The following is a 57,336-nucleotide window of genomic DNA, read 5'->3' as shown; positions in this document are numbered from 1 at the left end:
CTTTTCAACACTTAATAATGCCTTTTCAGCGGCTTCTTTTTCAAAAATGTATGCGGTAAATAGCGGAGCTGTTAAATTTTCAGTTGCAATTTCTAAAGTAAATGTTAATGAAGATTTAAAAATTGTTTCAACCATTAGTACAGGTGGAACTTCAGGTTTATTCTTAGATGGTTTAAAATCAGGCGAGCTTAGAATCGAAAACATCGGCACCCAGCAAACCGCAGGTGTAACAACTTTAAAAGGTGCTATGGCTGTGATGGATATCGTAGAAACTGCGACAATAAATTTAGATCAAATTCGTGCAGACATTGGTTCAGTACAAAATCAACTTCAAGTTACCATCAACAACATTACAGTAACTCAAGTTAATGTTAAATCAGCTGAATCAACCATCAGAGATGTGGATTTTGCAGCAGAAAGTGCAAATTTCTCTAAATACAATATCTTGGCACAAAGCGGATCTTATGCAATGAGTCAAGCAAACGCTGTACAACAAAATGTTTTAAAACTCTTACAATAGATTCTCTTTATAAAATGATTCTAAAATGGCGACAAATGCCATTTTAGAAATTTTTTAAATCTTTTTTAACCTTTTTAAACTATACTAACAAATAAAGCCTTTGAAAGTTATTTATGAAATTTTTAGTTTTTTTACTACCTGTTTTACTATGTGCTTCTAATCTAAAAGATTTTATAGAACTTAGCACACAAAACGAACAATATCTAATTGAAGAATTAAAAAGCCTACAAGCTAGTAAAGAAGAAGAAAAAATTACTAAATCTTATTATCCAAATTTGAGTTTAAATTCAGGCTATATCAGCAATCACAAAGATAGACTTATCATTGATCCCAAAGAAAGCCTCTTTGCACAATTTAGTTTAAATTTTTTGCTTTTAGATGGCGGTGAAAGAAGTGCTAATATCAAAACATTCGAACACAAAAGCAAACTTGCGAAATTAAGAGGAGAACAGAGTAAAAATTATCTTGCATTAAGTGCTAGTGCGTTGTTTTTTAATTATCAAAGTTTAGAAAAAATCATACAAGCTAAAAAACAACAAAGTCTTTATCTTGAAAATACTTTAAGTAGACTAGAGAAATTTCACGAGGCGGGACTAAGCGCAAAAGATGAATTAGAAAGTATTAGAGCTAAATATCATTTAAGTTTATTGGAACTAAGTCAAAACGAATTAAAACTTTTGCAAATTCAAAAAGAAATCAAGCAACTTTTAAAAAAAGATCTTATCCCACAAGGTTTTGCAAATATCAAAGAACCACAAAATATTAAAAGCCAAAATTTAGAACTTGCCATGGCAAAAGAGCAAATTAGTATCTCGCAAGAACAAGTTAATGCCGCAAAATCTTTATATTTTCCTAAAATTTCTTTGCAAAATAATTTTATGCTTTATCAAAACAATTATGAACCCAAAATTCCTAGGCCTTATAAAGATATGGCACAAATGCTAATAGAAGAAAGTGGGCAAAGTAATCAAATCATGCTTGTTCTAGAATGGAAACTTTTTGACTTTGGCGCAAGAAAGCAAAATTTAGAAAGTAAGAGATTAGAAGTACAAATGCAAAATTTAAATTTAAATTATTTAGAAAGAAAAAATACTTTAGAGCTTGATTATTTAAATCAAAATTTAAAAGTTTTAAAACAACAAATTTGGGCACTAAATTCAGCCTTAAATGCCGCACAAATTGCATTTGAAAGTATAGATCAAAAATACAGTAGCGGACTTTGCACCTATATAGAATACCTTGGGGCTTTGCAAACCTTATTTAAAGCGCAAAGTGATTTAGAATTTGCAAAAAATGAATTTGAAATTGCTAAGGCGAATTATTATTTTACCGCTGGTATTGATATTAAAACAAAGGTAGAAGAATGAAAAAAATTATTTTATTTTTAATGAGTGTTTTTTCTTTGCATGCAGAAGAAATTTATGCAAGTTTTGATGTAATAGCTCTAAATTCTAGCAAACTGGCTATCGAAAGCATAGGTATCATTAAAGAAATTAAAGTCGATGTTGCGCAAAAAGTCAAAAAAAGCGAAATTCTACTCACTTTAGACAATACAAGTGAAAAAATAGCCTTACAAAACGCCAAAAACGATCACGAGCTTGCCTTAGTAGCCTTTAATAATGCCAAAAGTCGCTTGGAAAAATTTAAAAAAGTACAAAGTGTGATTGACAAGCAAAGCTATGAAGATATTTTGGCTGAATATGAAAAACAAAGTCTTTTGCTTCAAAAGACTAAAATCAACATTAAATATTACGAAAATTTATTGGATAAAAAAATACTTAAAGCTCCATATGATGGCATTATTAGTGCAAAATTTAAGGATATTGGAGATGGAGTTGGCGGAGTAAGTCAGCCTTTATTAGAAATCTTTTCCTATCCTGAAGTAAAACTTTTAATTAGTTTTGATGAGCAATACAAAGATAAGGTAAAAATTGGGCAAAATTATATTTATAAAATAGACAAAGAAACTAAAGAATATCAAGGAAAAATCAGCCTAATTTATCCTAGCATTGACACAAAAACAAGAAAAATTTACGCCGAAGTTAGGGCTAGAAATTTAACTCCTGGACTCTTTGGCGAAGGTAGAATTCAAATTAAAGAAAAATAATGTATAAATTTGCCATAAACCGTCCCATTACTGTATTGATGCTCTTTTTGGCTCTTGTGATTTTTGGACTTATTTCAGCTTTTAGTATGAGTGTGAATTTATTCCCCAATGTTAGCATTCCTTTGATTAAAATCACGGTTGAAACCAATGGGGATTTAAACTACATAGAATCAAAAATCACCAAAGAAATAGAAAATGCTCTAAGTGAAATTGATAGCATTAAAACAATCAATTCAGCAAGTTATGATAATTTTAGCATCACTATGGTTGAATTTGAGCTTGATAAAGATTTAGAAATCGCAGCCAATGATGTTAGAGATAAACTTGGGACTCTAAACTTAAACGCCAATGCAAAAGTAGAAAAAGTCGCTTCAGATGCTGGAGCGGCTATTAGTCTTTTTATACATTCAAAAAGCAATGATAGTGTGAAACTTATGCAAAATGTTGATGAAAAAATCAAACCCTTTTTGCAAAGAATTTCTGGCGTAGGCAAAATCGAAGATACTGCTTTTTTAAAGCCACAAATTCGCATTGTTTTAGATCCAAATTTACTGGAAAAATATCATCTTAACGCTTTTGAAGTGGCACAAATGATTAAAAATCAAAATTTCAAACAAGCCTTAGGAGAACTTGAAAATTCCAAAGATACTTTTTTAATCAAAGGCTATTTTGAAGCAAATTCAATCAAAGAATTAGAAGAATTAAGACTAATGAGTGGCGTTTTTCTAAAAGATGTTGCCAAAATCATTCCCCTTTATGAAGACAAAAAACAAAGCGCGATTTACAAAGACAAAGAAGGTGTGGTGCTAGAACTAGGTAAAATCACAAATTATAATACTTTACAACTCATCACTAATGTTAAAAACGCACTGGTAAATTTAGAGCAAATTATCGATGAAGATTTAGAGATTAATATCATTTATGATAAAAGTTTAAATATCCACAAACACTTATTTCAAGTTATTATCGATATGTGTATAGGTATAGCTTTAACTGTAATGATAGTATTTTTGTTTTTGCGAAATTTAAGCGCGACTTTGATCGCTTGTATCGCCATACCAACTTCTATCATTTCAACCTTTTTTATCATTGATCTTTTGGGCTATGATTTAAACCGCCTTACCTTTATCGCCTTAACTCTAAGCATAGGAATATTTATCGATGATGCTATCGTTGTCATTGAAAATATCGCTAAAAAAATCAAAACCTACCCACCGCTTGAAGCTGCGTTTTTAGGCATTAGCGAAATAGGTTTTAGTGTTTTGAGTATTAGTGTTGTTTTGCTTTGCGTTTTCATACCTATTTCTTATATGAATTCCATTCCTGGTTTGTTTTTTAACACTCTAGGCATTAGTGTAGCTTCTGGCATAGCCATTAGTTTTTTTGTGTCAATCTTACTTATACCAAGTTTAAGTGCAAGATTTTTTAACCCCAAAGAGAGTAAATTTTATCAAAAGAGTGAGAAAATTTTCGAAAAAATAGAACAAAGTTATGAAAAACTACTCTTTGTAATTTTAAAAAATAAAATCAAATTTATACTTAGTAGTTTTGCTTTTATAGCCTTTTGTTTTTTTCTGGCTACTAAAATCGGACTTGATTTTTTACCTATGGAAGATGATAGCGAATTTCAAATACACCTTGAAAGCAAAGAAGATATTTCCTTAGAAGCCATGCAAGAAAAATCTTTAGAAATTCTTTCTTGGATCAAAGCAGATGAAAAGGTTGATTACGCATATTTGCTTGTAGCTTATGATGATGCAAAGGATTCTACAAAGGCAAAAATTTATGTAAAATTAAAAGCATTGGAAAAAAGAAAACAAAGGCAAAGTGAAATTGTAGCAGCTTATAGAGAGAATCTACAAAATTCGGACTTAAAAATCAAAGTTCTTGAAATTCCAAAAATAGAAGGTGCAGGCATAGAATATCCAGTGCAATTTTTAATCTTAGGAGAAGATCTAAACGATATCAAACAAGCAGCCCAAAAAACAAAAGAACTCTTAAAAAGCAATGAAAATATTGTTGATATTGATGATAATCTAGGGGCACAAAAAAATGAAATTGGCATTTATCTTAATAAAGAAAAAGCTAAAAAACTCGATGTAAATCCACAATATCTTGCTATGGTTTTGGCACACTCTTTTGCTGGATTAAATGTAGGAAGTATGGATAATGGCAATACAAAAAATGATATTGTTATCAGTTTTGATAAAAATTACAAGCAAAATTTAGACTCGCTTAAAAGGATAAAAATCAAAAACAATCAAGGTCAAATTTTAGATCTTATCAGCGTTGTAGATATTATCTATAAGCAAAATATCAAGTCAATCAATCGTTATAACAAAAACCGTAGCGTAAAAATTAGTGCTGGAGTTAATGGCATTTCTTTAAGCGAGGTGCAAAATTTGCTTATTTCGCACTCTAAAGAACTTTTAAGCGTGGGTAAGAATTTAAACTATGCTTTTTCAGGTTTTATCAACCTTTTAGATGAAACGGTGCAAGGCTTTGTTTTTTCTATTATTTTAGGAGTTATTTTAATTTATCTGGTCTTAGCTGCACTTTATGAAAGCTTGATTTTACCTCTAGTCATTATGATTACTATGCCTTTAGCATTTGCTGGGACTTGCGTGGGACTTTTTTTAAGCGGAAATAATTTTTCTTTATTTGTTTTAGTTGCCATTATTTTACTTTTTGGTATGGTGGGTAAAAATGCGATTTTGCTTGTAGATTTAGCCAATAAAAAATGCCTTGAAGGAAATGACGGGGATGCAGCTTTGATTTATGCAGGAAAATCAAGACTTAGAGCAATTTTGATGACAACTTTTGCAATGATTTTTGCTATGCTACCTTTGGCTTTCTCAAAGGGCGCAGGATATGAAGCCAATTCACCTATGGCTATTGCGGTAATTTCAGGACTTATTAGCTCGACTATACTTACTTTGCTTGTTGTGCCTGCTTTATTTAAAGCTTGCTTTAGGCTTGATAGTAAATTAAGAAAATTTTATCAAAGAAAGAAATTAGACTGATTTTCCTTTGATTTTTAACCAAAGGAAAATTAAAATTTTTAAGCGTGCTTTTTGGCAAATTCTTTCATAAATTCACATAAAGTTTTTACTTGATCTAAAGTAATGGCATTATAAATACTTGCACGAATTCCACCTAAAAGCCTATGTCCTTTTAAGCCTATCATACCCGCTTCCTCGGCTTCTTTAACAAAAATTGGCTCAAGATCAGAACTTTTACTTATATTAAAACTCACATTCATCAAAGAACGGCTATCTGACTTAGCATGACCCTTATAAAAACCTTCACTACTATCAATAGTATCATATAAAAGCTTGGCTTTTTGAGTATTTTTTTCATTGATCTTATCAAGTCCACCTTGATTTAAAAGCCACGCCATTTCAAGATTAAACATATAAATTGCAAAAGTTGGCGGGGTATTAAATAAAGACTGATTTTCCGCATGAACGCTGAATTTTAACATACTAGGGATATTTTTACTTTGACTTCTTTCTAGCATATCTTTGCGGATAAATACACAACTAAGACCAGAAATTCCAGCATTTTTTTGCACTCCACCATAAAAAATCGCAATATTAGAAAAATCTACTTTTCTTGAGAAAAAATCACTTGAAGCATCGACAATTAATGGAGTTTTTGTTTTTGGATACTCTTTATACTGAGTGCCATAAATTGTATTATTTGAACAAATATAAGCATAATCAGCATTATCACTAAATTTCACTTCAGGAATATAACTGAAATTTTTATCCTCACTACTTGCAACCACTTTAACATTAATGTCTAAAATCTCAGCTTCTTTAATAGCTTTTTTGGTCCAAATTCCTGTATTGGCATATTCACAAACTCCGCCTAAATTTAAATTCATAGGAATCATAGCAAATTGCAAACTTGCCCCACCTTGTAAAAACAAAACCTCATAATCATCACCCAAGCCATAAAGTTCTTTTGCTTTTTGCATAGCGCCAAAATGCACTTCTTCAAAAATTTTAGTCCTATGACTAATCTCCATAATAGAATAACCCTTACCCTCATAATCCACAAGCTCATTTTGTGCCTTTTGCAAAATTTCCAAAGGTAAAGTTGAAGGCCCTGCACTAAAATTGATTTTTCTCATAATCTCTCCTTAAATAATAGTTGCATCTTTTTGACAATCTTGCGAATAAAGCGTTATAGTATCGCCGCTTTTTAATTGATTTAAATGAATTTTTTTACCATTTCTTTCAATGCTGACTAAATCCTTACTTTTTTTAAAAAAGCTTTCATGCTGCATAAAAGCTTGATGAAAATTATTTAAATTCAACTCACAATATTGAATTTTATTTTTTAAAGCTAGATCAAGTTGAATTTTTAATAACTCAAGCTGCTTGATTTTATGTGTGATAATTTTACTCAAAGAATGGCTTTGAAAAAGCTTAAATAAAGAATTTAAATTTTGCTCTAATTGCATTATTTTACCCAAAAACACATTTTTAAATCTTTCTTCTAAAATATCCAAACCTTGCTCTAAGTCTTGTTTTGCCGGAAGTAAAATATCAATGGCTGCACTTGGAGTTGGCGCTCTAAAATCGGATACAAAATCACTAATGACATAATCAATCTCATGACCGATAGCTGAAATGACAGGGGTTTTAACCTTGAAAATTTCCCTTGCTAAGTTTTCATCATTAAAACAAAAAAGATCCTCTCTACTTCCACCGCCTCTTGCTAAAATAAGCACATCAAGCTTCATACTATCAGCTTTATTTAAAGCTTCTATTAAAGAATTTGGTGCTGCTAGTCCTTGCGTAAGGGCGTTAAAGATATAAATTTTAGCCAAAAAATACTCTTTGTGTTTGATAAGTTTTAACATATCTTGTAAAGCTGCTGAAGTTTGCGAAGTGATAATACCAATTTTCAAAGGAAATTTAGGCAAAGATTTTTTATGAATTGGATTAAATAAACCCTCTTTTTCAAGCTTATCTTTTAAGGCCAAAAATTTAGCCTCTAAATCTCCAAAACCTGCTTTTTGCATACTCTTAGCGATGAATTGATAACGCCCACTCTGGGTATACAAACTCAAATTTCCACTAAGCTCTAAAAAATCTCCCACACTTGGCTTAAAATCTACTTTTAAATTATTCCCCATAAACATCGCACAAGCTATACTTGATCTCTCATCTTTAAGCTCAAAATACCAATGTCCTGAACCGTGTATGGTGATTTTTGAAATTTCACCCTTTAAAATAATATCTTCAAAATGGGTTTCTAAAAGGGTTTTCGCCTTTAAATTAAGCTCGCTAACTGTCATTGTTTTTGCGCTACAAATAAAGAACTCACACCGAAGCTAAAGCTTTGAAAATATTGCATTTTAAAACCCGATTTTTCTAATTCTGCTATGAATTCTTCCTTACTTAAAAAACCCTCTATAGAATTTGGCAGATATTCATAAGCGCTTTTATTTTTACTCACAAGAGCGCCTAAAAAGGGCAGAATTTTACTCAAATAAAAATCCCTAAAAAATGCTACAAAACCTCCTTTATCGCGTTTAGTAAATTCCAAAACCACCAAATTTCCACCCTTTTTTAAAACCCTAGCAAATTCATTCAAAGCCTCTTGTCTTTGCACAACATTTCTAATGCCATAACTAATGCTAATAATATCAGCACTATCGCTTTCTAAAGGCAAACTTTGCGCTCCTGATTGTATAAACTCTACGCCTTGAAATTTTTTCTTTGCAACTTCGAGCATACCACGACTTGGGTCAATGCCTTTAATGGATAAAATTTTTTTGGTCATTTTTTTTGCTTGCATCTGCCAAATGCCTATCATATCGCCTGTTCCACAGGCTACATCTACGATATCAAGCTCATTTTTAGGATGAGTTTTAAGCACATAAGCACAAGCTTTTTTACGCCAGCTCACATCCACGCCAAAACTTAAAATTCTATTGGCTTTATCATAAGTTGGCGCTATTTCATCAAACATTTCTATGATTTTTTCTTGTTTTTGCATTTTTGACCTTAGTTGAGTTTTCGCACTTCTTGTAATAAAGAAATAATTTTATCTTTTTTACTTGAAATTTTTCTAAGTATTACCTCTTCTTCTTGAATGAAAAAATATTTATTGATTTTTTTTATCAATTTTGTATCAAAAAAAGGGTTTAAAATTTCAAATAAAATACAAATTCTATAATAAATTTCAAACAATTTTTTATGTTTAAAATCATCCATAAAAGTTAAAAATTTATCAATACTTTCTTTAAGATAACAAAAAAGCTTTTTTTGATAATTCAAAACACTTTTTGCTTGAAATAAAAAAGCATGATGAATGAAAAATTCAAGATTAACTAAAAAAAGATAAAAATCTTGCGAATTTAAAAAACTGAGTAATTTTTGAGAGAAAAAATGAGATTTATAAAGATCTTGATTTTGAAAAATCATTCTTTGACATTGTAAAAATTTATGCTTTAATTCTGTAAAAAATTCTTGAATTTTTTCATCAAAAATATCGAAAAAACAATAAAAAAATTCATAAATTCTATAAAAAGAATAATAAAATTCCAAAGCGTATTTGCCTTTTAACTGCTTAATGAATTTATCTTTTGAAAAAACAATGCTACGCAAGTAAAATGAGGATAAATTTTGAAAATATTCAAAAAAATCATCATAAAAATAAGAAGCATTGTAAATAAAATGTTGAAATTTATAAGCCTTGTAAAAATAAGGCATTTTTATAAAAGCTTGTTTTTCATTAAAAGAAATTTGAGCACGCCCTAAAAGCATTATTTTTTACATTTAGAACAAGTTTTAACATAAGCACAAACGCTTAAATGCTCGATCAAATTTGAAAGCTTGCGTTCTAAATGCTCTTGATACTCGTTTAATTTCGCATCTTCAAAATGTAAATCTTCGATATTACCGCAATTTGAACAAACAACATGAATGTGTTTTTCTTCGTAAATATCATAACAAGTTTTTCTGTTTCCTGCATTGATTTCAACCACCAAGCCATTTTCTTGCAAGGTATTTAAATTTTTATAAACAGTCGCTAAAGAAATGGTAGGATAATCTTTTTTAATATCAGCATATAATTCATCAATGCTTGGATGCTCATGACGCTTTAGAATATTTAAAATACAAAGTCTTTGTGGCGTTGCTTTTAAATCATATTTTTTTAAAATTTGAAGAAATTCCATAATATTCACCTTATTCTTAAATAACTCGCTATAATATAAAAAAAAAGATTAAAAAAAGTTTATATTAAATAATATTTTTTATTAAATAATAAAAGATTATAGATATTTATAAAATAAATTTTTAAAATATTTATTAAATATTTATAATAATCAATACAAATTATTATTTAAAAATAGGTTTTAACCTTATTAAGCAAACTTTGAACATCAAGTTCTAAAGACTTTTCTACTTCACTAGTTTTACCATGCTCTATAAATTTATCTTCGTATTCAAAAGAAACAATTTTTATATTTAAATCATTAGTTTGTACAAAATTTTGCAATAAACTCCCCACGCCACCAATTTTTGCATTTTCGCTAAATACAAACCAAATTTGAGAAATTTTAGCTAGCACTTTTAAAAGTGTCTCATCTAAAGGCTTAGCAAAAATTAAATCAATCAAGTTAGCATTTTTTCCATCATTTTGCAATTTTTCTAAAACCTGCCATGCCTTGCCCACGCCTTGTCCATAGCCTAAAAATGCAACTTTACTTCCATTTTTTACAAGCCACTGTGCTTTGGCAAATTCTATCTTACAAGGATGAAATTCATCATCTAAAATAAAACTTCCCCTAGGATAACGAAAAGCGATAGGACCTTCATGAAAATATGCATACTCCATAATCTCTTGCATCATAGCTTCATCTCTTGGAGCAAGTAAAGTCAAATTTGGCAAAGGAGCTAAAAAACTCACATCAAAAACCCCTTGATGCGTCTCCCCATCTTCACCTACTATCCCTGCTCTATCCATAGCAAAAACAACATTTAAATTCATGATAGCACAATCATGTACAACTTGATCATAAGCGCGCTGTAAAAAAGTACTATAAATAGCAATAAAAGGTTTAAAGCCCTCTTTTGCCATAGCAGCCATAGAAGTAACCGCGTGTTGTTCTGCAATAGCTACATCCCAAAAACGATTAGGATAAGTTTCAATAAGCTTTTCAAGTCCTGTTCCACTAGGCATTGCAGCAGTTACGCCAACTATATTTTCATATTTTTGTGCTAAATCGAACAAAGTATTGGAAAAAATCTCTGTAGCCGATTTTTTAACATCACTCTTTTTAAGACTTTCTCCACTATCCACATCAAATGCCCCTACTCCATGCCACTTAGCATGCTTTCCTTCAGCCAAAGCATAACCTTTGCCTTTGATGGTTTGTGCGTGGATAACACAAGGTTTTTGCATAGCTTTAGCTTGTTTTAAAGCAGAAATCACTTCACTTAAATTATGCCCATCAATAGGACCAATATATTCAAGACCAAGCTCTTCAAAAAAAAGTCCTGGAGTAATAAGCTTAAAACTTTCTTCAAAGCGTTTTGCCATATAAGTCGCACCTTCTGGCAATACATCCAACATCTTTACCACACGCTTTTTAAATCTTTGGTAAAACTGCGTTGCCATCGCTTGAGAAAGGTATTTTGAAATCGCTCCAATAGGTTTTGAAATACTCATTTCATTATCATTTAAAATGATCACACAAGGAAATTTAGAATCGCCTAATTCATTTAAAGCCTCATAAGCCATTCCCGCACTTAAAGCCCCATCGCCTATTAAAGCTATAGGAATACGATCTTCATTTTTTAAAGCTATAGCTTTACAAGCCCCAACTGCTAAAGAAATCGAAGTGCTAGAATGCCCTGCTACAAAATAATCTCCCTCATTTGGCTTGGTATAGCCGCTGAGTCCATTAAATTGCCTCAAAGTGTGAAAAATATCTTCTTTACCGCTTAAAAGCTTATGCGGATAAGATTGATGAGATACATCAAATATAAAAGGATCTTTCTTTGCATCAAAAACATAATGCATTCCTATGCTAAGCTCTACAACGCCCAAATTTGAGCTTAAATGTCCGCCATTTTTGCTAACAACATCAATGATCCTTTCTCTTAAATTTAGCGCTAAATGCTCCAAGTCTTCAACGCTCATAGCCTTAAGATCAAGATCTTTAAAAGAAAAACTCATTGCGAAACCATTTGTTTGATTTTAGCCAAACGATTATTTAAATTTGATTCTATATTTCCCACATCACTCAAAACAATGACACTACCTTTACTGATCGCATCATCTAAAGTGATCTTAATCTGAGAATTTTGTTCAAATTGTGCTTTTAAAAATTCATAATCACTTGAATTAACTTTTAACTCAATCGCACTGGCACCCTTAAGCTCAGTGATTAAATCCTTAGCTAATGCAAAGGCAATTTTGCTTGAATTTTCTTCAAGTTCTTTAAGTATCACTTCTTTAGCGATATCTAGCGCAGCATCGGCTAATTCTTGTTCATTTTTTTGCACAAAAGCATCTAAATTTACACAAGCCTCATTAAGCTTTGCAACACTTTTTAGATACTTATCTTTTAATTCACTTAGCTCTTTTTCGTATTCTGCCTTGGCTTGTTCGTAGCCTTCTTTTGTGAATTTTTCTTTGGCATTTTCAAGTTCAGCATTTAAACGATTGCTAAATTCACTTTCTTGACTTTCAATTTGCATTTGAAGCTTTATAATATTTTCTGACATTTCATCTGTTTTTTTAAGCAAATCCTCTACAAAACTTGGTGCAAAAGCACTTTCTTCTTTTGCTGTGACATTTTGTTGCTGTGCTTCTTGCTCATTTTGTTCTTGTTGTAATATAGGTTGTTGCTGAGTGTTTTCTTCAATCTTTTGTTTTTCTTGCTGCTTTTCTTGCTCGCTTACAAATTCTGACATTACTTTAAAGCGATAACCTTCAATAACATGTTTATTTGAGTTATTTTGTGAAATCACATTCGTATGCTTAATCATTTAATACCCTATTCTATCATCTCATCGGCTTCGCCAGTTTGCACCAAGCCTTGCTCTGCAAGCTTTTGCACCACTTCAACCACTTTTCTTTGTGCCTCTTCAACATCTTTAACACGCACCGCACCCAAAAAGCCCATTTCTTCAAGGAAAGCTTCGCTCGCACGGCTAGACATATTGGACAAGAATTTTTGCTTCAATTCCTCACTTGCGCCTTTTAAGCCTATCATCAAATCACGCTTATCTGCAACTTTTAAAATTTCTCTAATTGCCGCGGTGTTAAGTTTAGAAATATCATCAAAAGTAAACATAAGTTCTTTAATAGTTTCAGCCAAGCGCTCATCGCTTTGTTCTATGTAAGAAATAGTTGATTTAGATGCTTTTTGTCCTAAGCGATTAAGCACTTCAGCCACCGCTCTTGGGCCTCCCACTTCAACCTTATAAGAAGTAAGGCTTTCAAGCTTACTTTCAAGCACAGCAGAAACCCTTTTAATCACAGAAGGAGAAATATCGCCAAGATTTGCCATTCTTATCACAACCTCAGCTCTTAACTCATCACTAAAATACTCCAAAGTTTCAGCTGCATGAATAGAATCCATATGCGCTAAAATCAAAGCTATGGTTTGCGGGTGTTCTTTTGTGATAAAGTCTGCAAGCTGCTGAGGCTTGATTTGTGCCAAGTATGCAAAATTTTGATTATTTTCCATACTTTTGGTAAGTTTTTCTAAAATTTTATTTGCAATTTCAGGACCAAAAGTGCGGTAAAGTATTTCTTTGGCATATTCCAAACCACCACTTTTAATGTATTGATTAGACTGAAGCAGAGTATAAAATTCCTCTAAAACCGCAGTGGCTATTGCACGATCAACATTTTTAGCCATAGCAATATAGCGAGAAATTTCAGTAATTACATCAATTTCCATATGCGAAAATACCGAAGTTGTAGCATCTTCACCAAGTTGTATGAGAAATATCGCTACCTTTTCAGGCATCGATAAATCATCATAAATCATTTTTTGTTCTTCACTAAGCTTGATCATCAAATATCCTTATGTTCGCTACTAAATTCTGCATCATTTTCAATCAAACCTTGAAGCAAACTTGCAATTTCTTGGCTTTTATCGCCAACCATAGTTTTAAGTTTTTCAAGTAAAACTTCGTATTGCAATTCATCTTCATTAATACTTTCACCAAGACCAAGCTGTTCTTCAACCTTTTTCCTTGCGGCATTAAATTTCTCCAAAGCATCTTCAGCATCATCAAGCACTACACTATCACCTTGCATAACTTCTTCTTGCAAATTAACATCTTGCAGCATTTTTTGTGTAAATGGAGCAATAACTTTTTTGTAAAAAATAAAAAGCAAAATCGCAGCAATAATATATCTTACAGGAGGGATAATAGGCTCGATAAATCTTGCATAAAAAGTCTTAACCTTACTTTCCACTTTGACTGTAGTTTTTTGGAATTCTAAGTTACTTACTGTAACTTCATCCCCTCTTGCAGCATTATAATTGATAGCACTTTGAACTAAATTCTTGATATTTTGCATTTCATTATCACTAAGCGGGGCATATTCAAGTTTTGTATCGCCATTTTCATCGGTAATTTCTTTATATTTTCCATCAATCACAACAGCAGCTGAAGTTCTCACTATAGTAGCAAATTCTTTTTTTGTGCTAGTGATGGTTTTTGAAAGCTCGTTATTGGTTGTTACTTGATTTTTTTTATAAATTTCAAGCTTATTATTGGGATCTAGCCCTTCCACAGGTCCTATATTAGAAACCGCACCTGGAACACCTTGAATTTGAGGATCTTGTCTGCCTTGTTTTTCTTCATTTAAGGTTTGTTCGCTACGAATGATTGGATTTGGATCATAAATTTCGCTTTGTGATTCTTTTTTAGAAAAATCAAAATCAATATTTACATTAGCCACAACTTTATCAACACCGCCAGCAAAAGGAGCAAGGGTATTAACGATTTTTTGCTCCAATTCTTGCTCGTGATCTCTTTTGTATTTAATTTGCGCTGCAATGATATCAATATCATAAGCTTCTTGCTCATCTAGAGGCACACCATTTTGATCGGTGATTTTTACATTTTGAGTTGTCATTTTTGGAATGGCTGCTGCAATGATATTTTTTATCCCATCAATTTGTTTTCTAGTGAGCTTTAAGCCTTCTTTAATATTCAACACTACAGAAGCAGTAGGCGGGGTTTGTCTTTGAGTAAATACACTCTCCTTAGGAAAAGCTATGTTTACCGTTGCTTGTCTTATAGGCTCTAAAGTTTCAATAGTCCTTGAAAGTTCGCCTTGTATTGCCCTTTGATATTTAATTCTTTGTTCTTCATCTGTAGCCCCAAATTGCTGCTGATCAAAGCCTTCAAAGCCCATACGACTGTCTTTTAGCAAGCCCTCTGAAGCCACCATCATTCTTTGTCTATAAACTTGATCTTTTGGTACTAAAATTGTAGTTTCATCTTTAAGCTGATAAGGCACTCCGTTTTTTTCAAGCTGTGCAACAATTAAAGCTGAAGAACTAGGATTGACATTTTCCACTAAAACCGCATAATTATTTGTCCCGCTAGAACTTCCACGATAAAGAGTTAAAAATACTAAAAAACCGACAACAAGCACGATAGCTGCTGCAATAACAATGCGTTGCTTGCGAGTTAAATTTTGATAAAGTTGCCCAATTTGATGCAACATATTTTTAAAATCCATTAATCCTCATCCCTATAGTTTGCTCAATTTTAACATAATTTTTAATAATTTTTACATAAAAATTATGTAACTTTGTATAACTTTGATACATTTGAAATTTATCTTAAGCTTATATTGTCTTTGTTCGTTTTCAAAACCAAATACAAAAATGATTTAAAATACTAAAAATTTAATTTTTCGAATTTAAATTCAACAGACTTAAGCTCGGTAGTATTTTCATCACCAAACCACTCCAAAAGTTCTATTTTTATCAAAGTTTTAATTTGATTTTTTTGATTTTCATTTAAAACATAAGGGCTATAAATTTTAATACAATATTGCCCTTTCATAAAAAGCCAATATCTCGCAAGCATAGGTGATATATCGCAAATAGTATTAGGCGGACAAAAATAATCATCAATGATTTTAACACTGCTATATGCGTTTGTAAAATTATTTTGTCCTAAAAGTTCATCAAAGCGTTTTTGAAAAAAAGGTGCTTTGACTTATTTCAAAAAGATTATAGATTAAAAGCTCATCGTTTTTTTGAAAATTCATTGTTATTTTAGCTATTTTTCTATTTCTTTTAAATCCAAATCCGTAAGCTCTCTAGGCGTTTTTTTAAGATATATACTCCCAACTGCTAAACGCACGATTTTTTATGGTTGAGTAAAAGTTCTGTCTTGACCACAACATCAGCAAAATCTAAAGCCTTTTCAAGTTTTGCTTTAAGTTCTTTTTCTTCTATGTCTTTAGCAAAAGAACTTAAGCTTAAAAATACGATAAAACAAGCTAAAAATCTTTTTAAAAACATTAAATTTTATTTTAAACCATGCTGTAGATTCCACCAAACTCCACAAAAAATCTTTCATTTTGATAAGGTGTCCCAATAGTAATTCTAATCGCATTTAAACCATAGCTTTTTAAATTTCTTACAATAATACCTTTTTTAAGCAATTCTTCACACAAAGCACTGCTATTTTTCTCATCAAAAAAATAAGTGATGAAATTGGTATAACTTTCAATAAATTTAATATTATATTTTTTAGCAAAATCCTTAAAAAGCTCCATTTGATAAAAATTATTTTCTAAGGTTTTTTTACTAAATTCATCATCATCTAACGCTGCAACTGCTGCTTTTAGAGCTAAATTACTCACATTAAAAGGTGCACGAAGTTTGTAAAATGCACTAATAATTTCTTTGCTTGCTATACCATAACCAATGCGTAACCCACCAAGCCCATAAAGCTTAGAAAAAGTCCCCAAATAAAGCACATTTTCATAACTCTTTATCAAGTCTTTTGGCTCTAAGCGCTTTTTGCTATCTTTAAAAGATGCAAATTCATTATAAGCTGCGTCAATTATAATTAAACAATCCTTATCAACACCCCTTATAAATTCAAGCACTAAATCCTTATCTAAACACTCGCCCAAAGGATTATTTGGCAGACATAAAAAAATAATTTTAATTTCATCTCTATGACTTTCATAGAGTGCTTTAAACTCGTCTAAATCATGTGTTATACTTTGCGTTTTATAGCATTTTGAACCGCATTGTTTAGCATAAATTTCATACATCGCAAAAGTCACTCCGGCTTGCAAAAAAGCATTTTTAGAATTTAGCTTAGAATGGATTGCAAATTCTATAACTTGATCGCTACCCGCACCAATGATGATATTTTCATTTAAAACGCTGTATTTTTGTGCTAATTTGCTTTTAAGTTCTACCATACTATCATCAGGATAAAGATTAGCTTTAAAAGCATTTTCTTCTAAGGCTTTAATAGCCTTTGGTGGAGCACCAAAAGGATTTTCATTACTGGCTAATTTGATAATTTCTTTTACGCCATATTCCTTAGCAACCACTTCTATATCTTTGCCTGGTTCATAAGTGCTTAAATTATCTAAAAATTCATTAAATTTCATTTTTTTCTCCAGATAGATACGATCCCAACCAAACAATTTCATCAGCTTGCTTCAAAGCCCTTTGGACATTTTCATCATCAATGTGTCCTTCAAAATCTATATAAAAGCTATGTAAAAATTCCTTAGCTTTAACAGGACGCGATTCAAGCTTAGTAAGATTGATATTTTCTCTTTTAAATTCATACAATAAATCACTAAGCCCTCCTGGTTTATGTGCCGTATGTGCCAGAATGGAAGTTTTACAATTATCCATTTTAGGGTTTTTAATATCACTTAAAATCAAAAATCTCGTGCGATTTGCTAAATTATCTTCTATAGTATCAAATAAAATTGGCACATTATAAAGCTTGGCTGCTATTTTGGAACAAATCGCTGCTGAATATCTATCTTGCGAAGCTAAATAAGCAGCATTAGCTGTAGATTTTGAAGGTACAAATTCGACTAAATTTAAACCATGGCTTTCTAAAAATTTACGGCATTGATTGTAACCTTGTGGATGAGAATAAATCCTTTGTATATCTTTTAAATTTTCATTTAAACTCACAAAAGAATGATGAATATCCATATAAATTTCGCCAAAAATTTTAAGTTCTTGATATTTTCCTAAACAATCAAGCGTAACGCCTACTGCACCTTCAGTGTTATTTTCTATAGGCACAACACCGTATTTTGCCTCTTTATGTATTAATTCTTTAAACACATCTTCAATGGTTGCTAAAGGGATATAACGACTCATAGCCCCAAAACGACTTCTTGCAGCTTGATGAGTATAAGTTCCTTCAGGTCCAAAATACGCCACACTTTGAGGCATTTCTAAATTTCTTGATACAGCAAAAATTTCTTGATAAATAGCTTCAATAGCGTTTTGATCCAAAAGTCCAAAATTAGTATTCTTTAAACGATTGATAATCGCTCTTTCTCTTTCTGGACGATAAATGGTTCCACCCGAATTTTGCTTAATTTCTCCTATGGTTTTAACATAATTCATTCTCTCATTTAACAAAACTAAAATTTGGTCATCCACTGCATCAATTTTTGCTCTAAATTCCTCTAAATTTGGCATTTTAGCTCCTTTGTAATTTCTAAAACACTAGGATAAATCCCATCAAGCAAACTTGTATCAAGTCCTTTGGTATCGCTAATTTTACCACTTAAAACAAGCAAAGTTTTCATTTTAAGTTCTTTAGCTTTTAACAAATCTCCCTTAAAATCATCGCTAATGATTTTAATATCTTTAAATTCGGCTCCCTCATTTTGCATTTTTAAAAGCTTTAAAGCCTCATTATAAAAAGCAAAACTTGGCTTCCCTATAACTTCATAATCAAATTTTATAGCATTTTTAAGCATAGCCATAATACTTCCAACGCCTGGATAAAGCCTATTGTCCTTTTTATAAATGCTAGTTTCATGCATAGCAATCATTTTCAGCCCATCTTTTGCAAACTCTATCATGCTGGCAAAATCTTTAAATTTAAAATTATCGTAACTCGCTACAAGCACGGCTTGTGGGTTTTTAAAATCAAGTTCAAAACCGAGTTTTTCTACGCTTTGTAAAAACTCACCTGCTCCAAAAGCAGCAATTTTACAAGGTTTTAAATAATCTTGCAGAACACAAAAAGGATCAATATAAGCATTTTCTTTAATAGCTAAGCCTTTTTGTCTTAAATTTTCTAAAAAATTAAGTTTTTTTGTATTGTTTGTAATGATAACATAAGGCAAATTTCGCTCATTTAAAAAATCAATTAAATCTTTCGCTCCACAAATCAAAGATTTATCAGCATCAGAAATCAAAGTCCCTTGCACATCTAAAAAAAACATTTCAAGCCTTTAAAAATTTAACTTCCAAAGCAATTTGATCTTCAAAACTCTCTCTTTGACGAATAAGTCTAATCTCGCTATCTTCAACTGCAAGTTCGCATGCACGATTTCTTGTATTATAATTACTACTCATACTAAAACCATAAGCGCCTGCGTTTTTAATAATCATTATATCTCCATTTTGACTTTGAGGCAAAAGACGATCTTTAGCAAAAAAGTCACCACTTTCGCAAATTCCCCCTACAACATCGCACAAACTTTTTTCACCTTCGCTAAAAGGCAACAAAATTTCATGATAAGCCTCATATAAACTCGGACGAATTAAATCATTCATCGCAGCATCTACAACAATAAATCTTTTATGATTGTTATTTTTCTCATACAAAATGCTACAAACTAATTCTCCATTTTTTGCAACCAAAAAACGACCTGGCTCCATTCCAATAGTAAGATCAAGCCCGCTTAAATTTTCTAAAATTCCTTGTGCATAAGCGTATAAATCAGGTTCTTTTTCTCCTTCATAACCAACGCCTAAACCTCCGCCTATATCAAAAAATTTAAGCTCAATTTTTAGAGCTTTTAATTCTCTTACTAGCTTTGCAACAATGCCCGCAGCTTCATGAATAGGAGAAATATCTAAAAGCTGCGATCCAATATGAAAATGCACGCCAACCGGCTCCAAAAAAGAAGAATTTTTGGCATATAAATACATTTTTCTAGCAGTTTCAATTTCTACGCCAAATTTGTTTTCATTAAGTCCTGTGGAAATGTAAGGATGAGTTTTTGCATCGACATTTGGATTAACGCGGATACTGATTCTTGCTTTTAAATTAAGCTCTCTAGCTACACTTTCTAAAAGCATCATTTCAGCTTCACTTTCAAGATTGATATACAAAATATCATATTCTAAAGCAAGTTTTAACTCTTCTTTAGTCTTGCCTACTCCACTAAAAATGATTTTATAATTTTTAGCTCCAGCCCTTAAAGCGCGTTTTACTTCCCCGATACTGACGCAGTCAAAGCCGCTATCAAGTCTTGCTAACATTTGTAAAAGACTTAAATTTGAATTGGCTTTTACAGCATAAAAAATTTGTGATTTTCTTGCCTTAAATGCCTCTTTTAACGAAAGAAATTTTTGCTTAATAGCATCAAAATCATATATATAAAAAGGCGTTTGAAAATCTTTTCTTAATCTTTCGTAATCCATATTTAGTTTTCCTTTATCATCTGTGTTTAAAAAATAAAAACAAAGCCGCCAAAGACAAGCATAAAACTGGGAAAATAATACCCAATTCTGGTATCAAAACACCATTTTCACTAAGTCTTAAAAATAAAAATAAAACTCCCCATACTACAAGCGTAACAATTAGAAACACAAAACCAATAAAAGCTAAATTAAAAAATCGCCCTATTGCTGGAAAAAAATAATACATTATTAGCATCAAAAAAGGAGCAAAAAAAGGAGCAAAAATAAGGATATAAAGTTCAGTTTTTAAAGCATTGGTATTAATACCTTGTTGAGAAAAAATTCTAATTCCTTCAATAGCATCAATAATCGAATTTGAATTCACGCTAGCAGCTCCTTCGATAATTCTTGGTTTAAAACCATATAAAGCTTGCGTTTTATCATATTCCGCCAATTTCAACCCTTCTTTGCTTAGGTTAAAATCTTGCGGCAAATAAATCTCTTTAACATTATCAAAAACCCAATGGTCTCTATCAAAAAAAGCACTTGAAATTTCAGAAACTTGAGTGAGTTTTAAATCTTTAATATCAAAAATTTTCATCTCCATCACTTTGTTTTGCAAGGGATCAAGCTTTGAAATATAAATAAATTGTTCATTGTATTTTAAAAAAATATTATCACTTTGATTTGCTAAAACTGCGTTATTTAAAATATTTCCCTTATAATTTTCAGCATACGCAAAAGGCGTGGAATTTAAACCCACATAAACAAGACAAAAAAACAAAGCCCATAAAAAAGGATATAAAATCACATGATTTTTGCTCAAACCCAAAGCATAAAGACTAACTAATTCATTGCTGCGTATCATGGAAATTAAAGACATGATTAAAGCAAAAACCAAAGACACGGGCAAAATATAGCTCATCGCAGAAAAAGATAAAAAAATAACATATAAGATATCCAGATTAGCAGAATCTGGCAAATTTTTAAAATTCAAAAGTAAATCTACGCCAACAAAAAATAAAACCAAAGAAAAAAATATAATAAAAAAACTCTTAAGATAAATAGCTGAGATAAAACGAAAAAATACACTCATACTCAACTCTTTAGGCTATATTTTGATGATACAGCAGTTAAATCACCGCTGCTAATAAGCTCAAGTAAGGCTTTTTTGGACTGCTCTAAAACCTTGCTTAAAATTACTTCTTCATCAGTTTTAAATCTACCTAAAACATGAGAAATTACATTTTCTCCTTTTCCTACCCCTATGCGCACTCTTTCATAATCGCTTCCACATAAACTATCAATGCTTTTAAGTCCATTATGTCCACCACTTGAACCGCCTTTCTTAAAACGCAAAGCCCCTAAGTTAATATCAATATCATCATGTATAACTATAATTCTTTCACATTTATAAAAATCATTTACGGCTTTGACACTAAGTCCTGAATTATTCATATAAGTACTAGGTTTAAGAAGAAGCAAGGAAGAACCTATTTTAAAAAGTTCTCCTTTAAATTTAGAATTACTAAGATTTGTAAAATTGCTCTCTTTTAAAAGCAAATCAATTAACATAAAGCCCACATTATGGCGAGTATCTTCATACTCTTTGCCTATATTGCCAAGCCCTACGACTAAAATCATCTAGCTTTTTCTACGCCAACAACTGCAACTCTATCCGCATCTACCATAGTAACACCCGCAGGAACTACTATATCTCTAACAAGCAAAGCATCGCCTACATCAAGCTTACTTACATCAAGCTCAAAAAAGTCTGGTAAATTTTCAGCCGCACATTTTACTTTTAGTCTTCTTTTTGATTGGATTAAAACACCTTTATTTTTAAGACCTATTGCTGTTCCTGTGATTTTTACTGGAACCATGTATTTAGAAATCACGCCTTTTTGTGCAACTTTTAAATCCACATGCTTAAGTTCTGCAGTTACAGGATCTTTTTGATAATCTACAACTACAACGCTTAAAGTTTGTGAACCTACTTTTACATCAAAAATTAAGCTTGTTTTTTTGCGAACTTCTTTAATAAAATCATTTATTTTAAAAGCCGCATTGATGTTTTCTAATCCTTTACCATAGATGTTTGCGATTAGATAACCATCTCTTTTTAAAGCTTTAGCTGCTTTTCTACCGATACTCTCTCTAACGATACCTTCTAACATCTTTTGTCCTTTCTGAAAAAATAAGGGTTTATTATAGCTGATTTTGGCTTAGTAGAGTATAAATTTATTTAAAGAAATCACAAATATCTATTTCAAAAATTTCAGCCATCTGAAACAAGTGATTTAAATTAAAATGTGCTCCTCTATAATGCCTTTCTGCGCTTGCGACAATAGATACACTTTTATGTCCCAGCAATAAAGATAATTCTAACTGAGAAATTCCTTTTTCTTTTCTAATTCTTGCAATATTTTCCTTATTTTACGATGTTTTTCTGACATTTTTTATTTCATGCAACTAAGCCTTATAACACTTTATTTATAAGTTTAGTTTTTATATAATTTTTCATTAATCATTTATAACACAAAGCATTATTAAACTATAATTTGGATTAGATTGGACTTGGAGCCAATCATAGTAAAAATAATTGACAAAAATGAAGGATTAGAATGGAGTTTAGAGTATGTTAAATTCATTGAAGTCGAATATAGAAAATTTCTTTTTCTATGTCTTGAAAACAAAGAAGCACCTATAGTGCCACCAACAGATGTTGATAAATTTGGCATTATCATATCTTAGATACATTAAAATACGCTCAAGATTGTGAAAATATCTTTGGTTACTTTTTGCACCACTTTCCTTATTTTGGAATGCGTGGTAAAAAAGATCTAGAAAATCTCAACAAATCTTGGGATGAAACTTGTCTATTATATGAAAGAAGATTTGGAAAACCATCAAAATATATAAAAGAAAATTTATGGAAAGCAGTAGGCAGATGTCCAAATTACGGCAGAAGATCGCCATCTAATATTTTTTCAGTTAAAAGACCAACTCTAGCGGATGTAAGTGCTTAATCTCAAGCGAGATTAAGCTAATTTACAAAGCTTTTAAAATATCTTCAAATGCTATGCAAAATTGCTCTAAACCATCATCTAGCAAAGTTTTGCAAGCTTTAGTTAATTCATCTTGTGAAATATTGGCATTTAATTTCTTCTCTATACACTCATCTTTTAATGGCTCTTTAAAGATCAATTCCTTACCCAAAAATGCTCTAATTGCATCTAGTGGTGCCGTATTGATGGCCTTTTCATAAAGAAGTTCTTTGATATAATAATCCTTTGCTAAATCATCACCTTTTACACCTGTGCTTGCAAACAAGGCTCTAATGCCTTCTTCATTTTGTGAAACAATATACTTATAAGCCTTTGTGGCTGTTAAAATTCCTATGGTATTTTTATCTACTACTCTCTCATTTAAAAGCCTATCAAAACGACTTACAAAGATACTTATAACCGCTTTTGGCTCTCTTGATCTTGGATTGTTTTTTCTAAATTCTTTAAGTCCAGCACTTAAAGCTTCAAAACAAGACTTGCTTTGCTCAAAATCAAAAATCAAAGTCGCATTGACACTAATTCCATTTTTCATCAATTCATACATCACTTCATAAGAAGCCTTGGTAGCTGGAATTTTAATCATCACATTTTCTTTGGCTATATTTGTATAAAGCCTTTTTGCCTCGCCCAAACTAAGACTTGTGTTATCATGAAATCTTGGATCGATCTCAAGACTAATAAAACCATCATTACCTTGATAAAACAAAGGAGCTAATTTATCGGCGGCTTTCTGTATATCGGCAATTGCGAGTTCTTCATAAATTTCTTTTGCTTTTTTGCCTCTTAATTTGGTAATTTTTTCCTTATATATAGGCGAGGTTAAAATAGCATTTTTAAAAATAGCAGGATTTGAAGTCGCACCATTAATCGCATTTTTTGCAATTAAATCTAAAAATTCATTGTCCAAAAAATTATTTTCTATAAAATCACACCATAGGGAAAATTTTTTCATTTTATCACCTTTATAATCTCTTTTAAATCTTTTTCATCTACGCAAATATCTGCATAAGTTTTTAAAATTTGTTTCGCACAAAAAGCTATTTTTAAACCACTCTCTTTAAACATAGCAATATCATTAGCACCATCGCCAACGCACATCACTTCTTCATTTTTTAAATTTAGAAATTTCTTTAACCTTTGAAGCATAAATCCTTTAGAATTTGCAAACATAATTTCCCCACCAACAAGACCGGTTAAAACCCCATCTTTATGATGCAAAAAATTTGCAAAACCTAAACTAAAATTTAATTTTTCTTGAGCAAAATCAATGCCCTCATGAAAACCACCGCTAAAAACAACAGTTCTGATCTGCTTAGAATGTAAAAATTCAATAAGCTCACAACTTCCTTTCATCAATGGTAAGGTTTTGCATACCTCTAAAACAGTTTGGTATTTCATATTCTTAAGCAAAGATACTCTTTGAACTAAGCTTTCAAAGAAATCAAGCTCCCCATCCATAGCTTTTTGTGTGATCGCCTTAACTTCATCACCTACCCCATAGACATTCGCTAAAATATCTATGGTTTCTCCATCCATTAAAGTGGAATCAAAATCAAAAACACAAAGTTTTATCATTAAAATTCACGCTTTAAAAGAGCTTCAACTTTTAATATAGTAAGGATATTATCATCTCTTTTACCTATACCATAAATCATACCCTTTTCTTTCAATAAAGTCTCAGGCGGCGGATCAATCCTGCTTCTGTGAATTTTAATAGCTTCGGTGAGTCTATCTATCACAAAACCAGCATTTCCTCCAACACCACTGCCATTGCTTTCCCCTTTAAGCACTATGTAACGAGTTTGAGGAGTCATCTTTGAACTACCCAAATTAAATCTTTGAGCCAAATCAATGAGAGGCATAACATTTCCTCTCATATTAAATACACCTAAAACATAAGAAGGAACACTAGGAACTCTTGTATATTCTATAGGTTTGATAATTTCTTGGATATTAAGAATTGGAATAGCATATTCCTCTTCCCCAACCACAAAGCCAACCAACTGAATAATATCATCATCACTATGGTTTGTGCCAACACCTGCAATTTGCGTTTTTTGTCTTTGCAAAATTTGATTTAATTTCTCACTCATGACATTATCCTAATTTTAAATTCTTTCTGACTACATTTTCTAAGTATTCTGGCGAATAAGGCTTAGTGATATACTCAGTCATTCCTACTTCAACGCCTCTTAAACGATCAGTTTTGCTTGTTCTTGAAGTTACAGCAATTAAAGGCAAATAGCGGTATTTAGAATACTTTCTAATTTCGCCTGCTAAAGTATAACCATCCATTCTTGGCATCTCAATATCAATCAATACTGCATCGATATCATGCTCATTAGATTTAATAAGACCTAAAGCTTCAACACCATTTGTGGCTTCTAAAGTTGAAACTCCAAGCGGCTCTAAGGATTTTTGCATTAAAGTTCTATCCATCTTAGAATCGTCCACAATTAAAACTTTATAATCACTTGGTTTTTCTTTTGGTTTTTTCGCACTTGATTCAATCTGAGCCTTAATATCTACCTTAATTTCCTTTGCCATATCCATCATGGCGCCCACATCAACAATCAGAGTTACCCTACCATCACCACGAATGGTAGCTCCAGCAATGCCTTGAATATTTTGCAAATAATCACCCATGGATTTAATAACAATCTCTTCTTGACCCACAAGAGTATCTACAATAATACCTAGTTTACTTTCAGCAATACCCACAACAACCACATAAGTTTGATCACCACCTTCAAGAACTTGCTTAACTCCAAAAACATCTGAAAGTCTTACAAGAGAAAGAACTTCATCTCTTAAACGCAAGACATTTTTACCTTCAATTGTATAAATATTATCAATTGGCACCCTAACCGTTTCAAGAACACTTGCAAGTGGTATAGCATAAAACTCTTCTTGAGTTCCTACAAGCAAAGATTGAATGATTGCTAGAGTTAATGGAATTTTAAGTTTAAATGAACTTCCTTTACCCAATTCACTGTCTATTTCAATAACACCATTAAGTTTTTCAATATTCGTTTTAACAACATCCATTCCAACACCACGACCAGAAACATTTGTTACCTTCGCAGCCATTGAAAAACCAGGTTTAAAAATCAAAGCAAAAGCTTCCTTATCGCTCATTTGCTCTGCTTCTCTTTCAGTAATTAAATTCTTCTCAATTGCTTTTACTTTAAGTGCATTAGCATCAAGCCCCTTACCATCATCGGTAATTTCCACAACAATATGATTACCTTCATTATAGGCCTTAAGCTGCACTATACCCTTTTCTGGCTTTCCTAATGCCAAGCGTGTGGCTGGATCTTCTATACCATGATCACATGAATTTCTAATCATATGCATAATAGGATCACCTATTTCTTCGACAATAGACTTATCAAGTTCTGTTTCTTCACCTGAAATTTCAAGCTCCATTTGCTTACCAAGCTCACGACTTAAATCACGCACAACTCTTGGAAATTTATTAAAAACCTTTGCAATTGGTTGCATTCTTGTTTTCATAACCGCAAGTTGGACATCAGTTGTTATGATGCTTAATTGACCTACGACTTGATTAAGCTCTTCTAGGAATTTTTCTCCTTCATAACGCTCTTCTACATCATCATAAATTTTAAGCAAACGGTTTTTACCCAAAACAAGTTCGCCAATTAAATTCATTAAATGATCAAGTCTTTTTACTTCAACACGGATAGTTTGATCCATAGATGAGCTATTTGCACCACCTACAGCAGGAACTTTTTTATCTGCATTAGCTCCAGAATTTGTTTGTGTTTTAGGAGCTTGTTTGGCCACATTAGCCTTTTCTTCTTGTTTTTTTCTCTCTCTTCTAGCTTGATCCTCTGCTTTTCTGACTTTTAAAAGTCTTTCAATTTCAGCTTCAACTTCAGAGTCGCTTAACTGATTTACATCAATTTCTGGCTCCTCTTTTATTTGTTCTGATGCCGATGTTTCTTGTGTTTGTGGTTGTGAAATTGCATCAGAATTCTCACTAGAGTTTATCTCAGCAGAGCAGCTATCATTGCCTTCAGAAATTGCAGTTAATTTTGTGCAAATTGGCTCTATATCCATTCCAATAGCCGTATCATTGCCATTATCCCTAATAGAATTAAGCAAAGTTTTCATTCTATCAACTGACTCCAAAACCACATCCATGATATCTGGAGTAATTTTCAACTCTCCGTGTCTTGCTTTGTTTAAAACATCTTCCATATGATGAGTAAGTTTTGTCAAAACATCAAAATTTAAAAAGCTTGATGAACCCTTAATGGTATGAGCAACGCGAAATATACTATTTAACAGCTCTAAATCTTCTGGATTAGTTTCCAACTCCACTAAATCATGGTCGATTTGCTCAACTAACTCAAAAGCTTCAACCAAAAAATCTTCAAGTATTTCTTGCATATCTTCCATATCTTACTCCTGTTCCTGTACTTGACGCTCTTTTAATACACGCGCTATTTCAGCAAAAAAGTCACCTGCATTAAATTTAACCAAATAACTTTCTCCGCCTGCTTCTTGAACGCCTTTTTCATTCATAAATTCATTTGACAAAGATGAATTAAATACTATAGGAATGTTTTTAAATCTTGCATCAGCTTTTAAATGAGCTGCGAAATGGAAACCATCCATTTGTGGCATCTCAACATCACTTACTATAATTTTTAAATGCTTATGTAAATCTTCACCATAAAGCTGATAAAGTTCTTCGAGTTTTTCAATCCCTTCAACTCCATCCTTAGCTTCTACAATATGAAGTCCCATTTTTTGTAACATTTCTTTAACGCGTTTTCTAGCAGTTAAGCTATCATCTAAAATTAATGCTGTACCACTAAATTTTTCAATTTGAGAATAATCAATATCGCTTCTTGGAGAATATATGCCAAGCTCTTCTACCACACTCTCAAGATCCAATATAAGCAATACCTCATCATTTTCTATACGCGTTACACCCGTGATCTTACCCTTATCTAAAGCTCCAGATCCTGTAGAAAAAGTAGCTGGCTCAATATCCTTCCAATTAATACGGCGAATTCTTTTTGCCTCATGAACGATAAAACCTATAAGAATATTACTAAATTCAGTAATGATCACTCTAGGCTTTAACATAGCTCCTTCTGGCTCTTTGATTTGCATCCACTTGGCAAGATTAACAACCGGAATTACCACACCACGAAGGTCAAATATTCCTTCGATATAATCAGGTACTCCTGGTAGTTCTGTAAGGCTAGGAATTTTTATGATTTCTCTCACTTTGGAGACATTAACTCCATAAATTCCTTCATAAACCTTATCTTGACCTTGTTTAAAGATACGAAAATCAACAAGCTCCATTTCATTTGAACCCGTTTTTACGATATTTTCTTCAAACATTTCAACACCTCAACTTCTGTTCTTGAAATTTTACTTTGTCTTGGCATTCTACTACAAAAAAACTTCTCTCATATGCAAAACTTGGTAAGTTAATATAATTAATTTTTTCTGTATTGAAAATAAAATTTTGATGATAGTGTCCTTCGATGACCCAATGTCCATTTGCTTGATATTTTTCATATCTTTTTTGAACTAGATTATCAAAATTATCTATTTTGTAAAAAAGATTTTTGTTTGTTTGATTTTTTAAAATTTGTTTTGAAATGGCATGAAAGGTAATGTTATTTAGAAAATTTAAAAAAATTAATAAATAGTGATTTCTTAAAGTTTTTAGTATAAATTGCAAAAAAGGCTTTAAAAAAATATCTCCATGGGCCAATTGAATTTTTTGATTTTCATCTTTTGTAAAAAAACACTCTAAGGGTTGAGAATTAATATCAAAAACTTTAACATTTCTAAAAAGATTTTTTAAATTAAAATCATGATTTCCTTCTAAATAAATAATTTCTATTTTCTCGGTTAATTCTTCAAGTAAATCAATATAAGGCTTTGCGAAATCATGAGTAGCAGAAATTTCACCCACCAATAAATCAAAAATATCACCCATTAAAATAAGTTGCGAGGTAGAAATTTCACCACTTCTTAAAGCTTGTAAAAATTTCCAAAATCCTTTTCTTTCTTTATTTTCATGAGCATCAGCAATTAAGATTGCTTTATTTTGTATAAAAATCAATGCTTTGCTTTCTCACTTTTTAATGTCTTATCATAATCAACTTTACCATTAAAAAATCGAATTCTTTTAGTGTTGAAATCTTTACTTAATACATCTCTTGTAGCTTCATAATCTTTGACTTTAATACCTCCAATAGTTACCATTACATGGATTAAATCATCAATCATAAAAGGCCTATCTTTTGCTTTAAGTATTTTATCTACTAACTTAGGATTATTTTGTTTAAATTTGTCACTTACTATGAAAAAAAACGGAATTTCAGCAGTAAATTTTGAAGTCACAAAATGCTCCGCTCTATCTCTATACTCATATACACTTTCTCCATGATCACTCATATAAACAATAACAACTTCTTTATCTTTAAATAAATCAAAAATTTCATTTACAAAATAATCATTATAAAGGACAGAATTTGCATAAGTGGCCACAATTTCTTTCTCTTCAATTTCAAGATTTCTATCAATATCATCTGCATTAAATTTAGCAAAGCCTTTATCATACCTTCTATCGTATCTAAAATGTGTTCCCATTAGTTGCAAAATGAAAAAATCTTTCTTATTTATTCTATCTTCAATAAGTGACAACATTTCAGCATCCAATGCCTTAGTAAAAATTTTATCATCTGTTGCAAATTTATTCAGAAAAATAGTTTCTTCTGCACGATTTGCCACAGCAGTAGTAATACTTGTATGGCCACTCATAGGTTCGTGATTAGATATAAAAATACTCTTATAACCCGCTAATTCAAATAAATCAACGATATTTAATCTATCATGCCAATTTTCTTCATTTTCAATATTTGAAAAATTCATAACCCTTCTAAGCGATGCTTGAGTGCTTGCAAAAGGTGATATAACATCATTAAATTTAATTAAATTTCCATTTCTTTCCAACACTTTTAAATTAGGTGTGGTTTCTAAATTATAGCCATACAAACTCATATAATTTCTCTGGGTACTTTCACCGATAACAAGGATAATATAAGGAATTTTCTTCTCAACGCTCACCCCCCCCCTATAAGAATTTGCAACTTTTTCATAATTATTTAGATAAAAATTATAATTAGCCCATATACCATTATTGGAATAGAATCTAAAAAATTGCTCTGGAATATCAATCAAAAAACTAAAATTAATCTTATCTATAGAATTTATCCCATGTTTTTTAGCAAAATAGCGATTTGCACAATCTAATACTAAACCCAAAATCACTGCAATATAAATAAAACACATTCCTGTTAATATTTTTTTATTGGATATATGTAGATATTTTTGATTTTTTTTAGTAAAAATAAACCATAAAAAAACACAAAAGAAAAATAAAACACAAGTGACTATTAACTTAAAATCGATATAAAATTCAGCAAATTCACGAATTTCTTTCAAATCCGTCTGAAAAATAAGATCTATAAATAAAGGATTAAATTTAGTAGAATAATTTGCTAGTAAATATCCTTGCAAGATAAAAGCAAAAATTGCATATATAGTAATAAAATACAAAAAAAATCTAGCTTTTTCCTTAAAAAAAAGGAAAAAAATATGAATGATGAAAATATTTAATACAAAAACAATAACGATATTTTTTAGTGCTTTAAAAATAAGCCACTCTAAAATATCGCGTTCAAAAGTCAAATAACTCCACCATAAAGATATACTGATATCTAATATAAAAATTAAAGATATATATGGAAAATACTTAACAATAAAATCAAAATATCTTTGTTTTACCATCAAAACTCCAAGGCTTTGTACTCTATGGAAACAATTTCAAACTCACTTTCACCTTTTGGCAAACGCACTTTAAAATCATCTCCTTCTTTTTTTCCAAGCATAGCCCTTGCTATAGGCGAAGCTATGGAAATATAACCTTTATCCAAATTTCCTTCACAAATTCCAACTAAAGTATATTTACTTTCTTTTTCTGTATCTAAATCCATAATCACCACAGTTGAACCAAATTTTACACTATCATGCTCATAAGATGAAGGATCAATAACTTGTGCCCTTGCGATCAAATCACTAAGCTCTGCGATGCGACTTTCTATTAAAGCTTGTTTTTCTCTTGCGGCGTGATATTCTGCGTTTTCTTTTAAATCTCCATGACTTCTTGCGGTATCAATTTCTATCACAACAGCTGGGCGTTGATTATCTTTTAAATCTTTTAACTCGGCAACTAATTTATCATATCCAAATTGACTCATAGGTTCTTTTTGCATTATCCATCCTTTTAAATTTCATTTAAGATTTTAGCGAGATTTTTCGCACTTCCAAATTTTAAATATTCTTTTAAAAAATCTACTTTATCAAAAAATGCCTTATAATCATATTTATTATAGGCATTATATAAGTTATCCACATTCACTTCATCTTGTAAAAATTCAGGATTTAATTCGCTTTTGTGAGCAAAATCACAAAAGATATTTGCAAGGCCAATGTGTTTTAATTTCACAAAAAGTTTTGCAATGAAAATATCGATGGTTTTTGCCTTATAAGCTAATATAAAAGGTGTGCCAACAAGCGCAGCTTCTAAAGTAGCTGTTCCGCTACAAATAAAAGCAAAATCAGCTTTTTTAAGAACCTTTGGTGTATTGTTTTCTATCTTAAATTCTTTGATATCGCCATAAATTTCTAGTTTTTTAAGATTAAATGGTGGTACGCAAAGGATTTTTTCACCATTAAATTTAAGTGAAAGCTCTTTAAAAATAGGCATCAGACGCTTAATTTCACTGTGTCTTGAGCCTGGTAAGAAAGCGATAATTTTTTCATTTTCTTTTTTTTCTAGCAAATTTTTAATATCATTTTCATTTTTAAATTCTTTAATCTCATCTAAGAGTGGATGTCCTACAAAAGTGCTTTTGCTAAAAAATTTCTCATCAAAAGGTAAGATAGAAGCTAAAATATCAAAATGACTTTCTATAATAGGAATACGCCCTTTTTTCCATGCCCAAACTTGAGGCAAGATATAATAAATTCTTTTTGTTTTTAAATTTGCTTTTTTTAAAGCCTTTGCAAAAGGTATGTTAAAAGCAGGAGAATCTATACATAAAATCGCATCAATTTTTTGAGTAAGACTTAAATTTACTAGCTCTTTTATAGCTCTTTTGGCTTTTAAAATGAGTGGTAAAACCTCTATAAAACCCATAGCACTAAATTCATGAGAACTATACAATGGTTTGGAATTTAAAGCAAATTCTTCGCACAAACTCTCATCATAAATTCCATAAAGTTCAAATTCTCCAAAATCTTTTTTATAAGCTTTTAAAACTTCTTTTAAATGCAAATTTGCAGAAGGCTCTAAGGCACATACTAAAAAATTTTTCATTCTCTCTCTTTTTTAAATTTTAAAGCGAAATCATAGCCAATTTTCACTTAAGACTTTGCTATTTTTTAAAAATTAAAGTTAAATATTATTAATAATTATTATCAATAAATAAAATTTATTTACTAATTTTTTGCTATAATCCTTGCCATGGAATTTACATTAGATCAAATTTTAGTAGCGATGGCTTTGACCATCTTAGCCGGACTTTCGACAGCTATTGGTTCTGTGATAGCATTTTTTAGTAAAAATGATAATCTTAGAATCCTTTCTTTTGGACTTGGTTTTTCTGCTGGGGTGATGATATATATTTCTTTCATGGAAATTTTACCTTCATCTTTTGTGGATTTTAAGAAATATTATAATTCAAGTTATGGGGAACTTTTGGCACTTTTGTGCTTTTTTGGTGGGATTTTCTTATCGGCTATCATTGACAAATTCATCCCTGAAGATGTCAATCCGCACGAGCCAAAAGAGGATTTAAGCGAGCTTAAAATTTGTCCTTTGCCTAAGAAAAATGAAAAAGCACCAACTTTTCACGCAGGCGAACCTTTAAAAAAGATTAATGTAAAAGCTTTAAAAAGAACAGGAATTTTTACCGCACTTGCTATTGCTATACATAATTTTCCAGAAGGTTTTGCAACTTTTATTTCAAGTCTTGATAATCTAAGTTTTGGCATAGCCATTGCCGTAGCAGTAGCGATACATAATATCCCTGAAGGAATGGCGGTTTCTTTACCAATCTATCATGCTACAAATGATAAGAAAAAAGCCTTTATCTACTCGGCACTTTCTGGTGTGGCTGAACCTATAGGAGCGTTTGTAGGGGCGTTTTTAATCTTGCCTATTATGAATGAGCTTACCTTGGCTATTACCTTTGCTGTGGTGGCTGGGATTATGGTGTTTATCTCTTTTGATGAGTTATTGCCTGCTGCAAAAACTTATGATAAAGCCCATGATAGTCTTTATGGACTTGTTTTAGGAATGGCTGTAATGGCGGTGAGTTTGATTTTGTTAAATCCTTGAGTTAAATCAAGAATTTTAATTATTATTTATTAGGAAAAGCTCTAAACATTTTTCCATTAAGCAACGCACCATTTTCTTTGAAATAAAGAGCAAATTCTAACATACAAAACTTATTTCAAACCAAGCCACAAAAGCTTGGTTTTATCATAAAAGTATTAGTAAATCGGGGTTGCTTCAACTATAGCAGGAGAGAAAAAGAAAAGCTCTCTTAATTCTATAGGTACAGATGGATTTACGGTGCAATCATCCAAACCAAAGCGATTTTCTATAGCGATATTTGGATCAGCAAAAGTACTCATGCATTTTACTCCACCATTGGTTAGCGATCTAATTTGCACTGCAGCATTAATTGTAGGCATTATAGAAAAAACAGTCTGCATTGCGCCATCTTGCAAATCCTGTTTGCAAGATTTTGTCCCAAAAGCTTTATCATTTAGCACAGCTAAGCATACATCACTTCCTCTAGGATTTACAAATTGCACATAACCAAAAGGGCGTTGTTTAGCATATCTATCCTTGGCTTTTAATTCATCACTAAGCAGTATTTCTTTTAAAAACCAATTTTGTTCTTCTAATTTTTGCGAACTGTATCTAAATGGGCTTAAAGAAATTCCTGTTTCTAAAGATCTTATAGCAAACATTTGTGTAAAATCTTCCAATTCATCCAAACTAGGTGTGGCTTTTAAAAAGCCTAAAATTGCTAAAAATAAAATTAAAATTTTTTTCATCATCTTCTCCTAAGGTCTTCTAAAATTCACAGGAAAGTGATCGGAAGATAAAAAGGTTCTAAGTCCTGCCATAGCTAAAATAGCAACTATTGGTGGCGGGGTATAAAGTGTAGCAGTATTTGAATTTCCTGTAACAGCATAATCAATAGTTCTTCCACCTGTTTGAGTAAAAGAAGATGGTGTTACAACATTAATACGAGATCTTAAGCTTGCATCAAGTAAAGGCACTAAAGCACCCGCTTCTCTATTAAAATCACCCAAAATCATCCAATTAATATCTGGTCTGTTTCTAAAAAACATATCTACAGCAGTTACAATAGCTCCTGCATCATTTCCACCACTTGCTAAAGCATGTATGCTAAAAAATGCATCGTTTCCTATGCGTATGCCAATGATTGGTCTTGAAGCAACTGTTGGAGGTGGTAAAACAAAAACCTCATCTGCTTGCACTCTGCTAACAATTGCCATATTAACGCGATTTGCACCCACATCCACTCTTGAGTAATAAATAAAAACAGAATTTGGTCTTGAAGCAGAGCCTAAATTCCACTCATATTCATGGATTGGTATTCCTACTCCTACGGGTTGGACTTGTCTTGGAGTTTGCACTGCAGTACTTGGCAAAACTCCCGCTTCTTGCACAGCTAAAACATCCATAGGATTATCGCCTGTTACAAGTTGTCTTATGCTAATATTCCATTTACTCTCCGTTGCTGCTGATGAACCTTGCAAATTCCAAGTTCCACTATTGTAGTTTTCTAAGGCACCAAATAATAAATTCACACTAAAAACTAAAAATATTATCTTTTTCATTCTAATTCTCCTATGCCAGAATAAGGCGATCTACCTTTGAAAGTTGGCGCACTAATAGTCCATTGTCTATCTAAGTTTTTTTCCTTTGATTTTAAACAATCAGTTAAATAAATATTATAAAAATTAAAGCTAAATTCCTCCATTACATTTCCAACTGGCGTTTGTATGCATTGTTGCGTTGCAAAATTTTGAATTTGAAAAGCCCCATTACTCATGGGCAAAAGTCTCCAAAATTGTGCAAAATTGCTTTGATCGCAAGGATAATGCACTATGCCATTTCTATACGCATTTAAACAAGTAAGAGTTTTTGCATTTTTAATCATCACAGTGTTGTTTGGAAATTCGATGAGTTGCCAAACTCTTGCATCACCAAAAGGTCTACTATCAAACAAGTTGTATCCCCATATCCAATTACCTGGATTTAAAGCCCAAACAGTCAATGCAGCTCCATTAGGATTCATAATAGTGACAAAATCACTCACAATGCCTGAATTTTCATATAAGGCATTAGAAGCAAATTCATTTTTTGATTTAAGTCTTGGCAAAGGACCTTTTATAGCATTATCGCCTTTAAAGGTATTTGTAGCAATTATAGGTGGTGTAAGCGGTATAGCTGGAAAATGCTTACCTTCTACCAAAGCTGGTGTTTTTTGCTTTGCAGGTGGAGTTGGCGTTGAACCAAGCTTTAAAGGATCGCTATCGCTAAATTTACCATAAGATCTACCTAAAGGATTTATTTGTTGTTCTTTTGAAGAACAAGCCGAAAAAATAACCGCAAAAATTAAAAAAATTAAACTAAATTTTATTTTTTGCATATACCCTCCTTATAAAAATTTTTAATATAGTAACATAAATTATTAATTTATTTTGCCACATGAATGCGACTTTTAATATCCTTTAAAAATAAAGTTATAGTAAAAGTCATCACAATAACCAAACTCCACGCACCCCATTTTCCAAGACTTACTAAAGCCCAAGCACCAAGTTGATTAGGATATCTCCAAACACCTAAAAGTGTGCCTAAATTTTCAGCTAAATATATAAAAAATCCCACCAAAACAAAGCTTAATAAAAGTGGCATTTTGCGTTCTTTATCTAAAGGAGTAAAAATAATCACACTTCTTGCATAAAGTCCTAGCAAAAAAGCCAAAATATAATACCTATAATCACCTATATAATGATGAGTAAAAAAATTAATATAAATGAGTCCTGAACTTAGCACCGCTAAAGTGAATGGAGGATGGTGAGAAACTTTCATATCAAAAAGTCTCCAAGCTTGTATCACATAACTTCCAACCGCTGCATACATAAAACCAGAAAAAAGTGGTACTCCCCAAATTTTTGTATAGGCAAAATCTGGATAAGCCCAAGAATTTACAACTGAAGTCTTAAAAGCTTCGAGCAAAAAGCCTAAAAAATGAAACAAACAAATAGCTTTTAATTCATCTTTACTTTCTAATTTGCTAAGTACCATCCAAGCTTGTATTATTAAAGCAATGATTAAAAGTAAATCATAACGATAAATTCCAAAAAGTCCTTCGCGTGGCACACAAAACATCGCGATGAAAAAAAGCCCTGCAAACAAACATGCCCTAGCTTGTTTTATACCAAAAAACCAAAACTCCATACAAAAGCGTTTAAAACCTTTATAATTTCTTGCTTTTTGATTGGTTAAAATGGCATCTAGATGATTTAAAATTCGCAAATTTATTCCTAAAAAATTTTTTAAAATTATAGAAAAAATTTGCAAATTCTACAAAATTAATAAAAGATTAAAAACTACTCTCTCCAGCCGTATTTTTTGAAAATCTCTTTAGCTTCTTTGGATTCTAAATATGCGATGAAATCATATACTTCTTTGTCGCTATTTTCTTTTGCCACAATATTTAAAGTTCTATAAACCACTAAATCTTTTTCGATCGCCACAACACTTCCTAGATCAGGATTGCTTTTTGACCAATCAATCCATGTGATCCACGCATCTGCTTTATTTTCCGCAAAAAGTTTTCTAGCACTTCCGCTATTTGGCGCAAAAGCTACTATATTGGATCTAAAATTTTGTATAGTTTTTATATCCCCAGTTCTTCCTATCATATCCTCCCAAACACCCGTTCCAGAAGTATTGCTCTTTCCTGATCCTTCTGGAACAACAATTCTTACTTTTTTATTAGCTAAATCTTTTAAGCCCTTGATTTTTAAAGGATTGCCTTTTTGAGTTAGAATAATAGCTTCTCTAAAATACAAAGGCTTAATTTTACTGGCATTAAAATCTTCTCCAAAATCACTTGCTATAGCTAAAGCTGATTGATCCGAAGCGCCAAATAAAATATCTGCATTTTCTTTAGCTTTTTCCATCCAAGTAGCTTGAGGACCAAAATTTACATTGACTTTTACACCTGTTTTTTCGGCGTATTTATTTGCCACATCTTTTAAAGCTGTATGCGGACCACCTGGTCCATAAAGATTTATATCAGCATTTGCTATACTTAAAGTTAAAGCACATATACTAAATAATTTGACGATTTTTTTCATATTTCTTCCTTTAAATTTTGAAATTTTTAAAAGTTGAAATTGTAAAAATTATTTATTAATAATTAGTTATTATAAAAAATATTATTTTTATAATTTAAGATAAATCCAAAAAAGAATTTTTTGCTAAAATATCATCATTTCGACAAATTAAGGATAAATAATGAAAGAAATTTTAATCACAAATGATGATGGATATGAAAGCGAAGGGCTTAAAAAACTTGTCAAAATGCTAAGAAAAGAATTTAAAGCTAAAATCACCATAGTAGCCCCAGCCTATGAAAAATCAGCATGTTCGCACTCCATCACGCTTACAAAACCCTTGCGTTTTGTAAAAGTGGGAAAAAGATTTTATAAGCTCGATGATGGCACTCCAGCAGATTGTGTTTATCTAGCTTTACACGCACTTTATAAAACGCGTTTGCCCGATCTTGTCATAAGTGGGATTAATAAGGGTGCAAATGTGGGCGAAGACATCACATATTCAGGCACTTGTGCGGGCGCTATGGAGGCGGTTTTGCAAGGAATTCCTGCTATTGCGCTTTCACAATTTTATAAAAAAAGTGAAAAAGAACTTGATTTTAAAAATGCTTTAAAAATCACTAAAAAAATCGTTAAAAAGATTTTTGATCAAGGTTTTCCGCTAGATAAAAAAGAATTTTTAAATATCAACTTTCCTTCCCCAAAAAGTGAATTTAAAGGCGTAAAAGTTTGCAAGGCAGGAAAAAGAGTGTATAATTTCAAGGCACATTCTAATGTCAATCCAAGAGGGGTTGAGTACTTTTGGCTAGCGGCTGCGAATTTAGATTTTGAAGATGAAACTAATAGCGATATAGCGCTTTTAAAGCAAGGATACGCCACGATAACGCCCATAATGCTTGATTTAAGTGCTTATGAAAAAATGAAAAAAGTTAAAAAATGGTTAAAGGCAAACGATGAATGATAGATTTACTCGTATAAAATGGCTAGTAAATGAAGAAAATTTCAATAAATTAGCACAAACCAAAGTGCTTGTATGCGGACTTGGTGGAGTAGGTGGAATATGCGTAGATGCGCTTTTTAGAAGCGGTTTTAGTGATCTTACTTTAATTGATGCGGACAAATTTGAAATCACCAATCAAAACCGCCAAATTCATAGTGAAAATTTAGGAGAAGAAAAAGCTAAGGTTTTTGAGCGAATTTATAATGTAAAAGGCATAGTTAGTAAGATTGATGATGAGTTTTTGGCTAATTTTGATTTAAGTAAATTTGATCTTATAATCGATGCGATTGATGATATTCCAGCCAAAGTTGCGTTAGCAAATTTGATTGACTTTAAACGCCAAATTTTTATTTCTTCTACAGGTGGTGCTAGAAAGCTTGATCCAACACGCATTAAAACAACAAGCATTTTTAAAACCCATGGAGACGCACTGGCAAAAAAATTCCGCTATGAGCTTAGAAAATCAGGCTTTAAGGGCGATTTTGATGTGGTGTTTTCTGATGAAGAAGCGGTATGTAAAGATCTTGGCTCTTTTATGGGAGTAACTGCTTCTTTTGGGCTCGCACTAGCTTCTTTAGCATTAAGGAAAGTCCTTGATAAGAAAAGCTGATATTAAAGATTTAGAGGCTTGCATAAAGCTTTTTAAGCAAAGTGTAAAAACACTTTGTGCAAAAGATTATACAAAAGATCAAATTAAAGCTTGGCTTGGGATTGATGAAGAAAAATGGAAAGAAAAATTTAAAAATGATGAGATTTTCATCTATGAAAGAGAAGGTAAAATCGCTAGTTTTATAAGCATAATATTGGATCAAAAAATACTTGATTTACTTTTCACTCATCCTGATTTTGCTAGTCAGGGCTTAGCTACAAATTTACTTGATTTTGCTTTGAGAAATTATCCGCATAATGAAATTTACACTTTTGCATCATTAAGCGCCAAAGAGTTTTTCTTAAAAAATGATTTTGAGATTGTAAGGGAAAATGAAGCTATAAGGGCTAATCAAATTTTAAAAAATTTTTTAATGAAAAAAGAATTAAAATGAAAAAACTTTTTTTGCTTTTATTTGTGTTAAATTTGACTTTTGCTAAAGACTTAAAACTTGAAGATTTTTTTAAAAACTATAATACAAATGGCGTTTTTGTGCTTTTTGATGGCGAAAATTATGCAAGTAATGATTTTACAAGAGCCAATAAGGCCTTTTCTCCTGCTTCTACTTTTAAAATTTTTAATGCTTTAATCTCTCTTGATAGCGGTGTGATAAAGAATGAAAAAGAGATTTTTTATCACTATAAAGGTGAAAAAGTATTTTTGCCTTCTTGGGCGCAAGATATGAATTTAAGCTCGGCTATTAAATACTCTAATGTCCTTGCTTTTAAGGAAGTGGCAAGGAAAATTGGCATAAAAACCATGCAAAAATATTTAAATGATCTTCACTATGGCAATGCTAAAATTTCGCAAATTGATACTTTTTGGCTTGATAATTCACTTAAAATTAGCGCCAAAGATCAAGTGGATTTGCTTTTTAAACTTTCGCAAAATACTTTGCCACTTTCTAAAAAAGCACAACAAAGTGTTAAAAAAATGATTTATTTAAAAGATATGAAAAATTTAGAACTTTTTGGAAAAACAGGCTGGAATAAAAAAATCGCTTGGATAGTAGGTTTTGTGCGTTTAAAAGATGAAAATAAATTTAAATCTTTTGCACTTAATTTAGACATTAGCGAATTTAAAGATTTATATAAAAGAGAGGAAATTTTAGAACTTTATCTGGATAAAATTTTAACCAAAACCGAAAAAATGTAAGCAAAATAAATTTTCAAAGTTTATTTTTATATCAAAAAATATTTAAGAAATTTTTATAGGATATAATTAAAACAAAAAATTTACAGAAATTTCTCCGTCTTGCTTATAATTTAGCCTTTATATAAAGTACGAAAGATAAAACACAAATGACTTATTTTGTTATTGATTTAGTTTGGATTGTTTTAGATAGTGTAGTTTATTATACTTTTGTCTATAAAATAAGTACTTTACGAAGCTAACTTCAGTTATAAAGCTCTGCTTTAAATTTAAAACGGAATGCGGAGAGTAAATGGTTTAACTGCAAAGAAAGCTAGCTTTTTTTCTGCTCTTTTCTTACTTCAGTGATAGTTTTTCCGCCTAAACCATAATTATCTATTTCAATTTCATCGATAATGACAACAGTAGAAGCTTTATTTTTATTTAAAACCTTAGCAAGTAAATCTGTAACACCTTCAATCAATTCTTGCTTTTGCTTTGGCGTAGGTTCGCCGTTTTCTTTTGTGATTCTAATATTAACAAAAGGCATAGCATCTCCTTGATTTTAATTTTTTATATTGTAGCGTATATCTTAAATTTTAAAAACTCACATGATATAATAATGCATACATAAAAATATTTATTTAATTAAGTCATTAGTGGAGCAAAAAACAATGTTTAAAATTTTATTTTTGATTTTTATGGCAACTTTTGCCTTGGCTACGGATTTGGATACTTTGGATTTAAGTAGTGTGGACTTAAGTTTTAGCGAGTTTTTGGCGGATAGTTTTAATTTTACCATTGTGCTTTTTATGTTTATTTTTATGTTTTCTCCGCTTTGGGGATGTTTATTTTTTGCTAAATTTGGCAAAAAAGATATAGTTTTTGACAAAGAAAGCATTTGGAATAACAAAATAGAACATCATTTTTTTGTCAAGCAATATTTTAAACATTATGCAATTTGGCTTGTAATGTTTTTCATCATAATAAGTCTTATGTACTCTGCGGCTTTACTAGGGGTTTCTTTGGATAATTTTGATGGGAGAACTAAATATTATCTCATTCTTTTTTATTTCTTTTTGATTTTTATGGCAGCAACTACTGGTGCAAATCTCTTTGGAGCACATTTTCGCTCAAATTATATCGATTTTAAAGATAGGATTTTCATCACCCCAAAAGAAATAGTGCTTTTTAAATTTAATAAAGAAAATAAAGAAGAATTTTCTTTTGAAAAAGGGCGGTTTAATGCCAAAATCCTGCCTTTTACAAAAGGAAAAATAGAGTATTTTGCCTTTCCTATGATAGGCTTTACTTTGATTTTAGATGATGGAAGACAAAAGGTAGAAGTGGAAATTTTTGTTACACTTTATTATTTTAACAAGAAAAAAGCCTTGATGGAAAGTGAATTTTTTAATGAGTTTTTTAATCATCTTAAAAATTACACAAGAAGTATCAATCACAAAAACTATTCCAACGCACAAGAATGCATTCAAGATATTACAGAATGGGGTTATAGAAGTGTTTTAAAAGACTTACTTGATAATTTGTCTTTAAAAAATAAGTAATTTGGCAAATTTATTTTAAAATGTGATATTTCAATTAATTATAATCTTTATCAATAAAAGCACAATTTATATCAGGATGATCTTTTAGATGATAGCTTGCATATCCGATTATTGGTTTAAATTTTTCATTTTCAATTTGAAAAAATGCTAAAAAATTGCTTGGAATAATTTCTTTTTGACCGATTTCTTTGTAGTCTTTAAAAATTTCTTCTTTGAATTTTTTATATTCTTCAATGTGTTCTTGGCTGAGTTTTTCTAAAATTTCACTTTCATTTTTCACTAAAAATTCATCAGTAAAATAAAAATAATCAAATTTTTTATCACTTACGACAAAAATTTTATTTTTATTTAATTCTTTAGCATTTTCAAGAAAAGGATAACGCTCATAAGCTTTATAAAAAGCATACAATCTTTTTCTGTCCATTTCATTAAATGAGTATTTAAGTCAAGCATTATCATTTTCATTTGTAAAAACTTTTTTATAAGCAAGAATATATTTTTGACTATTTTTTTCATATTCTTTTGTGAATTTTTTATATTCTTCGCTTTTTTCATCTTTTAACTCATCTAGCACTTGTATAAAAAAATTTTCTCGTTGTTTAAAATAATAAAATTCCCAATTAATCTCATACAAAAGCTTATCTGCGATTTCTGGTTCTAAATCAAGCTTAAGATCGCATAATTTTTTAAGTTTATAAAAAGAGTCTGATGAACAAGATAAACAAGAGTCTTTTTCTGTTTGCTGTTGGGTTTTACGGCTGTTTTCTTCTATTTTTTCCAAAAGCCAAAGCGGAGAAGTAACCGCAGCAAATGCACCAAGTGCTACAATTTGAGGCGAATGAATTACGCCTAATGCTGCCATTCCTGCTGTTTTGTTGCTACACCCACCCAAAAACAAAATGCAGATTAAACCAGCGATGATTTTTTTTCATTGTTTTTACCTAAGTTAATTTTAAAATAATGAAAACAATTATAACTATTTTAAATTAAAAGTGAGAATTGCTCCAAATTTGGAGCAAATTTTAGAATAATTTGCAATCAATTTAAGGCATTGAATTCTGTTTATTTTTGCGTTCTCGTTCTGTTCGCCTATCTTCATAAAGTTTATCATATTTTTTGGTTCGATAAAGTAATCTTATATCAAAATCTGTCTTATCAAGTGAAATTATAGAATTTCCATCTTTAAAATTTGCCAAATTATCGTATTTTTCTACCATTTTATATTTTGATAAAGATGATAAAAGATCATCAAAGCGATCTTCGTCAAAACATAATAATACCCCTATTAATTTATCCTCTGTATCAAAGCCAAAAATCACATCTCTATTTAAACCTTTAAGATCAAAATTTTTTTGATTAACAACAATTTGCTTGCCTTTGGTTACAGGATCATTTCCAATCTGCGTAAAATCAGGATATTTTTTGCTAACTTCCTCAAAAGTCGCTTTTCCAAGCTCAAAGCCAAAAGGATCGGGATCGCCAAAGAGTGAAATCACCGAAAAAATCAAGATTAAAAACACTTTTTTCATTTTTTACCTTTTAATAAAACATAAAACTAAAATTATAAAAACTTAAGTTTAATAAATATTTATAAGTGTTTGGTATTTTTTATTTACTTGTTTATATTGCTATAAAAATTAGTGAGTGTGGTTTGAAACAAAATATAGGCATTTTTTGATAAGATGGTAAAAATATTAAAAAAAGAAAGATTAAAACGCGAAATTCCTAGCTTTCATTAGTAGGAATTTTGAGATAAATTGCCAAATTATTGCTAAAATTAAACAAGAAAATAATTATAATTTACGCATTTGTATTAAATTTTAAAGGAATTTCAAATGGATTTAAAGACTTACCTTCTTAAATTTTTCCCACAATGATAGGGTTGAAGGCTTTCATGGAAAGTAAAAGTGTATCGCCGATTTTTATATCTTTGTAAGATTTTAAAAATTCTTCTTCGCTAAGTGTGATTTTAATAATATCTTGATTTAAAAGTAAAGTAAAAACGACTAAAATATCACTTTTTTTAATCTCAAGTAAAGTCGCACTTAAACGCAATTTCGCACTTAAATTTGATTGAGTGAAAAATTCACTTGTCTTTGCATCTTTGATGATTTTGCCATTATTAAGCTCTAAAATTCTATGGCTTAGCTTATAAATTTCAGCCAAATCGTGACTAACCAATAAAGTAGTAATTTTAAAATGTTGTAAAATTTTCATCAACTCATCTTGTAAAAAGGAACGCATTTTAAAATCTAGCGCACTCAAAGGTTCATCTAAAAGCAAAATTTGTGGCTCTCTTGCTAAAGCCCTTGCTAAAGCCACTCTTTGTGCTTGCCCTCCGCTTAAATTTTTAGGATAAATTTTAGCTAACTTTTCCAAATTCATCAAATTTAAAAGCTCTTCTACCTTTTGCTTTGAAGTTGCAGCATAAGAAATGTTTTCTTTTACGCTCATATTTGGAAAAAGGGCATAATCTTGAAAAACAAAACCGATTTTTCTTTTTTGTATAGATAAATTGATATTTTTTTGGGTATCAAGCCAAAGCTCATTTTCCACTTCTATACGTCCAAATTCAGGTTTTATAAGTCCTGCAATGATTTTTAGCAGAGTCGTTTTTCCTACGCCACTTTCTCCAAAAATAGCAGTGATTTCATTTGTCCTTAAATGTGTGTTAAAAACTAATTCTTTTTTGCCTTTTGCGGTATCGAGGGGAAGTTTTATATCAATTTTTATCATAAAATAAACCTATAGAGTAAATTTTTTATTGACAAAATAAAGACTTAAAAGTATGATAAAAGAAAGCGTAAACAAAGTAAAAGCGTATTGATGCGCTAAAGTATAGTTTAAGACTTCAAGCTCATCATAAATTGCTATACTTGCAACCAAAGTTTCGCCTTTTTTATGTCCACCTATCATCATCACAACACCAAATTCGCCAACGGTATGCGCAAAACTCATCGCGCAAGCGCTAAAAATTCCCACTTTAGAATTGGGTAAAATCACTCTAAAAAGTGTGTAAATTTTACTCTTTCCTAGAGTGTAAGAAGCATCAAGTAGGTTTTTATTTACCGATGAAAAGGCACTTTGCAAAGGATTTACCATAAAAGGCAATGAAAAAATTAAAGAAGCAAAAACCAAACCTTGAAAAGTAAAAACTAAAGAAATATTTAAATATTCTTTTAAAAACTGCCCCAAAAAGCTATTTGCTGAAAAGCTTACAAGCAAATAAAAGCCCAAAACACTAGGCGGTAAAACCAAAGGCAAAGCCACAAGGGTTTGCACCAAGCTCTTAAAAGGTAATTTCACAAAGCTTAAAAGATAGGCTAAAAAAACTCCTATGAAAAAAAGTATAAAAGTAGTGATAAATGCGAGTTTAAAAGTAAGATACAAGGTTTGTAAAAAATCACTATCCATCAACTGCCCTTAAAATAATATCATTTGCCTTAACAAAACAAAGCCATTCTTGCCCTTCTTTAAGATTAAGCCTTAAAGCCTTTTCTTTGGTAATAATGCTTGAAATTTCATCACCTTTAAAATCAAAAAATACATGACATAGCATTTTGCCTTTTTTAATACTTTTAATTTTAGCCGAGAATGAATTTTCAACACTTAAAATGGAATTTGGCAAGGCAAAGCTAAGTTCGTGTTCTTTAAAAAGCACTTGAATATTTGAGCTTATTTTTAGATCTTGTAAAGAATTAAGATCAAGCATTAAAACACTAAAAATTTGCTCTTTAATGTTGATCTTAACAATGACAATCTCATCTTCATTTAAAAGATCTATAATTTTACCATTTAAAGCATTCAAGGTGTGTTAAATCCATATTTTTTAATGATATCTTTACCTTGTTTAGAACTTACAAAATCAGCAAACTGGGTAGCTAATTTTTTATTCTTGGCATATTTTGTGATAACAAAACTTTGTTCTAGTGGAGTGAAATATTTTTCATTAATTAAAACCACTTTTCCTTTGGGTTTATTTACGGGTGAAACCAAAGAATAAGCCACGATGCCAACTTGTGCCACTCCAGTGTCTACATGTACCACAGGCTGAGAAATATTATCGCCTAAAACAATTTTATCTTTAAAAATCTTATCAAGTCCTAGTTTTTCAAGTGTTTGCGTGGCAGCCACTCCATAAGGTGCAACTTTTGGATTTGCTATACTTAAATGTGAAATAATATCTGCTTTTTCGCTCAATTTTTCAATGCCACCGTTAAGTAAATTTTCATCCAAACTATACAAAGCCACAACGCCTAAAGCATAAATTTTTGGTTTGCTAATTGCATTATTATCTTTTGCAATTTGTGCGGCATACTTTGCATCAGCTGAAAAAAAGAGATCAAATTCCCTTCCTTGCGTCAAAAGCTGATAATGCTTTCCTGAAGCACCAAAAACAAGCTCTATTTCATCATCTGGATGTGTTTTTAAAAACTCATCTTTAATTTCACTCATGGCTTTAGAAGCAGAAGATGCGACAAAAATACTGATTTTTTCGGCGTTTAAACTAAGTGAAAAAACGCTCATCATTAAGATAAAAAATATCTTTTTCATTAAAACTCCTTTATAAAAAATAAATAATTATATAACAAAAAACTTATTTTACTCTTTTTTTGCATATTATAAAAATAGAATGATAAGTAATTTTGTTTTGAAATTTTTCTTCAAATTCTTTTAAAAAACCCTTATTTAAAGGATAAAACCCCAAAGAATTTACTCCGCTAAATTTTAAATGTCTAAAAACATCTAAAGCACTTTTAAATTCCAAATTTATAAACTCTTGCGTAATTTTTACTTCACCAAAATGACTTGTAAAAATTTGCTTTAGCTCATCTACACTAAAATAATTTAAACCCAAACCCGTGCTTTGCTTAATTTCTTTTAAATTATTTTTTCCAAAAGTAGAAAGAAGTAAAATACCATTTTCATTAAGCATATCCCTAAGACTTGGTAAAATGCATTTTAAATCAAGCCATTGTAAGCTCGCATTTGAAGTGATGAGATCAAATTTTTGCTTGCTTAAATTTTGTTTTGCAATTTCATTCATATCAAAAATTAAAGTGTTAGAATTTTCTTTAAAATCCAAAATATCATTTTTTAAATACTCATCAAAAGTAATGATTTTTTCAAGCTTTTTACTAAACTCGCCCCTACCACAACCAAATTCAAATACTTTTTCAAAATGCGTGAGTTTTGATTCTCTTAAAATTTCGCAAAGCTTTAAACCCATAAAATCTTGCGCTTTTGCGTGTTTTGCATAATTTTTTGCTTTTAAAAAATTCAAATTTCATCCCAAGTTTTAAAATGAAAAAAAGCAAAATGCGGTTCGTCTAAAAAAATAAGCTTGGAAAAAGCGTTTTTCAAAGCATTTGGCGGAAAAATTTCATCCGTCTTACTTGAGTAAATTTTATCCCAAATAAAATCTTTGTTACACTCTTTTAAGGCAAATTCGAAAAGTTTTTCAAGCTCGGTTTTTAAATCTTTTTCATCTTTAAAAATAAAATTTTTTGCTTCATTTTCGCGCCCTTTAAATAAGGCTTTTTTAAAGCTTGAAAGTTCAAATTTTTTAATTTGCTTGGCAAAAATTACAGGATAAATTCCTTTCAATTTATCTATGCCAAAATTTGTGCCATTGATGGCAATTTTTTGCGAAAACTCCATATCTTTTAAAACTTTACTTGCCACGCAAACACCCATAGAAAAGGCTATAAGAGTGATTTTAGAAAAAGGACTTAAATCAAATTTAAAGTCTAAATTTTCATAATCACAAACCAAAACCACATTTTTATCACTTTTTAAATGCAAAAAATGGCTAGGATGTGATGCAAAGCCACCAAATACTAAGATAAGCTCTTTTGAGTTTTTATTTTTGATTAAATGAGTTATTTTCATAAAAGTTCTATCGCTTTCTCTAAATCTGTCTTACTAAGTCCTGCATGTAAGGAAAAGCGAATTCTAGCTGTATTTTTAGCCACGGTTGGCTCTTTAATAGCTGGGGCAAAAATACCATTTGTTTCGAGTTTTTTTGCCACTTCTATGGCTTTTTTATTTTCTCCTAAAAGCAAAGAAATGATATAGCTATCGCCTAAAATTTGATGATTTTTTTGTATGAACTTGTTTTTAAAAAACTCTGCCAAGCTTTGTAAATTTTCTCTTTTTTCTTTAAATTTACTCATTTTTTCAAAAATAAATTTCGTCCAAGCTACATTAATAGGTGGCAGTGCAGTAGAATAAATAAAAGCTCTTGCTTTGTTGATAAAAAAGTTTTTAAAAGGCTTTTCGCAAATCATACAAGCCCCCATAGAAGCAATGGCCTTACCAAAGGTAAAAACCAAAAAATCAACCTTTGTTTCCAAATTTAAAGCCTTAACAAGCCCCAAACCATCATCACCAAAACACCCCACACTATGGGCTTCATCGATGTAAAGTTTTATTTTAGGGTATTTTTCTTTAAAGGCAACCAAAGCCTTAAAATCACAAAAATCACCATCCATGCTAAATAATGCTTCGCTTAAAATGATGATTTGTTCATAATTTTCATAATGTTTTTTGATTAAATTTTCCAAATGTTCCATATCGTTGTGACGAAAACGAAAAAATTTCGCTCCACTAATTCCAAGCCCATCAATCATACTCGCATGGATAAGTTTATCAGCCAAAAAAAGTGTATTTGGGATACTTGCAAGCGCGGCAATACAAGAGATATTTAAATGATAACCGCTATTAAAATGTAGAATTTCTTTTTCTTTAAATTTGGTTTTTAAAAAGCTTTCAAATTCTTCATAAATTTCAAAATTTCCACTCAAGCTTCTTGAACTTGAACTTGAAAAAAACAGATTTTCATCTTTTAAAGTACTTAAAAATTCATCTTTTAAAGTTTTAGAAGAGCTTAAATTTAAATAATCATTTCCCGCTAAATTTAAAAGCTTAATGTTATTTTTAAAAACGAAATTTCCATCGTGTTTTAGAGGTGTTAGACTTCTAAGATTGTGATTTTTTGCAAGAGTTTCTAAGATATTTTCAAGACTCATTTTTTCCCTAAATATTTTTCGCATTATTTTAGCAAATAAAATATTCATTCGTATTTGAAAATGAAAAATTTAAATCAGACTATTTATCTCTTTTAATGATTTTATGCTACAATCTTTTACCCAATTTATTAAAAGGAGAAAATTATGTTTGAATTAAGACAATTACCTTATGACACCAATGCTTTTGGCGATTTTTTAAGTGCTGAAACCTTTAATTATCATCATGGAAAACACCATCAAACCTATGTGAATAATCTTAACAATCTCATCAAAGATACACAATTTGTCGGTAAAGAACTTGTTGATATTATCAAAACTTCAAATGGTGGAATTTTCAATAATGCAGCTCAAGTTTATAATCACGATTTTTATTTTGACTGCATTACTCCAAATACCTGTGAAGTAAAAGGCGATTTAAAAGCGGCTTTAGAAAAAGAATTTGGCTCTTTGGATAATTTCAAATCTGAGTTTATCAAAGGTGCGACAGGAGTTTTTGGTTCCGGCTGGTTCTGGCTAGTTTATAACACCAAAAATCAAAAATTAGAATTTGTAGGCACTTCAAATGCAGCTACACCTATCACTGAAGATAAAATTCCTTTACTCGTTGTAGATGTTTGGGAACACGCTTATTATGTAGATCATCGCAATGCTCGTCCTGCTTATTTAGAGAAATTTTACACTCATATTAACTGGGATTTTGTTGCAAAAGCTTATGAATGGGCTTTAAAAGAGGGTATGGGATCAGTTAGTTTTTACGCAAACGAGCTTCATCCTATAAAATAACTTATTCCGCTTTATGCGGAATAAGTTATTTAAAATTTAAAATCCCACTCTCCTTGATCTGTCTCAACCCTAACTTCCAACAACTTATCACAACCTCGTAGTGGAATATAATTCCATACTTCTCCGTATTTTAAAGTTTTATTAATTTTTATATCACGGTTATCTAGCACTCCGCCAATTTTACATTTTCCGCGATTTGGAATTATCTTAGTAATTGTAACAGAATCCACTAAAGAGGTAATTTTTAAAAATTTAGAATTCGAGTAAAGTAGCTGATTGTATTGTTCAAAAGTTTCAATTTCGACAGGCGGCTCTTTACTTCCACAGCCCACAATAAATAAAGCAAAAGTTACTACTAATAATAGTTTTTTTCATAATTTATCTCCTTATTAATTTAAAATATGGTCAAAATTATAAAAAAACTTAAACAATCATAAAAATTTATAAAAAATATGAAAAATTTGGAAAATATTAACTTTTATAGATAAAATAAAGAATGTAAAAATTTTAAGCCCCAAATTTAGGGCTTTTTTAAATTTATTCTCCCAAACTTGGAGTCATTTCGATGATTTTCCAAGGTAGCCCTTGAATATTTAACTCATCCATAAAAGGCTTAGCGTCAAATTCTTCCATATTAAACACACCTTTACCTTGCCAAATTCCTTTAGCGACTAATTTTGTGCCTATCATTGCAGGAACGCCTGTTGTATAGCTTACTGCTTGTGCGCCAGTTTCTTTATAGCATTCTTCGTGATTGCAAACATTATAAATATAAACTTGTTTATCTTTGCCATCTTTAATACCACGGATCACACAACCAATATTTGTAAAACCTTTTGTGCGAGGACCCAAACTTGCAGGATCAGGAAGTAAGGTTTTTAAAAATTCAATCGGCACAATTTCTTTTCCTTGATGCATTATAGGTTTAATACCTAGCATTCCAACATTTTCAAGACATTTCATGTGAGTAAGATAGCTTTGTCCAAAAGTCATAAAAAAGCGAATTCTTTTTAGGCCTTTGATATTTTTTACCAAGCTTTCAAGCTCTTCATGATAAAGCAAATAGCTATCTTTTACACCTACTTCAGGATAATCCCATTCCATTTTTATTTCCATAGGCTGTGTTTCTATCCATTCACCATTTTCCCAGTAACGCCCCTTAGCAGAAACTTCTCTTAAATTAATTTCAGGATTAAAATTAGTCGCAAAAGCATAACCATGATCACCTGCATTGCAATCTAATATATCTATGTAAGAAATCTCATCAAATAAATTTTGCTGTGCATAAGCACAAAAAACATTTGTAACACCAGGATCAAAACCGCTTCCTAAAAGCCCTAAAATTCCTGCTTGCTTAAACTTATCATTTCTTGCCCATTGTTCTTTATATTCGAATTTTGCTAAATCAGGATGTTCGTAATTTGCAGTATCTACATAGTGGATATTAGTTTGAATACACGCATCCATTAAAGTAAGATCCTGATAAGGCAAAGCCACATTGAGTAAAATTTCAGCTCCTGTTTTTTTGATAAGTTCTACAACAGCAGTGGTGTCATCTGCATCTATTTGCTCAGTTTGAATTTCTATACCCAAACGCTCTTTTATAAAAGCTGCTATTTCATCACATTTGCTTTTAGTTCTACTAGCTAAGGTAATTTTGCTAAAAGTATTAGAATTCATTGCACATTTTACGGTGGCTACACGGCTTACTCCGCCTGCGCCTATGATTAAAAGATTTTTCATTTTTATCCTTAGATTAAATTTTTCACGCATTCTAACAAATTTAAACTAATTTACCATCAGGAATTTTACTCATTTATTTTGTTTTTAAATTATATAAATGATACTTAAAATCAAAAAAAATTAAAAATTATAAACAAATATTTTGATTATATAAATTTAAATTCATTATTTTAAGTATATTTTTAAATTTATAATATTAATATTTGATATCAATTTTATATCAAAAAAAGGAAAAACAAATGGCAAAATTTTTACTTGCTTTTAGCGTATTATTATTTTATGCTTGCACAGGACTTAACACACAAAAACCATTGAAGGAAAATGAGAATTTCTACATTCTCTCAAGTGCAAATAAAACTCAAATTTCATTTGATGATTTTTTCAATGAGCTCTTGAAAAACGATATCATCTTACTAGGAGAAAGACACGATGAACCCAAACACAAAGCAAGTGAAATAATGATTATACAAGCTTTAAATGAGTATTGCTCCAAGCACAAAATTTCTCTTGATATAGCATTTGAAATGTTTGCAAGCGCCAACCAAACAAAGCTTAACAAGGCTAAGCAAAACAAAAATACTATCACACCTTCAGAACTTCAAACGGAGTTAAATTGGGATAAAGCTTGGGATTATAAAGCATATCAAGAGCTTATTAATCTAACATTTTATTCTGATATGAATTTACTTGGTGCAAATTTATCTAAAGAAGAAATCAAACAAATTTATAATGGCGTAGTGCCTTTAAATGGCAATTTATCGACACAAATTGCCGTAAAAGAGCAAATTAAAAATTTAATTTCACTTACTCATGAGTTAAAAGATGAAAATATGCTCACAAAACTCGTAGAAATTCAGCAATTTAAAGACAGAAGAATGGCAGATATCTTAGTGCATAACCCAAACAAAATCGTGTTGATTGCAGGAAAATTTCATGTGAGCAAAAAAATAGGCATCCCCTTGCATATAAAAGATTTTAAAAGCGATAAAAAAGTCGCTGTGGTGATATTTAATTTTGATAAAAATGATTTAGAATATCAAGATGCTGATTATATATTCGTCTATGGGGAAAGAAAATGAAAAAATTAAGTTTAATTTGCTTTATTAGTATATCTTTTGCCAACTTGGCCTTTAGCGAAGAAATAGAATTTGATACCCTAGATATTTCTGGCTCAAAATTAAAAAATGAAGAAAAACCTTTCATAAGCCCAGAAGCAATAAGCACAAGGGAAGGATTAAGTGGCGGCACTCAAAGCATAGATTCTATCATCAGAAGCATACCAGGAGCCTATACACAAGTTGATCAAGCTCAAGGTGGAGTTTCTGTAAATATTCGTGGTATGACAGGCTTGGGTAGAGTAAATACGCAAATTGATGGGGTAACTCAAACTTTTTTTGGCTCTGCCAGTGATGATAGTTTTCATGGACAAATTGGAACTTCAAGTTTTAGCGCTCCTATTGATAAAAATTTCTTAATTGGCGTTGATATTACTAGGGGAACTTTTAAAGGAGCAAGCGGAGCAAATGCCCTAATGGGCTCGGCTAATTTTAGAACCATAGGTGTAGATGATGTGGTGCGCGATGGAAATACCTTTGGCTTTTTAGGAAAATATTCTTATGGAAGCAATGCTATAGGACCAAATTTCATGGGAACTGTGGCAGCTAAAACCTTACTTGAAAATGGTGCAAGTGTGGGATTTTTGTTTGGTTATAGTGGACAAAATCTTTCTCAAAACTACAAAGTCGGAGGTGGAGGTTATATAGGCGATCAGCAACCTCCATTTGATAGTGATGATGATGGAATTCCTGACACAAATTTACCTGCACCCATCAATCCAAAAAATCTCTACAATCAGCCAAGAAGTCAGCTCATTAAAGCAGAATACCAATCAGAGCTAATAAAAGCAATACTAAGTTATCGTGGTTATCATAATAATCTAGCAGGAAGAAAAATCACAAATGACACTTATCAGCTTGATTATCGTTTTACACCAAATTCAAATCTTTTGGATTTAAAATTTTTAATGGCTTATAATGATGGGAAACAAAAATATAATCAAGGTTCAACTTGGGGCTATCATGATATGAGTGGAGTAAAAACCAAAAATAGAGCCTTAACTCTTGATTTAAGCAATACAATGAGTAAAGAAATTAGCCTAGAGTCTAATTTTTATCTCACTTATGGACTTAATTTATTAAACAATCATTATAGTAATGATTTTCCGCGAGATAGAGTTTTACTTCCTTATATACTCACAGCCTTTTATCCAAAAGGCGAACAAGATATCAAAACTTTTTATATTGATACAAGCTATACCTATGGAATTTTTACCTTAAATTCAAATATAAATTGGCTTGATGCAGATTTGAGTGGCTATAAGGGAGTATGCAGCATATATAATTCTTATTGCCAACCTAAAACTGCTGGAAATATTGAAAAAAATTACAAAAATTTCAATTATTCTTTTGTATTTTCAGCTAATATGCACCCATTGTTTAATCCCTTCATCTCGTATTCAAAAAGCCATAGAATTCCAAATGTTCAAGAATACTTCTTCACTCACGATGCAGGATTTGAGCACAATATGAACACTTTTTTAAAACAAGAAAGTGCCAATACCTACCAAATAGGCTTTAACTCTTTTACACATGGGCTTTTAAAAGATGATGATACTTTTGGCTTAAAAGTACTTTATTATGATACTTCGGTAAAAAATTATATTTACAATAGAAGATATTGGCAAAAGGCTGACGATGCCATTTTTGTAATGCAGCTTAATGATGATGAAAAGGCAAAATTTAACGGCGTTGAGCTTGAATTTAGATATGATATGGAAGTTTTTTACTCCACGCTATCTTATACCTATCAAAAATCCAAACACAAATTCTCAGACACAGAGTCTTTAGAAACCGGAGGCGCACAATCGGGTCAAAGCCAGTTTGCTCAACTTCCAGAGCATTATGCAAATCTTGATATAGGAATAAGATTACTCGAAGAAAAGCTTAATATAGGAGCAATAGCCAAATACACAGGAAAGGCAAAAAGAATAGCTCCTATTGGAAGTTTAGAAGATGATCCAAGTAATCCAGATGCTATGGCGCCACTTAAAACCACAGATGATTTGCCTAAAATACCTACCATAATCGATCTTTATGCAAGTTATGAGCTTTTTAAAAATTTTAATATCAAAGCAGAAGTGCAAAATTTATTCGATGAAAATTATATGGACGCACTTTATGCTTACAATACAGGCGATAGCCAAAATGCAGGTGGACTTTTTGATCCTATATTTATTTACAACAACTCCGCTCGCGGTCGCACTTTTATAGTAAGTTTTGAATACAAATATTAAGGAAAACAATGAAAAAAATATCACAAATGATTATCTTGCTTTTTTTACTGACAAATGTTTTATTGGCAAATGATGCCAATCTAACCCAAGTAAGCGCTGAACAAACAATAAATTTAAGTTTTAAAGACTTGTATTTTCACGCACATATTATCGTTAAAATAGTTATATGGATACTCGTTTTATTTTCTGTGCTCACTTGGGCGATTTTTATTTATAAATTCATCACTTATGCTAAATATTTTAAAATTTTAAAACAAGATAGGCAATTTTTTAAAGACGCTAAATTTCATAATTTATGTCTTAATGATAAAAGTCTTGCTTTGCAATTTTACAAAGAAATTCAAGATGAGTTAGAAAAATCATCCATTTATGATAAAAATTTAAAAAACCGTATAGAACAAAGACTAAAACTTAAATCACTAAACATCATCACACAAGTCAAAAAAAGTGTGTCTTTTTTAGCTTCAGTTGGTTCAAGTGCTCCATTTATAGGACTATTTGGAACAGTCTGGGGTATAATGCATAGTTTTATCAATATCGCCAAAGCACAAAATGCGAGCTTAAACATAGTTGCACCTGGAATTGCTGAAGCTTTATTTGCTACAGCTTTAGGATTAGTCGTTGCAATACCTGCTGTTTTATTTTACAATTATCTATTAAAACTCAATACCCATTTTTCACATTTATTAAACGAAAACATCATTACACTTTACCTACTATTTGATAGAGAAAATACTTCAAAGGAGCAACAATGATTTACATTCAAGAAGAGGAAGAATTAAGCGAAATCAATGTAACGCCTTTTATAGATATCATGCTTGTTTTGCTTATCATTTTCATGGCAGTTACACCAATTATAACAAATTCAATCAAAGTCGAACTTCCAAAAAGCTCCAAGCAAAACGAAGAAAAACCCAAAAACCCCATCGTTGTCTATCTTAATGAAAAAGATGAAATTGCCATTAATGAAATCATAATTAACACAGACAACCTAGCTTTAATTATCAACGAAAAAAGCAAAAACGATAAAGAGCAAATCATATATTTTCACATCGACAAATCAGTTCAATACGATAAAATCATACGCTTGATGGATAAAATCAAAGAACAAGGATACACCAAAATAGCCCTAGTTTCTCAAAAGGAAAATGCAAAATGATTTTCAAAATAAGCTTAAGTGTATCTTTATTTTTGCATATTTTGGTTTTTTCTTTGTTATTTTTTACGCCCTCTTTTAACAAAAATTTAAACAGTGGGCTCAATCTCAAACAGGGTGAAAAATTCGAATCCATAATGATAATTTCAGAACTTCCTATAGGAGAAGTCAAAGAGGTTTCAATCAATCAAAAACAAAGCATACAAAGTCAAAATACAAAGATAAATCATAAGCCAAGCTCTATTAGCAATGATTTTTTAAAAGAAAAAACAAAACTACAAGCCAGTGCTGAATTTTCACACAAAATCACAGAAAAAAACAAAAAAGAAAATTCCATCACAAACAACACCAATTCGCCTAATTCTAAAGCAAAGGATCAAAGCCTAAGTGCACCCATAAAAAGCGAGGAAAAAATAACACAAACCCTAGTAAGCGGAAATGCTAAAAAGCAAATTCAAAACTATCAAGCTGTGCTTATGGCACATTTGCTAAAATTTCAAAGGTATCCCAAGGAAGCACTCATCAACAAACAAGAAGGAAAGGTTAATATCAAAGTGAGTATCGATGAGTTGGGCAATGTAACGAGTAAAAACATAAAAAAATTATGCCCACATTCTATTTTAAACAACGAAGCTATAAATCTCATAACAAGAGCATCACCTTTGCCAAAACCACCTCAAGAAATGCTTAAAAATTCAAACCAAATCACCTTTATTTTGCCGATTAATTACAATATCAAGGATTTTTTAAATAAAAAATAAAACTTTGGTTAGAAAAATTTTGTAAAATTACTTTTTTAAAATTTAAATCAAGGATAAATGTGTTTAAATCTTTTTTTCTATCTAAAAAATGGATCCTATGGGCTTATTTGGGACTTTTTTTACTTTTGTTTTTCTTATATATACAAACAAGTTTAAATGTTGCTATCAATGCTTGGTATAATGATTTTTATAATGCTTTACAAAAACCAAAAATTACGGCCATAAAACTAGAATTTAATGAAGAAAATTTCAAAGATGAGTTTAAAATCACCCCTGCTTTACTTAGGGAATTAAATTTAAATGAAG

65 protein-coding genes (2 of these 65 only partly in view) are annotated in these 57,336 nt (G+C 30.9%); 19 read left to right on the top strand and 46 right to left on the bottom strand.

The genetic code is table 11. The annotated features are described in order from the left end of the window. The 4 genes from ELQ16_RS01140 to ELQ16_RS01125 form a co-directional block, all read left to right on the top strand. A protein-coding gene (locus ELQ16_RS01140) for a flagellin (RefSeq protein ID WP_134237740.1) crosses the window boundary here: on the top strand, nt 1-520 show its 3' end. It extends 1,352 nt beyond the left edge of the window; 520 of the gene's 1,872 nt are visible here — the last part of the coding sequence; the start codon falls outside the window, past its left edge; the stop codon is at nt 518-520. A gap of 113 nt (nt 521-633) precedes the next feature. Continuing rightward, entirely contained in the window at nt 634-1,887 is a 1,254-nt protein-coding gene (locus tag ELQ16_RS01135; RefSeq protein WP_134237739.1) for a TolC family protein, read from the top strand. Further along, nucleotides 1,884-2,627, top strand: coding sequence for an efflux RND transporter periplasmic adaptor subunit (locus ELQ16_RS01130; protein ID WP_134237738.1), 744 nt, complete (start codon nt 1,884-1,886; stop codon nt 2,625-2,627). The genes ELQ16_RS01135 and ELQ16_RS01130 overlap by 4 nt, the downstream gene beginning before the upstream one ends. Continuing rightward, nucleotides 2,627-5,650, top strand: coding sequence for an efflux RND transporter permease subunit (locus ELQ16_RS01125; protein WP_134237737.1), 3,024 nt, complete (start codon nt 2,627-2,629; stop codon nt 5,648-5,650). Before ELQ16_RS01130 ends, ELQ16_RS01125 begins: the two co-directional genes overlap by 1 nt. Nucleotides 5,651-5,688: 38 nt before the next feature. Here ELQ16_RS01125 and serC read toward each other — a convergent pair whose 3' ends face one another. The 19 genes from serC to ELQ16_RS01040 all read right to left on the bottom strand — a co-directional run bounded on the left by serC (nt 5,689) and on the right by ELQ16_RS01040 (nt 22,692). Then, nucleotides 5,689-6,765, bottom strand: coding sequence for a phosphoserine transaminase (gene serC, locus ELQ16_RS01120; protein WP_134237736.1), 1,077 nt, complete (start codon nt 6,763-6,765; stop codon nt 5,689-5,691). 9 nt (nt 6,766-6,774) lie between these two features. Beyond that, a complete protein-coding gene (xseA, locus tag ELQ16_RS01115; RefSeq protein ID WP_134237735.1) occupies nt 6,775-7,938 on the bottom strand; it encodes an exodeoxyribonuclease VII large subunit in 1,164 nt (387 codons plus the stop codon). Further along, nucleotides 7,935-8,642: a bifunctional demethylmenaquinone methyltransferase/2-methoxy-6-polyprenyl-1,4-benzoquinol methylase UbiE gene (gene ubiE, locus ELQ16_RS01110; protein ID WP_134237734.1), complete on the bottom strand. Its 708-nt coding sequence runs from the start codon at nt 8,640-8,642 to the stop codon at nt 7,935-7,937. Before ubiE ends, xseA begins: the two co-directional genes overlap by 4 nt. Before the next feature lie 8 nt (nt 8,643-8,650). Continuing rightward, nucleotides 8,651-9,412, bottom strand: coding sequence for a hypothetical protein (locus tag ELQ16_RS01105; protein ID WP_134237733.1), 762 nt, complete (start codon nt 9,410-9,412; stop codon nt 8,651-8,653). Beyond that, a complete protein-coding gene (gene perR / locus ELQ16_RS01100) occupies nt 9,412-9,825 on the bottom strand; it encodes a peroxide-responsive transcriptional repressor PerR (RefSeq protein ID WP_134237732.1) in 414 nt (137 codons plus the stop codon). The genes ELQ16_RS01105 and perR overlap by 1 nt, the downstream gene beginning before the upstream one ends. A 167-nt stretch (nt 9,826-9,992) precedes the next feature. Beyond that, nucleotides 9,993-11,831, bottom strand: coding sequence for a 1-deoxy-D-xylulose-5-phosphate synthase (dxs, locus tag ELQ16_RS01095; protein WP_134237731.1), 1,839 nt, complete (start codon nt 11,829-11,831; stop codon nt 9,993-9,995). Further along, nucleotides 11,828-12,646: a flagellar assembly protein FliH gene (gene fliH / locus ELQ16_RS01090; protein WP_134237730.1), complete on the bottom strand. Its 819-nt coding sequence runs from the start codon at nt 12,644-12,646 to the stop codon at nt 11,828-11,830. Before fliH ends, dxs begins: the two co-directional genes overlap by 4 nt. 8 nt (nt 12,647-12,654) lie before the next feature. Continuing rightward, on the bottom strand, nt 12,655-13,683 hold the full coding sequence (gene fliG, locus ELQ16_RS01085; protein WP_134237729.1) for a flagellar motor switch protein FliG: 1,029 nt from the start codon (nt 13,681-13,683) through the stop codon (nt 12,655-12,657). Further along, the gene (gene fliF, locus ELQ16_RS01080) at nt 13,683-15,368 is read right to left on the bottom strand and encodes a flagellar basal-body MS-ring/collar protein FliF (RefSeq protein WP_134237728.1); all 1,686 of its coding nucleotides are present in this window, start codon (nt 15,366-15,368) and stop codon (nt 13,683-13,685) included. The genes fliG and fliF overlap by 1 nt, the downstream gene beginning before the upstream one ends. A gap of 161 nt (nt 15,369-15,529) precedes the next feature. Then, nucleotides 15,530-15,697, bottom strand: coding sequence for a hypothetical protein (locus ELQ16_RS09915; RefSeq protein WP_166739636.1), 168 nt, complete (start codon nt 15,695-15,697; stop codon nt 15,530-15,532). A 293-nt stretch (nt 15,698-15,990) separates the two neighbouring features. Further along, entirely contained in the window at nt 15,991-16,161 is a 171-nt protein-coding gene (locus tag ELQ16_RS09910; RefSeq protein WP_166739635.1) for a hypothetical protein, read from the bottom strand. Nucleotides 16,162-16,172: 11 nt separating this feature from the next. Then, on the bottom strand, nt 16,173-17,273 hold the full coding sequence (gene hisC, locus ELQ16_RS01075) for a histidinol-phosphate transaminase (protein ID WP_134237750.1): 1,101 nt from the start codon (nt 17,271-17,273) through the stop codon (nt 16,173-16,175). Then, on the bottom strand, nt 17,263-18,336 hold the full coding sequence (gene pheA / locus ELQ16_RS01070) for a prephenate dehydratase (RefSeq protein WP_134237727.1): 1,074 nt from the start codon (nt 18,334-18,336) through the stop codon (nt 17,263-17,265). The genes hisC and pheA overlap by 11 nt, the downstream gene beginning before the upstream one ends. Further along, entirely contained in the window at nt 18,324-19,091 is a 768-nt protein-coding gene (locus ELQ16_RS01065; RefSeq protein ID WP_134237726.1) for an HAD-IIA family hydrolase, read from the bottom strand. Before ELQ16_RS01065 ends, pheA begins: the two co-directional genes overlap by 13 nt. 1 nt (nt 19,092) lies before the next feature. Then, complete coding sequence (lysA, locus tag ELQ16_RS01060) at nt 19,093-20,298, bottom strand: diaminopimelate decarboxylase (RefSeq protein WP_134237725.1); 1,206 nt, start codon at nt 20,296-20,298, stop codon at nt 19,093-19,095. 16 nt (nt 20,299-20,314) lie between these two features. Continuing rightward, complete coding sequence (locus ELQ16_RS01055; RefSeq protein ID WP_134237724.1) at nt 20,315-21,373, bottom strand: LptF/LptG family permease; 1,059 nt, start codon at nt 21,371-21,373, stop codon at nt 20,315-20,317. Nucleotides 21,374-21,375: 2 nt separating this feature from the next. Next, nucleotides 21,376-21,921, bottom strand: coding sequence for an aminoacyl-tRNA hydrolase (gene pth / locus ELQ16_RS01050; RefSeq protein WP_134237723.1), 546 nt, complete (start codon nt 21,919-21,921; stop codon nt 21,376-21,378). After that, a complete protein-coding gene (locus ELQ16_RS01045) occupies nt 21,918-22,454 on the bottom strand; it encodes a 50S ribosomal protein L25/general stress protein Ctc (RefSeq protein ID WP_134237722.1) in 537 nt (178 codons plus the stop codon). The genes pth and ELQ16_RS01045 overlap by 4 nt, the downstream gene beginning before the upstream one ends. Before the next feature lie 64 nt (nt 22,455-22,518). Next, nucleotides 22,519-22,692, bottom strand: a complete 174-nt coding sequence (locus tag ELQ16_RS01040) for an XRE family transcriptional regulator (protein WP_279586249.1) — start codon at nt 22,690-22,692, stop codon at nt 22,519-22,521. A 156-nt stretch (nt 22,693-22,848) separates the two neighbouring features. On the opposite strand from ELQ16_RS01040, the gene ELQ16_RS10120 reads away from it, so the two are divergent. Both ELQ16_RS10120 and ELQ16_RS10115 read left to right on the top strand, forming a co-directional pair. Further along, the gene (locus ELQ16_RS10120) at nt 22,849-23,031 is read left to right on the top strand and encodes a hypothetical protein (RefSeq protein ID WP_208335050.1); all 183 of its coding nucleotides are present in this window, start codon (nt 22,849-22,851) and stop codon (nt 23,029-23,031) included. Between the two features lie 47 nt (nt 23,032-23,078). Then, nucleotides 23,079-23,306, top strand: coding sequence for a hypothetical protein (locus ELQ16_RS10115; RefSeq protein WP_208335049.1), 228 nt, complete (start codon nt 23,079-23,081; stop codon nt 23,304-23,306). Nucleotides 23,307-23,328: 22 nt separating this feature from the next. Here the strand turns inward: ELQ16_RS10115 and ELQ16_RS01030 are convergent, their stop codons facing one another. The 9 genes from ELQ16_RS01030 to lpxB are packed head-to-tail and all read right to left on the bottom strand — an operon-like array spanning nt 23,329 to nt 32,784. Continuing rightward, entirely contained in the window at nt 23,329-24,297 is a 969-nt protein-coding gene (locus ELQ16_RS01030) for a transaldolase (protein ID WP_134237721.1), read from the bottom strand. Continuing rightward, nucleotides 24,294-24,920: a phosphoserine phosphatase SerB gene (serB, locus tag ELQ16_RS01025; RefSeq protein WP_134237720.1), complete on the bottom strand. Its 627-nt coding sequence runs from the start codon at nt 24,918-24,920 to the stop codon at nt 24,294-24,296. Before serB ends, ELQ16_RS01030 begins: the two co-directional genes overlap by 4 nt. Then, complete coding sequence (locus ELQ16_RS01020) at nt 24,920-25,438, bottom strand: chemotaxis protein CheW (RefSeq protein WP_134237719.1); 519 nt, start codon at nt 25,436-25,438, stop codon at nt 24,920-24,922. Before ELQ16_RS01020 ends, serB begins: the two co-directional genes overlap by 1 nt. A gap of 4 nt (nt 25,439-25,442) precedes the next feature. Beyond that, nucleotides 25,443-27,770, bottom strand: a complete 2,328-nt coding sequence (locus ELQ16_RS01015) for a chemotaxis protein CheW (protein WP_134237718.1) — start codon at nt 27,768-27,770, stop codon at nt 25,443-25,445. 3 nt (nt 27,771-27,773) lie between these two features. Beyond that, complete coding sequence (locus ELQ16_RS01010) at nt 27,774-28,730, bottom strand: chemotaxis protein (RefSeq protein ID WP_134237717.1); 957 nt, start codon at nt 28,728-28,730, stop codon at nt 27,774-27,776. Nucleotide 28,731: 1 nt separating this feature from the next. Further along, nucleotides 28,732-29,463 (bottom strand): UDP-2,3-diacylglucosamine diphosphatase, encoded by a 732-nt coding sequence (locus ELQ16_RS01005; RefSeq protein WP_134237716.1) that lies wholly within the window; start codon nt 29,461-29,463, stop codon nt 28,732-28,734. Then, nucleotides 29,460-31,193, bottom strand: a complete 1,734-nt coding sequence (locus ELQ16_RS01000) for a phosphoethanolamine transferase (RefSeq protein ID WP_134237715.1) — start codon at nt 31,191-31,193, stop codon at nt 29,460-29,462. Before ELQ16_RS01000 ends, ELQ16_RS01005 begins: the two co-directional genes overlap by 4 nt. Beyond that, on the bottom strand, nt 31,193-31,678 hold the full coding sequence (gene greA / locus ELQ16_RS00995) for a transcription elongation factor GreA (RefSeq protein ID WP_134237714.1): 486 nt from the start codon (nt 31,676-31,678) through the stop codon (nt 31,193-31,195). The genes ELQ16_RS01000 and greA overlap by 1 nt, the downstream gene beginning before the upstream one ends. A gap of 11 nt (nt 31,679-31,689) precedes the next feature. Beyond that, complete coding sequence (lpxB, locus tag ELQ16_RS00990; protein WP_134237713.1) at nt 31,690-32,784, bottom strand: lipid-A-disaccharide synthase; 1,095 nt, start codon at nt 32,782-32,784, stop codon at nt 31,690-31,692. Between the two features lie 147 nt (nt 32,785-32,931). On the opposite strand from lpxB, the gene zupT reads away from it, so the two are divergent. Beyond that, entirely contained in the window at nt 32,932-33,807 is an 876-nt protein-coding gene (zupT, locus tag ELQ16_RS00985) for a zinc transporter ZupT (protein ID WP_134237712.1), read from the top strand. Nucleotides 33,808-33,962: 155 nt separating this feature from the next. On the opposite strand, the gene ELQ16_RS00980 is transcribed toward zupT, so the two are convergent. The 5 genes from ELQ16_RS00980 to peb3 all read right to left on the bottom strand — a co-directional run bounded on the left by ELQ16_RS00980 (nt 33,963) and on the right by peb3 (nt 37,880). After that, on the bottom strand, nt 33,963-34,535 hold the full coding sequence (locus tag ELQ16_RS00980; protein ID WP_134237711.1) for a cytolethal distending toxin subunit A: 573 nt from the start codon (nt 34,533-34,535) through the stop codon (nt 33,963-33,965). 9 nt (nt 34,536-34,544) lie between these two features. After that, entirely contained in the window at nt 34,545-35,348 is an 804-nt protein-coding gene (locus ELQ16_RS00975) for a cytolethal distending toxin subunit B family protein (RefSeq protein WP_134237710.1), read from the bottom strand. Then, nucleotides 35,345-36,163 (bottom strand): RICIN domain-containing protein, encoded by an 819-nt coding sequence (locus ELQ16_RS00970; protein WP_134237709.1) that lies wholly within the window; start codon nt 36,161-36,163, stop codon nt 35,345-35,347. Before ELQ16_RS00970 ends, ELQ16_RS00975 begins: the two co-directional genes overlap by 4 nt. Before the next feature lie 47 nt (nt 36,164-36,210). Next, complete coding sequence (locus tag ELQ16_RS00965) at nt 36,211-37,053, bottom strand: DUF817 domain-containing protein (protein WP_208335048.1); 843 nt, start codon at nt 37,051-37,053, stop codon at nt 36,211-36,213. A gap of 74 nt (nt 37,054-37,127) precedes the next feature. Continuing rightward, complete coding sequence (gene peb3 / locus ELQ16_RS00960) at nt 37,128-37,880, bottom strand: AcfC family glycoprotein adhesin PEB3 (protein ID WP_134237708.1); 753 nt, start codon at nt 37,878-37,880, stop codon at nt 37,128-37,130. Nucleotides 37,881-38,040: 160 nt separating this feature from the next. On the opposite strand from peb3, the gene surE reads away from it, so the two are divergent. From surE to blaOXA, 4 genes are read left to right on the top strand one after another with little or no spacing between them, the layout of a single operon-like run. Next, nucleotides 38,041-38,820 carry a 5'/3'-nucleotidase SurE gene (gene surE, locus ELQ16_RS00955; RefSeq protein ID WP_134237707.1) on the top strand — a complete coding sequence of 260 codons (780 nt, stop codon included), beginning with the start codon at nt 38,041-38,043 and terminating at the stop codon, nt 38,818-38,820. Beyond that, the gene (locus tag ELQ16_RS00950) at nt 38,813-39,469 is read left to right on the top strand and encodes a ThiF family adenylyltransferase (RefSeq protein WP_134237706.1); all 657 of its coding nucleotides are present in this window, start codon (nt 38,813-38,815) and stop codon (nt 39,467-39,469) included. The genes surE and ELQ16_RS00950 overlap by 8 nt, the downstream gene beginning before the upstream one ends. Next, a complete protein-coding gene (locus tag ELQ16_RS00945) occupies nt 39,453-39,902 on the top strand; it encodes a GNAT family N-acetyltransferase (RefSeq protein ID WP_134237705.1) in 450 nt (149 codons plus the stop codon). Before ELQ16_RS00950 ends, ELQ16_RS00945 begins: the two co-directional genes overlap by 17 nt. Next, nucleotides 39,899-40,663, top strand: a complete 765-nt coding sequence (gene blaOXA, locus ELQ16_RS00940; protein ID WP_134237704.1) for a class D beta-lactamase — start codon at nt 39,899-39,901, stop codon at nt 40,661-40,663. Before ELQ16_RS00945 ends, blaOXA begins: the two co-directional genes overlap by 4 nt. A 310-nt stretch (nt 40,664-40,973) precedes the next feature. Here blaOXA and ELQ16_RS00935 read toward each other — a convergent pair whose 3' ends face one another. Continuing rightward, a complete protein-coding gene (locus ELQ16_RS00935) occupies nt 40,974-41,189 on the bottom strand; it encodes a 2-hydroxymuconate tautomerase family protein (RefSeq protein WP_134237703.1) in 216 nt (71 codons plus the stop codon). Between the two features lie 124 nt (nt 41,190-41,313). Between ELQ16_RS00935 and ELQ16_RS00930 the strand changes: the two genes are divergently transcribed. Continuing rightward, nucleotides 41,314-42,204, top strand: a complete 891-nt coding sequence (locus tag ELQ16_RS00930) for a hypothetical protein (RefSeq protein ID WP_134237702.1) — start codon at nt 41,314-41,316, stop codon at nt 42,202-42,204. Nucleotides 42,205-42,238: 34 nt separating this feature from the next. On the opposite strand, the gene ELQ16_RS00925 is transcribed toward ELQ16_RS00930, so the two are convergent. From ELQ16_RS00925 to ELQ16_RS00880, 10 genes are all read right to left on the bottom strand, one after another. Next, nucleotides 42,239-42,628 carry a hypothetical protein gene (locus tag ELQ16_RS00925; protein WP_134237701.1) on the bottom strand — a complete coding sequence of 130 codons (390 nt, stop codon included), beginning with the start codon at nt 42,626-42,628 and terminating at the stop codon, nt 42,239-42,241. 21 nt (nt 42,629-42,649) lie between these two features. Continuing rightward, nucleotides 42,650-43,066, bottom strand: coding sequence for a hypothetical protein (locus ELQ16_RS00920; RefSeq protein WP_134237700.1), 417 nt, complete (start codon nt 43,064-43,066; stop codon nt 42,650-42,652). A 181-nt stretch (nt 43,067-43,247) separates the two neighbouring features. Continuing rightward, nucleotides 43,248-43,733, bottom strand: coding sequence for a hypothetical protein (locus ELQ16_RS00915; RefSeq protein ID WP_134237699.1), 486 nt, complete (start codon nt 43,731-43,733; stop codon nt 43,248-43,250). Between the two features lie 328 nt (nt 43,734-44,061). Continuing rightward, nucleotides 44,062-44,940 (bottom strand): sulfate/molybdate ABC transporter ATP-binding protein, encoded by an 879-nt coding sequence (locus tag ELQ16_RS00910; RefSeq protein WP_134237698.1) that lies wholly within the window; start codon nt 44,938-44,940, stop codon nt 44,062-44,064. A 9-nt stretch (nt 44,941-44,949) separates the two neighbouring features. Then, nucleotides 44,950-45,621 (bottom strand): molybdate ABC transporter permease subunit, encoded by a 672-nt coding sequence (gene modB / locus ELQ16_RS00905; RefSeq protein WP_134237697.1) that lies wholly within the window; start codon nt 45,619-45,621, stop codon nt 44,950-44,952. Then, nucleotides 45,611-46,012, bottom strand: coding sequence for a molybdopterin-binding protein (locus tag ELQ16_RS00900; protein WP_134237696.1), 402 nt, complete (start codon nt 46,010-46,012; stop codon nt 45,611-45,613). Before ELQ16_RS00900 ends, modB begins: the two co-directional genes overlap by 11 nt. Beyond that, the gene (gene modA / locus ELQ16_RS00895) at nt 46,009-46,758 is read right to left on the bottom strand and encodes a molybdate ABC transporter substrate-binding protein (RefSeq protein WP_134237695.1); all 750 of its coding nucleotides are present in this window, start codon (nt 46,756-46,758) and stop codon (nt 46,009-46,011) included. The genes ELQ16_RS00900 and modA overlap by 4 nt, the downstream gene beginning before the upstream one ends. Nucleotides 46,759-46,801: 43 nt before the next feature. Continuing rightward, nucleotides 46,802-47,488: a malonyl-ACP O-methyltransferase BioC gene (gene bioC, locus ELQ16_RS00890; protein ID WP_134237694.1), complete on the bottom strand. Its 687-nt coding sequence runs from the start codon at nt 47,486-47,488 to the stop codon at nt 46,802-46,804. After that, nucleotides 47,485-48,096 carry a pimeloyl-ACP methyl esterase BioG family protein gene (locus ELQ16_RS00885; protein WP_134237693.1) on the bottom strand — a complete coding sequence of 204 codons (612 nt, stop codon included), beginning with the start codon at nt 48,094-48,096 and terminating at the stop codon, nt 47,485-47,487. Before ELQ16_RS00885 ends, bioC begins: the two co-directional genes overlap by 4 nt. Further along, entirely contained in the window at nt 48,093-49,235 is a 1,143-nt protein-coding gene (locus tag ELQ16_RS00880) for a pyridoxal phosphate-dependent aminotransferase family protein (protein WP_134237692.1), read from the bottom strand. Before ELQ16_RS00880 ends, ELQ16_RS00885 begins: the two co-directional genes overlap by 4 nt. Nucleotides 49,236-49,379: 144 nt before the next feature. Between ELQ16_RS00880 and sodB the strand changes: the two genes are divergently transcribed. Beyond that, nucleotides 49,380-50,018 carry a superoxide dismutase [Fe] gene (gene sodB, locus ELQ16_RS00875; RefSeq protein ID WP_134237691.1) on the top strand — a complete coding sequence of 213 codons (639 nt, stop codon included), beginning with the start codon at nt 49,380-49,382 and terminating at the stop codon, nt 50,016-50,018. A gap of 29 nt (nt 50,019-50,047) precedes the next feature. Here the strand turns inward: sodB and ELQ16_RS00870 are convergent, their stop codons facing one another. Together ELQ16_RS00870 and ELQ16_RS00865 are read right to left on the bottom strand one after the other, a co-directional pair. Next, on the bottom strand, nt 50,048-50,350 hold the full coding sequence (locus ELQ16_RS00870) for a hypothetical protein (protein ID WP_134237690.1): 303 nt from the start codon (nt 50,348-50,350) through the stop codon (nt 50,048-50,050). A 205-nt stretch (nt 50,351-50,555) separates the two neighbouring features. Beyond that, complete coding sequence (locus ELQ16_RS00865) at nt 50,556-51,761, bottom strand: saccharopine dehydrogenase family protein (RefSeq protein WP_134237689.1); 1,206 nt, start codon at nt 51,759-51,761, stop codon at nt 50,556-50,558. 239 nt (nt 51,762-52,000) lie between these two features. On the opposite strand from ELQ16_RS00865, the gene ELQ16_RS00860 reads away from it, so the two are divergent. The 6 genes in view from ELQ16_RS00860 to ELQ16_RS00835 are tightly spaced (at most 59 nt apart) and all read left to right on the top strand, a layout consistent with a single transcriptional unit that may run on beyond the window. Next, a complete protein-coding gene (locus ELQ16_RS00860; protein ID WP_134237688.1) occupies nt 52,001-52,840 on the top strand; it encodes a ChaN family lipoprotein in 840 nt (279 codons plus the stop codon). Next, nucleotides 52,837-55,113, top strand: coding sequence for a TonB-dependent receptor domain-containing protein (locus ELQ16_RS00855; RefSeq protein WP_134237687.1), 2,277 nt, complete (start codon nt 52,837-52,839; stop codon nt 55,111-55,113). The genes ELQ16_RS00860 and ELQ16_RS00855 overlap by 4 nt, the downstream gene beginning before the upstream one ends. Nucleotides 55,114-55,121: 8 nt before the next feature. Next, on the top strand, nt 55,122-55,868 hold the full coding sequence (locus ELQ16_RS00850) for a MotA/TolQ/ExbB proton channel family protein (RefSeq protein WP_243832556.1): 747 nt from the start codon (nt 55,122-55,124) through the stop codon (nt 55,866-55,868). Then, on the top strand, nt 55,865-56,272 hold the full coding sequence (locus ELQ16_RS00845) for a biopolymer transporter ExbD (RefSeq protein ID WP_134237686.1): 408 nt from the start codon (nt 55,865-55,867) through the stop codon (nt 56,270-56,272). Before ELQ16_RS00850 ends, ELQ16_RS00845 begins: the two co-directional genes overlap by 4 nt. After that, on the top strand, nt 56,269-57,030 hold the full coding sequence (locus ELQ16_RS00840; protein ID WP_134237685.1) for an energy transducer TonB: 762 nt from the start codon (nt 56,269-56,271) through the stop codon (nt 57,028-57,030). The genes ELQ16_RS00845 and ELQ16_RS00840 overlap by 4 nt, the downstream gene beginning before the upstream one ends. 59 nt (nt 57,031-57,089) lie before the next feature. Continuing rightward, nucleotides 57,090-57,336, top strand: the 5' portion of a protein-coding gene (locus tag ELQ16_RS00835) for a putative transporter (RefSeq protein ID WP_166739633.1). 1,247 nt of this gene lie beyond the right edge of the window; the window shows 247 of its 1,494 coding nt (coding positions 1-247); its start codon is at nt 57,090-57,092; its stop codon lies beyond the right edge, outside the window.

This window comes from Campylobacter sp. US33a (assembly GCF_004378855.1).
Classification (GTDB): Bacteria; Campylobacterota; Campylobacteria; order Campylobacterales; family Campylobacteraceae; genus Campylobacter_D.
The sequence above is the reverse complement of the archived record's forward strand: the minus strand, read 5'-3'. Positions and strand labels throughout refer to the sequence as shown.

Bases quoted from the DNA above. Each gene is read 5' to 3' on its own strand.
- ELQ16_RS00910 (WP_134237698.1), bottom strand. From the start codon at position 44,940: ATGATAAAAATTGATATAAAACTTCCCCTCGATACCGCAAAAGGCAAA.
- serC (WP_134237736.1), bottom strand. From the start codon at position 6,765: ATGAGAAAAATCAATTTTAGTGCAGGGCCTTCAACTTTACCTTTGGAA.
- blaOXA (WP_134237704.1), top strand. From the start codon at position 39,899: ATGAAAAAACTTTTTTTGCTTTTATTTGTGTTAAATTTGACTTTTGCT.
- ELQ16_RS01045 (WP_134237722.1), bottom strand. From the start codon at position 22,454: ATGTTAGAAGGTATCGTTAGAGAGAGTATCGGTAGAAAAGCAGCTAAA.
- ELQ16_RS01065 (WP_134237726.1), bottom strand. From the start codon at position 19,091: ATGTTTTTTTTAGATGTGCAAGGGACTTTGATTTCTGATGCTGATAAA.
- ELQ16_RS01105 (WP_134237733.1), bottom strand. From the start codon at position 9,412: ATGCTTTTAGGGCGTGCTCAAATTTCTTTTAATGAAAAACAAGCTTTT.
- ELQ16_RS01015 (WP_134237718.1), bottom strand. From the start codon at position 27,770: ATGGAAGATATGCAAGAAATACTTGAAGATTTTTTGGTTGAAGCTTTT.
- ELQ16_RS00950 (WP_134237706.1), top strand. From the start codon at position 38,813: ATGAATGATAGATTTACTCGTATAAAATGGCTAGTAAATGAAGAAAAT.
- ELQ16_RS00925 (WP_134237701.1), bottom strand. From the start codon at position 42,628: ATGGACAGAAAAAGATTGTATGCTTTTTATAAAGCTTATGAGCGTTAT.
- dxs (WP_134237731.1), bottom strand. From the start codon at position 11,831: ATGAGTTTTTCTTTTAAAGATCTTGATCTTAAGGCTATGAGCGTTGAA.
- ELQ16_RS00920 (WP_134237700.1), bottom strand. From the start codon at position 43,066: ATGGCAGCATTAGGCGTAATTCATTCGCCTCAAATTGTAGCACTTGGT.
- ELQ16_RS00880 (WP_134237692.1), bottom strand. From the start codon at position 49,235: ATGAGTCTTGAAAATATCTTAGAAACTCTTGCAAAAAATCACAATCTT.
- ELQ16_RS00845 (WP_134237686.1), top strand. From the start codon at position 55,865: ATGATTTACATTCAAGAAGAGGAAGAATTAAGCGAAATCAATGTAACG.
- ELQ16_RS00860 (WP_134237688.1), top strand. From the start codon at position 52,001: ATGGCAAAATTTTTACTTGCTTTTAGCGTATTATTATTTTATGCTTGC.
- perR (WP_134237732.1), bottom strand. From the start codon at position 9,825: ATGGAATTTCTTCAAATTTTAAAAAAATATGATTTAAAAGCAACGCCA.
- ELQ16_RS01030 (WP_134237721.1), bottom strand. From the start codon at position 24,297: ATGAAAAAATTTTCCCTATGGTGTGATTTTATAGAAAATAATTTTTTG.
- sodB (WP_134237691.1), top strand. From the start codon at position 49,380: ATGTTTGAATTAAGACAATTACCTTATGACACCAATGCTTTTGGCGAT.
- ELQ16_RS01010 (WP_134237717.1), bottom strand. From the start codon at position 28,730: ATGTTTGAAGAAAATATCGTAAAAACGGGTTCAAATGAAATGGAGCTT.
- ELQ16_RS01125 (WP_134237737.1), top strand. From the start codon at position 2,627: ATGTATAAATTTGCCATAAACCGTCCCATTACTGTATTGATGCTCTTT.
- lpxB (WP_134237713.1), bottom strand. From the start codon at position 32,784: ATGAAAAATTTTTTAGTATGTGCCTTAGAGCCTTCTGCAAATTTGCAT.
- ELQ16_RS01135 (WP_134237739.1), top strand. From the start codon at position 634: ATGAAATTTTTAGTTTTTTTACTACCTGTTTTACTATGTGCTTCTAAT.
- serB (WP_134237720.1), bottom strand. From the start codon at position 24,920: ATGATAAAACTTTGTGTTTTTGATTTTGATTCCACTTTAATGGATGGA.
- ELQ16_RS01000 (WP_134237715.1), bottom strand. From the start codon at position 31,193: ATGGTAAAACAAAGATATTTTGATTTTATTGTTAAGTATTTTCCATAT.
- ELQ16_RS01020 (WP_134237719.1), bottom strand. From the start codon at position 25,438: ATGAGTGAGAAATTAAATCAAATTTTGCAAAGACAAAAAACGCAAATT.
- ELQ16_RS01055 (WP_134237724.1), bottom strand. From the start codon at position 21,373: ATGAGTGTATTTTTTCGTTTTATCTCAGCTATTTATCTTAAGAGTTTT.
- modA (WP_134237695.1), bottom strand. From the start codon at position 46,758: ATGAAAAAGATATTTTTTATCTTAATGATGAGCGTTTTTTCACTTAGT.
- ELQ16_RS09910 (WP_166739635.1), bottom strand. From the start codon at position 16,161: ATGTTTTTAAAAAGATTTTTAGCTTGTTTTATCGTATTTTTAAGCTTA.
- surE (WP_134237707.1), top strand. From the start codon at position 38,041: ATGAAAGAAATTTTAATCACAAATGATGATGGATATGAAAGCGAAGGG.
- pheA (WP_134237727.1), bottom strand. From the start codon at position 18,336: ATGCCAAATTTAGAGGAATTTAGAGCAAAAATTGATGCAGTGGATGAC.
- peb3 (WP_134237708.1), bottom strand. From the start codon at position 37,880: ATGAAAAAAATCGTCAAATTATTTAGTATATGTGCTTTAACTTTAAGT.
- ELQ16_RS00840 (WP_134237685.1), top strand. From the start codon at position 56,269: ATGATTTTCAAAATAAGCTTAAGTGTATCTTTATTTTTGCATATTTTG.
- xseA (WP_134237735.1), bottom strand. From the start codon at position 7,938: ATGACAGTTAGCGAGCTTAATTTAAAGGCGAAAACCCTTTTAGAAACC.
- fliG (WP_134237729.1), bottom strand. From the start codon at position 13,683: ATGATCAAGCTTAGTGAAGAACAAAAAATGATTTATGATGATTTATCG.
- zupT (WP_134237712.1), top strand. From the start codon at position 32,932: ATGGAATTTACATTAGATCAAATTTTAGTAGCGATGGCTTTGACCATC.
- ELQ16_RS01130 (WP_134237738.1), top strand. From the start codon at position 1,884: ATGAAAAAAATTATTTTATTTTTAATGAGTGTTTTTTCTTTGCATGCA.
- pth (WP_134237723.1), bottom strand. From the start codon at position 21,921: ATGATTTTAGTCGTAGGGCTTGGCAATATAGGCAAAGAGTATGAAGAT.
- ELQ16_RS00935 (WP_134237703.1), bottom strand. From the start codon at position 41,189: ATGCCTTTTGTTAATATTAGAATCACAAAAGAAAACGGCGAACCTACG.
- ELQ16_RS00855 (WP_134237687.1), top strand. From the start codon at position 52,837: ATGAAAAAATTAAGTTTAATTTGCTTTATTAGTATATCTTTTGCCAAC.
- ELQ16_RS00930 (WP_134237702.1), top strand. From the start codon at position 41,314: ATGTTTAAAATTTTATTTTTGATTTTTATGGCAACTTTTGCCTTGGCT.
- ELQ16_RS00970 (WP_134237709.1), bottom strand. From the start codon at position 36,163: ATGCAAAAAATAAAATTTAGTTTAATTTTTTTAATTTTTGCGGTTATT.
- ubiE (WP_134237734.1), bottom strand. From the start codon at position 8,642: ATGCAAAAACAAGAAAAAATCATAGAAATGTTTGATGAAATAGCGCCA.
- ELQ16_RS00865 (WP_134237689.1), bottom strand. From the start codon at position 51,761: ATGAAAAATCTTTTAATCATAGGCGCAGGCGGAGTAAGCCGTGTAGCC.
- lysA (WP_134237725.1), bottom strand. From the start codon at position 20,298: ATGGATTACGAAAGATTAAGAAAAGATTTTCAAACGCCTTTTTATATA.
- fliF (WP_134237728.1), bottom strand. From the start codon at position 15,368: ATGGATTTTAAAAATATGTTGCATCAAATTGGGCAACTTTATCAAAAT.
- ELQ16_RS00850 (WP_243832556.1), top strand. From the start codon at position 55,122: ATGAAAAAAATATCACAAATGATTATCTTGCTTTTTTTACTGACAAAT.
- hisC (WP_134237750.1), bottom strand. From the start codon at position 17,273: ATGAAATTTAATGAATTTTTAGATAATTTAAGCACTTATGAACCAGGC.
- ELQ16_RS00975 (WP_134237710.1), bottom strand. From the start codon at position 35,348: ATGAAAAAGATAATATTTTTAGTTTTTAGTGTGAATTTATTATTTGGT.
- ELQ16_RS09915 (WP_166739636.1), bottom strand. From the start codon at position 15,697: ATGAAAGGGCAATATTGTATTAAAATTTATAGCCCTTATGTTTTAAAT.
- greA (WP_134237714.1), bottom strand. From the start codon at position 31,678: ATGCAAAAAGAACCTATGAGTCAATTTGGATATGATAAATTAGTTGCC.
- ELQ16_RS00915 (WP_134237699.1), bottom strand. From the start codon at position 43,733: ATGAAAAAAGTGTTTTTAATCTTGATTTTTTCGGTGATTTCACTCTTT.
- ELQ16_RS00885 (WP_134237693.1), bottom strand. From the start codon at position 48,096: ATGAAAATAACTCATTTAATCAAAAATAAAAACTCAAAAGAGCTTATC.
- fliH (WP_134237730.1), bottom strand. From the start codon at position 12,646: ATGATTAAGCATACGAATGTGATTTCACAAAATAACTCAAATAAACAT.
- ELQ16_RS00980 (WP_134237711.1), bottom strand. From the start codon at position 34,535: ATGAAAAAAATTTTAATTTTATTTTTAGCAATTTTAGGCTTTTTAAAA.